The 55,339-nt window shown below is 70.8% G+C and carries 55 protein-coding genes, 1 tRNA gene, 4 pseudogenes and 1 riboswitch (1 of these 61 cut by a window edge); of the genes and pseudogenes, 37 read left to right on the forward strand and 23 right to left on the reverse strand.

Features of this window, described 5'->3' with window-relative positions:
* From MOJ79_RS06390 to MOJ79_RS06440, 11 genes are all read left to right on the forward strand, one after another.
* Positions 1–1,526: hypothetical protein (locus MOJ79_RS06390; protein ID WP_241923385.1), on the forward strand; the 1,526-nt coding region annotated here is incomplete at its 5' end.
* Positions 1,523–2,332 (forward strand): DUF2163 domain-containing protein, encoded by an 810-nt coding sequence (locus MOJ79_RS06395; RefSeq protein ID WP_241923386.1) that lies wholly within the window; start codon positions 1,523–1,525, stop codon positions 2,330–2,332. The genes MOJ79_RS06390 and MOJ79_RS06395, both read left to right, overlap by 4 nt.
* Position 2,333: 1 nt before the next feature.
* Positions 2,334–2,567: a hypothetical protein gene (locus MOJ79_RS06400; protein WP_241923387.1), complete on the forward strand. Its 234-nt coding sequence runs from the start codon at positions 2,334–2,336 to the stop codon at positions 2,565–2,567.
* The gene (locus MOJ79_RS06405; protein ID WP_241923388.1) at positions 2,564–2,791 is read left to right on the forward strand and encodes a hypothetical protein; all 228 of its coding nucleotides are present in this window, start codon (positions 2,564–2,566) and stop codon (positions 2,789–2,791) included. Before MOJ79_RS06400 ends, MOJ79_RS06405 begins: the two co-directional genes overlap by 4 nt.
* Before the next feature lie 31 nt (positions 2,792–2,822).
* Positions 2,823–4,967, forward strand: a complete 2,145-nt coding sequence (locus MOJ79_RS06410) for a phage tail protein (RefSeq protein WP_241923389.1) — start codon at positions 2,823–2,825, stop codon at positions 4,965–4,967.
* Between the two features lie 123 nt (positions 4,968–5,090).
* On the forward strand, positions 5,091–5,441 hold the full coding sequence (locus MOJ79_RS06415; RefSeq protein ID WP_241923390.1) for a DUF2793 domain-containing protein: 351 nt from the start codon (positions 5,091–5,093) through the stop codon (positions 5,439–5,441).
* A 17-nt stretch (positions 5,442–5,458) separates the two neighbouring features.
* A complete protein-coding gene (locus MOJ79_RS06420; RefSeq protein WP_241923391.1) occupies positions 5,459–5,842 on the forward strand; it encodes a hypothetical protein in 384 nt (127 codons plus the stop codon).
* On the forward strand, positions 5,839–6,159 hold the full coding sequence (locus MOJ79_RS06425; RefSeq protein ID WP_241923392.1) for a hypothetical protein: 321 nt from the start codon (positions 5,839–5,841) through the stop codon (positions 6,157–6,159). The genes MOJ79_RS06420 and MOJ79_RS06425 overlap by 4 nt, the downstream gene beginning before the upstream one ends.
* Positions 6,156–6,386 (forward strand): hypothetical protein, encoded by a 231-nt coding sequence (locus MOJ79_RS06430; RefSeq protein ID WP_241923393.1) that lies wholly within the window; start codon positions 6,156–6,158, stop codon positions 6,384–6,386. The genes MOJ79_RS06425 and MOJ79_RS06430 overlap by 4 nt, the downstream gene beginning before the upstream one ends.
* Positions 6,379–6,885 (forward strand): glycoside hydrolase family 108 protein, encoded by a 507-nt coding sequence (locus MOJ79_RS06435; protein ID WP_241923394.1) that lies wholly within the window; start codon positions 6,379–6,381, stop codon positions 6,883–6,885. Before MOJ79_RS06430 ends, MOJ79_RS06435 begins: the two co-directional genes overlap by 8 nt.
* Entirely contained in the window at positions 6,882–7,334 is a 453-nt protein-coding gene (locus MOJ79_RS06440) for a 3TM-type holin (protein WP_241923395.1), read from the forward strand. The genes MOJ79_RS06435 and MOJ79_RS06440 overlap by 4 nt, the downstream gene beginning before the upstream one ends.
* 68 nt (positions 7,335–7,402) lie before the next feature.
* Here MOJ79_RS06440 and MOJ79_RS06445 read toward each other — a convergent pair whose 3' ends face one another.
* The gene (locus tag MOJ79_RS06445) at positions 7,403–8,356 is read right to left on the reverse strand and encodes a DUF6544 family protein (protein WP_241923396.1); all 954 of its coding nucleotides are present in this window, start codon (positions 8,354–8,356) and stop codon (positions 7,403–7,405) included.
* 88 nt (positions 8,357–8,444) lie between these two features.
* On the opposite strand from MOJ79_RS06445, the gene MOJ79_RS06450 reads away from it, so the two are divergent.
* Positions 8,445–9,539 carry an Acg family FMN-binding oxidoreductase gene (locus MOJ79_RS06450; RefSeq protein WP_241923397.1) on the forward strand — a complete coding sequence of 365 codons (1,095 nt, stop codon included), beginning with the start codon at positions 8,445–8,447 and terminating at the stop codon, positions 9,537–9,539.
* A 228-nt stretch (positions 9,540–9,767) separates the two neighbouring features.
* Here MOJ79_RS06450 and MOJ79_RS19155 read toward each other — a convergent pair.
* From MOJ79_RS19155 to MOJ79_RS06490, 8 genes and pseudogenes are all read right to left on the reverse strand, one after another.
* Positions 9,768–9,926: pseudogene (locus MOJ79_RS19155) on the reverse strand (shikimate dehydrogenase); the annotation flags it as partial.
* Between the two features lie 22 nt (positions 9,927–9,948).
* On the reverse strand, positions 9,949–11,001 hold the full coding sequence (locus MOJ79_RS06460; protein WP_241923399.1) for a Gfo/Idh/MocA family protein: 1,053 nt from the start codon (positions 10,999–11,001) through the stop codon (positions 9,949–9,951).
* 14 nt (positions 11,002–11,015) lie between these two features.
* A complete protein-coding gene (locus MOJ79_RS06465; protein WP_119293294.1) occupies positions 11,016–11,714 on the reverse strand; it encodes an ABC transporter ATP-binding protein in 699 nt (232 codons plus the stop codon).
* Between the two features lie 56 nt (positions 11,715–11,770).
* Positions 11,771–12,517, reverse strand: coding sequence for an ABC transporter ATP-binding protein (locus MOJ79_RS06470; protein ID WP_119293285.1), 747 nt, complete (start codon positions 12,515–12,517; stop codon positions 11,771–11,773).
* On the reverse strand, positions 12,514–13,491 hold the full coding sequence (locus tag MOJ79_RS06475; RefSeq protein ID WP_241923400.1) for a branched-chain amino acid ABC transporter permease: 978 nt from the start codon (positions 13,489–13,491) through the stop codon (positions 12,514–12,516). Before MOJ79_RS06475 ends, MOJ79_RS06470 begins: the two co-directional genes overlap by 4 nt.
* A gap of 16 nt (positions 13,492–13,507) precedes the next feature.
* Complete coding sequence (locus tag MOJ79_RS06480; RefSeq protein WP_241923401.1) at positions 13,508–14,383, reverse strand: branched-chain amino acid ABC transporter permease; 876 nt, start codon at positions 14,381–14,383, stop codon at positions 13,508–13,510.
* A 72-nt stretch (positions 14,384–14,455) separates the two neighbouring features.
* Positions 14,456–15,607 (reverse strand): ABC transporter substrate-binding protein, encoded by a 1,152-nt coding sequence (locus tag MOJ79_RS06485; RefSeq protein WP_241923402.1) that lies wholly within the window; start codon positions 15,605–15,607, stop codon positions 14,456–14,458.
* Positions 15,608–15,813: 206 nt separating this feature from the next.
* On the reverse strand, positions 15,814–16,827 hold the full coding sequence (locus MOJ79_RS06490; protein WP_241923403.1) for a ribonuclease Z: 1,014 nt from the start codon (positions 16,825–16,827) through the stop codon (positions 15,814–15,816).
* Between the two features lie 256 nt (positions 16,828–17,083).
* Here MOJ79_RS06490 and MOJ79_RS06495 point away from each other — a divergent pair, with 256 nt between their 5' ends.
* The 13 genes and pseudogenes from MOJ79_RS06495 to MOJ79_RS06555 all read left to right on the forward strand — a co-directional run bounded on the left by MOJ79_RS06495 (position 17,084) and on the right by MOJ79_RS06555 (position 28,798).
* Complete coding sequence (locus tag MOJ79_RS06495) at positions 17,084–17,467, forward strand: hypothetical protein (protein WP_241923404.1); 384 nt, start codon at positions 17,084–17,086, stop codon at positions 17,465–17,467.
* On the forward strand, positions 17,392–17,697 hold the full coding sequence (locus MOJ79_RS06500) for a diguanylate cyclase (protein WP_241923405.1): 306 nt from the start codon (positions 17,392–17,394) through the stop codon (positions 17,695–17,697). The genes MOJ79_RS06495 and MOJ79_RS06500 overlap by 76 nt, the downstream gene beginning before the upstream one ends.
* A gap of 139 nt (positions 17,698–17,836) precedes the next feature.
* Positions 17,837–18,610, forward strand: coding sequence for a FadR/GntR family transcriptional regulator (locus MOJ79_RS06505; RefSeq protein WP_241923406.1), 774 nt, complete (start codon positions 17,837–17,839; stop codon positions 18,608–18,610).
* Positions 18,607–19,533, forward strand: a complete 927-nt coding sequence (gene ltnD, locus MOJ79_RS06510; RefSeq protein WP_241923407.1) for an L-threonate dehydrogenase — start codon at positions 18,607–18,609, stop codon at positions 19,531–19,533. Before MOJ79_RS06505 ends, ltnD begins: the two co-directional genes overlap by 4 nt.
* Entirely contained in the window at positions 19,530–20,837 is a 1,308-nt protein-coding gene (otnK, locus tag MOJ79_RS06515; protein WP_336606314.1) for a 3-oxo-tetronate kinase, read from the forward strand. The genes ltnD and otnK overlap by 4 nt, the downstream gene beginning before the upstream one ends.
* 20 nt (positions 20,838–20,857) lie before the next feature.
* Positions 20,858–21,502: a 3-oxo-tetronate 4-phosphate decarboxylase gene (gene otnC, locus MOJ79_RS06520; protein WP_241923408.1), complete on the forward strand. Its 645-nt coding sequence runs from the start codon at positions 20,858–20,860 to the stop codon at positions 21,500–21,502.
* Between the two features lie 13 nt (positions 21,503–21,515).
* On the forward strand, positions 21,516–22,304 hold the full coding sequence (gene otnI, locus MOJ79_RS06525; RefSeq protein ID WP_241923409.1) for a 2-oxo-tetronate isomerase: 789 nt from the start codon (positions 21,516–21,518) through the stop codon (positions 22,302–22,304).
* Positions 22,301–23,314, forward strand: coding sequence for a D-erythronate dehydrogenase (gene denD, locus MOJ79_RS06530; protein WP_241923410.1), 1,014 nt, complete (start codon positions 22,301–22,303; stop codon positions 23,312–23,314). Before otnI ends, denD begins: the two co-directional genes overlap by 4 nt.
* Positions 23,315–23,343: 29 nt before the next feature.
* The gene (locus tag MOJ79_RS06535) at positions 23,344–24,321 is read left to right on the forward strand and encodes a TRAP transporter substrate-binding protein (RefSeq protein WP_241923411.1); all 978 of its coding nucleotides are present in this window, start codon (positions 23,344–23,346) and stop codon (positions 24,319–24,321) included.
* Between the two features lie 76 nt (positions 24,322–24,397).
* Positions 24,398–24,889, forward strand: a complete 492-nt coding sequence (locus tag MOJ79_RS06540) for a TRAP transporter small permease (protein WP_235823412.1) — start codon at positions 24,398–24,400, stop codon at positions 24,887–24,889.
* 66 nt (positions 24,890–24,955) lie between these two features.
* A pseudogene (locus MOJ79_RS06545) lies at positions 24,956–26,230 on the forward strand (TRAP transporter large permease); the annotation flags it as partial.
* Positions 26,231–26,561: 331 nt separating this feature from the next.
* Positions 26,562–28,013: an aldehyde dehydrogenase family protein gene (locus MOJ79_RS06550; protein WP_259374358.1), complete on the forward strand. Its 1,452-nt coding sequence runs from the start codon at positions 26,562–26,564 to the stop codon at positions 28,011–28,013.
* Positions 28,014–28,042: 29 nt separating this feature from the next.
* Positions 28,043–28,798, forward strand: a complete 756-nt coding sequence (locus MOJ79_RS06555; RefSeq protein WP_241923412.1) for an SDR family oxidoreductase — start codon at positions 28,043–28,045, stop codon at positions 28,796–28,798.
* A 216-nt stretch (positions 28,799–29,014) separates the two neighbouring features.
* On the opposite strand, the pseudogene MOJ79_RS06560 reads toward MOJ79_RS06555, so the two are convergent.
* The 3 genes and pseudogenes from MOJ79_RS06560 to MOJ79_RS06570 form a co-directional block, all read right to left on the reverse strand.
* Positions 29,015–29,467: pseudogene (locus MOJ79_RS06560) on the reverse strand (transposase); the annotation flags it as partial.
* A gap of 55 nt (positions 29,468–29,522) precedes the next feature.
* A pseudogene (locus MOJ79_RS06565) lies at positions 29,523–30,722 on the reverse strand (IS256 family transposase).
* 369 nt (positions 30,723–31,091) lie between these two features.
* Positions 31,092–32,000 carry a patatin-like phospholipase family protein gene (locus tag MOJ79_RS06570; protein ID WP_241923414.1) on the reverse strand — a complete coding sequence of 303 codons (909 nt, stop codon included), beginning with the start codon at positions 31,998–32,000 and terminating at the stop codon, positions 31,092–31,094.
* Between the two features lie 112 nt (positions 32,001–32,112).
* Here MOJ79_RS06570 and MOJ79_RS06575 point away from each other — a divergent pair, with 112 nt between their 5' ends.
* The 8 genes from MOJ79_RS06575 (at position 32,113) to MOJ79_RS06610 (ending at position 40,051) form a co-directional block, all read left to right on the forward strand.
* Entirely contained in the window at positions 32,113–33,816 is a 1,704-nt protein-coding gene (locus tag MOJ79_RS06575) for a nitrite/sulfite reductase (protein WP_241923415.1), read from the forward strand.
* Positions 33,813–34,325, forward strand: coding sequence for a DUF934 domain-containing protein (locus MOJ79_RS06580; RefSeq protein WP_241923416.1), 513 nt, complete (start codon positions 33,813–33,815; stop codon positions 34,323–34,325). The genes MOJ79_RS06575 and MOJ79_RS06580 overlap by 4 nt, the downstream gene beginning before the upstream one ends.
* Positions 34,322–35,050: a phosphoadenylyl-sulfate reductase gene (locus tag MOJ79_RS06585; RefSeq protein ID WP_241923417.1), complete on the forward strand. Its 729-nt coding sequence runs from the start codon at positions 34,322–34,324 to the stop codon at positions 35,048–35,050. Before MOJ79_RS06580 ends, MOJ79_RS06585 begins: the two co-directional genes overlap by 4 nt.
* Entirely contained in the window at positions 35,047–35,853 is an 807-nt protein-coding gene (gene cobA / locus MOJ79_RS06590; RefSeq protein ID WP_241923418.1) for a uroporphyrinogen-III C-methyltransferase, read from the forward strand. The genes MOJ79_RS06585 and cobA overlap by 4 nt, the downstream gene beginning before the upstream one ends.
* 118 nt (positions 35,854–35,971) lie before the next feature.
* Positions 35,972–36,295: a ferredoxin FdxA gene (fdxA, locus tag MOJ79_RS06595; RefSeq protein ID WP_119291100.1), complete on the forward strand. Its 324-nt coding sequence runs from the start codon at positions 35,972–35,974 to the stop codon at positions 36,293–36,295.
* Positions 36,296–36,349: 54 nt separating this feature from the next.
* Positions 36,350–37,450, forward strand: coding sequence for an NAD(P)/FAD-dependent oxidoreductase (locus MOJ79_RS06600; RefSeq protein WP_241923419.1), 1,101 nt, complete (start codon positions 36,350–36,352; stop codon positions 37,448–37,450).
* Between the two features lie 90 nt (positions 37,451–37,540).
* Positions 37,541–37,653: riboswitch (TPP riboswitch) on the forward strand.
* Between the two features lie 200 nt (positions 37,654–37,853).
* The gene (locus tag MOJ79_RS06605) at positions 37,854–39,917 is read left to right on the forward strand and encodes a TonB-dependent siderophore receptor (RefSeq protein WP_241923420.1); all 2,064 of its coding nucleotides are present in this window, start codon (positions 37,854–37,856) and stop codon (positions 39,915–39,917) included.
* A gap of 58 nt (positions 39,918–39,975) precedes the next feature.
* Positions 39,976–40,051 (forward strand) — tRNA-Asn (locus MOJ79_RS06610).
* 56 nt (positions 40,052–40,107) lie between these two features.
* On the opposite strand, the gene cutA is transcribed toward MOJ79_RS06610, so the two are convergent.
* The 5 genes from cutA to MOJ79_RS06635 form a co-directional block, all read right to left on the reverse strand.
* Complete coding sequence (gene cutA, locus MOJ79_RS06615) at positions 40,108–40,473, reverse strand: divalent-cation tolerance protein CutA (RefSeq protein ID WP_241923421.1); 366 nt, start codon at positions 40,471–40,473, stop codon at positions 40,108–40,110.
* On the reverse strand, positions 40,466–41,731 hold the full coding sequence (locus MOJ79_RS06620; RefSeq protein WP_241923422.1) for a pectinacetylesterase family protein: 1,266 nt from the start codon (positions 41,729–41,731) through the stop codon (positions 40,466–40,468). The genes cutA and MOJ79_RS06620 overlap by 8 nt, the downstream gene beginning before the upstream one ends.
* Entirely contained in the window at positions 41,728–42,378 is a 651-nt protein-coding gene (locus tag MOJ79_RS06625) for a hypothetical protein (protein ID WP_241923423.1), read from the reverse strand. The genes MOJ79_RS06620 and MOJ79_RS06625 overlap by 4 nt, the downstream gene beginning before the upstream one ends.
* Before the next feature lie 246 nt (positions 42,379–42,624).
* On the reverse strand, positions 42,625–43,794 hold the full coding sequence (locus MOJ79_RS06630) for an E22 family MetX-like putative esterase (RefSeq protein WP_241923424.1): 1,170 nt from the start codon (positions 43,792–43,794) through the stop codon (positions 42,625–42,627).
* 198 nt (positions 43,795–43,992) lie between these two features.
* Entirely contained in the window at positions 43,993–44,337 is a 345-nt protein-coding gene (locus tag MOJ79_RS06635; RefSeq protein ID WP_336606315.1) for a DUF2238 domain-containing protein, read from the reverse strand.
* On the opposite strand from MOJ79_RS06635, the gene MOJ79_RS06640 reads away from it, so the two are divergent.
* Positions 44,330–46,021 (forward strand): IS1634 family transposase, encoded by a 1,692-nt coding sequence (locus MOJ79_RS06640; RefSeq protein WP_241923514.1) that lies wholly within the window; start codon positions 44,330–44,332, stop codon positions 46,019–46,021. The genes MOJ79_RS06635 and MOJ79_RS06640 overlap by 8 nt on opposite strands.
* Positions 46,022–46,383: 362 nt before the next feature.
* On the opposite strand, the gene MOJ79_RS06645 is transcribed toward MOJ79_RS06640, so the two are convergent.
* From MOJ79_RS06645 to MOJ79_RS06665, 5 genes are all read right to left on the reverse strand, one after another.
* A complete protein-coding gene (locus MOJ79_RS06645) occupies positions 46,384–48,276 on the reverse strand; it encodes a hypothetical protein (protein ID WP_241923425.1) in 1,893 nt (630 codons plus the stop codon).
* A gap of 196 nt (positions 48,277–48,472) precedes the next feature.
* Positions 48,473–49,717 (reverse strand): flavin-dependent oxidoreductase, encoded by a 1,245-nt coding sequence (locus MOJ79_RS06650; protein WP_241923426.1) that lies wholly within the window; start codon positions 49,715–49,717, stop codon positions 48,473–48,475.
* Positions 49,718–49,733: 16 nt separating this feature from the next.
* Positions 49,734–50,702, reverse strand: coding sequence for a Bug family tripartite tricarboxylate transporter substrate binding protein (locus MOJ79_RS06655; RefSeq protein WP_241923427.1), 969 nt, complete (start codon positions 50,700–50,702; stop codon positions 49,734–49,736).
* 35 nt (positions 50,703–50,737) lie between these two features.
* Positions 50,738–51,805, reverse strand: a complete 1,068-nt coding sequence (locus MOJ79_RS06660) for an amidohydrolase family protein (protein WP_241923428.1) — start codon at positions 51,803–51,805, stop codon at positions 50,738–50,740.
* A gap of 163 nt (positions 51,806–51,968) precedes the next feature.
* Entirely contained in the window at positions 51,969–52,121 is a 153-nt protein-coding gene (locus MOJ79_RS06665; RefSeq protein ID WP_162910281.1) for a hypothetical protein, read from the reverse strand.
* 221 nt (positions 52,122–52,342) lie between these two features.
* Here MOJ79_RS06665 and MOJ79_RS06670 point away from each other — a divergent pair, with 221 nt between their 5' ends.
* Positions 52,343–53,176 (forward strand): basic amino acid ABC transporter substrate-binding protein, encoded by an 834-nt coding sequence (locus MOJ79_RS06670; RefSeq protein ID WP_241923429.1) that lies wholly within the window; start codon positions 52,343–52,345, stop codon positions 53,174–53,176.
* A gap of 18 nt (positions 53,177–53,194) precedes the next feature.
* Positions 53,195–53,944 carry an amino acid ABC transporter permease gene (locus MOJ79_RS06675; protein ID WP_241923430.1) on the forward strand — a complete coding sequence of 250 codons (750 nt, stop codon included), beginning with the start codon at positions 53,195–53,197 and terminating at the stop codon, positions 53,942–53,944.
* 36 nt (positions 53,945–53,980) lie between these two features.
* Here MOJ79_RS06675 and MOJ79_RS06680 read toward each other — a convergent pair whose 3' ends face one another.
* On the reverse strand, positions 53,981–54,964 hold the full coding sequence (locus MOJ79_RS06680) for a ketopantoate reductase family protein (RefSeq protein ID WP_259374360.1): 984 nt from the start codon (positions 54,962–54,964) through the stop codon (positions 53,981–53,983).
* A 111-nt stretch (positions 54,965–55,075) separates the two neighbouring features.
* Between MOJ79_RS06680 and MOJ79_RS06685 the strand changes: the two genes are divergently transcribed.
* On the forward strand, positions 55,076–55,339 hold the 5' portion of the coding sequence (locus MOJ79_RS06685) for an acyl-CoA thioesterase (RefSeq protein ID WP_119286752.1). 156 nt of this gene lie beyond the right edge of the window; the window shows 264 of its 420 coding nt (coding positions 1–264); its start codon is at positions 55,076–55,078; the stop codon falls past the right edge of the window.

Genomic DNA, 55,339 nt, shown 5'->3' on the forward strand with positions numbered 1-55,339 from the left:
CAGCGCAGGAGGCCAAGGCGGGAAGCATTCTCGGCAGCTACTTCGATGATTTCTATTTCCGCATCCACATCATGCCGTCGAGCTTCGCGCTGGGAAGTCTCGCTTCCGAGCAGACGCGCAATGTCGAGGTCTGGAACGCCTGGCCACAGTCGAACACGCTGACGCAGATCGACGCCGCCGGCGGCGACGGCATCTACGTCTACGGGCCCTATCCAGAGCCGACGACGTTCGGCGCCTGCGAGGACAGGCAGTACGAGCTGGCCGTCACTACCGACGGCCCGCCCACATTCGATGCGACATTCTCCTTCCTGTTCGCGCTCGGCACCGGCGCGCTGCGCGTCACGGGACGGCGCATCATCGGCTGGGCGGTGCCGCCCAACTGGGTGCAGCCCCTCGTCGAGCGGCTCGAGTGGCTGACCGACGTGCTCGAGTCTCACGCCGGCGTCGAACAGCGCGTGCGTCTGCGCGGCGCGCCACGGCGCTCGCTCGAGTACCGGCTGCTCGTGGGCAACGATCGGGACCGTGTGCGTGTGGAGAACCTCCTGCTGGCCTGGCAGGCGCGCGTCTATGCGCTTCCGGTCTGGACGGATGCCGCCATCGCGTCCTCGCCCATCGCCGCCGGTGCCACCGCGGTCGCTATCGACACGTCCAACCGAGCCTTCGCGGCCGACGAGCTGGTGGCCTTCGTGCTTGGATCCGAGTCCGAGATTGTCGAGGTCGCCTCATTGACGGTCAGCAGCATCACGCTCAAGACGCCGCTGCAGCGCACGTGGCCGGCCGGCACACGCATCGTGCCCGCGCGCCCGGCCAGATTGCGCAACGACCTGCGCATCACGCACGAGGCCGCAGCTCTGGCAGACGCCACCGTCGTCTTCGACTTCGAGGACGAGTGGCAGATCGATGCGGCGGCCCCCGCCGTGACCTACCGCGGCCACCCCGTGCTGCTCGACGCCCACGACTGGGCCGAAGCACTGGATGCCGACTACATCCGCAAGACCATCCAGATCGACCACCTGACGGGCCGGCGCCTGGTCGATGACCTGTCCGGCGTGGCCACCGTGCGCCGCACACACCGATGGCTGCTCAACGGGCGCGCCTCCATCGTCTCATTTAGGCGCTGGCTCGCGGCGCGCGCCGGGCGCCTTGCGCCCTTCTGGCTGCCCAGCGGCCAGTCCGACCTGCGACTGACGGCCGCCGCCGGCGCCGCCGACACCGCCATCACCGTCGAAAACACCGGCTATGCGGCGCTCGTCAATGCCGCCGTCGGCAGGCGCGACATCATGATCACCACCACGAGCGGCCAGCGCCTGTTCGCGCGCATCATCGACGCTGACGAGATCGACGCCCAGACCGAGCAGCTCGCACTGGAAAGCGCCATCGGCACGACGGTGCTGCCGCAGGACGTCATGCAGATCAGCTTCATGCGGCTCGTTCGCCTGGATGCCGACGCCGTCGAGATCGCGCACCACACCGACGAGATCGCAGAGGCTGTTTTGAGCCTGCGCAGCCTGAGGGACGACCTGTGAGCCTGGACGCACGCGAGCAGTCTATAGACGCTGCCAGCCCGGTCGAGCTGTACGAGTTCCGCCGCGGCAATGATGCCTGGCGATACACGAGCGCTGCGCAGCCGCAGACGCACCTGGGCTTGACTTACAGCGCCGTGCCATTGCGGCGCAGCAGCCTGGAGCGTAGCGCAGAGATCGGCAGAGCCGGTCTGCGGGTGACGCTTGCCCGCGACGCCGAGGTGGCCCGGGCATTCATCGCGACACCCCCCGCCGATGTCACGCTGCTGACGATCTACCGGCGCCACCGCGACGACAGCGAAACGCTCGCTGTGTGGATGGGACGCGTGCTCAATGCCGAGTGGCGCGGCTCGGAAGTCGAGCTCAACTGCGAGCCGTCCTATACGAGCCTGCAGCGCACCGGGCTGCGGCGCATGTACCAGCGCACCTGCACGCACGTGCTGTATGGCACCGACTGCAAGGTGAGCTCGGTGGCTTACAGGGTCACCGGATCGGTCCTGGCGGTTTCAGGGAACACGGTCAGCGTCGCGGCTGCGGCATCGTTCAGCGACGGTCACTTTGCAGGGGGCTACGCAACGTGGGCGGTCGGTCTCGTCACCGAGAAACGGATGATCACCGCGCACGCCGGAGCCACAGTGACGCTGGCGTCCACGCCGTCAGGCCTGGCCGTGGGAGCCCCGGTGATGCTCTATCCAGGCTGCGACCACAGCCTGGCCACGTGCGCTGCGAAGTTCGCCAACGCCGACAACTTCGGCGGCTTCCCGTTCATCCCATCCAAAAACCCGTTCGGATCCAGTCCGATCTACTGACATGCCGTGGACCTACATCGCCGTCTGGATCGTCACGACACTGATCCAGTACGCGCTGGCACCAAAGCCACCGAAGCCGCGCCCGGCGGGGTTGCAGGACATCGAGGCGCCAACGGCCGAGGAGGGGCGTCCGATCCCGGTCGTCTTCGGCACCGTGCTCGTCAAGAGCCCGAACGTGGTGTGGTACGGCGACCTGCGAACCACGCCGATCAAGTCCAAGGGCGGCAAGAAGTGAGCGACTTGATCGTCACGCACGCCGACATGCGAGCGCTCGACTACTGCAACCGCGGCGCGCGGCAGTGGTTCGCCCGCCACGGGCTCGACTGGGCGACGTTCATCAGCACCGGACTGCCGGCCGCGCAGCTGCTGGCCACCGGCGACGCCATGGCGCAGGCGGTCGTCGATGCCGCGCGCCGCCGCGCCGCGGTGCAGGAGAAACCGGATGGGCGGCAGTCGTAAGCAGACGGTCGGATACCGCTACCACCTTGGCATGCACATGGTCGTGTGCCACGGCCCGGTGGATGCGGTGACCGAGATCCAGGTCGGCGATCGCCAGGCGTGGTCCGGCAGCATCACCGCCAGCGGCCGCATCGACATCAACGCGCCGCAGCTGTTTGGTGGGGACAAGCGCGAGGGCGGCGTCTACGGCTCCGTGGACGTTGCGTTCGGCGGTGCCACGCAGGCGCCCAACGACTACCTGCAGGGCAGGCTCGGCACGCCACAGCCCGCCTACCGGGGCGTCCTGTCGCTGATCCTGCGGCAGGTGTGCGTCGCCTCCAACAATCCCTACATCAAGCCATGGGCAGTGCGGCTCAAGCGCTGCTGGCGCGGCTGGTATGCAAGCCAGGCCGAGATTCTGGACAGCGAGGGCGACGCGTCGGCGAACCCTGCGCACATCATCTACGAGTGCCTGACCAATTCGAGCTGGGGCATGGGCTACCCTGCGTCGAGCATCGACGACGCATCGTTCACGGCCGCCGCGGACACGCTCGCTGACGAGGGGTTCGGTCTCAACCTGATCTGGACACAGCAAAGCACGATCGAGCAGTTCATCCGCGAGGTTCTCGACCACATCGGCGGCGTGCTGACGACATCGCCATCGACGGGACGTTTCGTGCTCAGGCTGGTGCGCGCCGACTACAGCGTGGCCACACTGCCGGTGCTCGATCCGTACAACGTGATCGAGCTCGAGAGCTTCCAGCGCGCGGCCTGGGGCGAGACGGTCAACGAGATCGTGGTCGTCTACACGGACCGCGAGACGTTCAAGGACGCCACGGTCACGGTGCAGGATCTGGCCAACATCCAGGCGCAGGGCGCGGTCGTTTCGCAGACGCGGCGCTACCCTGGCATCACATCGCCAGGACTCGCTGCGAGGGTGGCGATGCGCGATCTGTCCTCCGTGTCAGCGCCGCTGGCCAAGGTGCGCCTGAAAGTCAACCGCAAGGCATGGAGCCTGGGGCCGGGTGACGTGTTCAAGCTTGAGTGGCCGCCGCTGGGTATCGGTGGCATCGTCATGCGCATCGCCGCCGTGGACGGCGGCACGCTCACCGATGGCGCGATCAGCATTGATGCCGTCGAGGACGTCTTCGGGTTGCCGCAGGCCAGCTACACGGCGCCGCCGCCCACGGGGTGGGTCGATCCGACGCCGGCGCCGTCGGCGGCCAGCCCGCGCAGGCTCATCGAGGCGCCGTACTGGGACATTGCACGCAGCCTGAGCGCCGCCGACCCGGCCTATCTGGACCCAACCGACTGCTTCCTGCAAACGCTGGCTGGACGCCCCGCGGCTGGTGCGATCAACTACGAGCTGCACAGCAAGACCAGCTCGGCAACGTCCTATGAGGCGCGCGGCCAGGGCGAGTTTGCGCCGCACGCGGTGCTGGCTGCCGACATCGGTCAGGCTGTCACGAGCACCATCAGCTATCACAGCGAGGTGGACATCGACCTGGTGGCCGTGGGCAGCTACGCCTACATCGACGACGAGGCCGTCGCGATCACGGCGATCAACACCACCGCCAAAACGCTCACCATCAACCGCGGCGTGCTCGACACCGTGCCAGCGGCGCATGCGGCCGGTAGCCGCATCTGGTTTGCAGACGGATTCCAGGGTGTCGATCCGACCGAGTACGCCATGGGCGAGACCGTCAACGCTCGCCTGCTCACCGTCACCGGACGCGGCACCTTGCCGCTGACGTCGGCGCCGACCGATTCGCTGGCGATGAACCGCCGGCAGAATCGACCCTACCCGCCGGGGAACATGCGCATCAATTCCACAGCTTATCCACAGGTGGTGCAGGGCGATCTCGTCGTCACCTGGTCGCACCGCGACCGACTGAGCCAGACGGTTGGCCTCACACCGCAAAGCGCCGGCAACATCGGTCCGGAGCCTGGCACCACCTACACGGTGCGCGTGCGCGACCGCAATGGAACCGTGGTGCGCACACAGGCGGGACTTACTGCAACTTCGTGGACATGGACGGTTGCCGCCGCAGCCACCGATGCCGCCACGGCAGGAGACCGCGTCACCGTCGAGATCGAATCCGTGCGCGACGGTCTTGCGAGCTGGCAGGCACAGGCGTGCACCGTCGAGCGCGCCGGCTGGGGCCTGCGCTGGGGGCAGTACTGGGGGGGCGTCTGACGGACCTGGACAGCATTGCCCGCAGTGGCGCAGCGCATGCCGAATCGATGCCATGCCAGGCATGTGGCGCCGGCTGAACCCGTTCATGTCGCGGTGTCCGATGGTTGAACCCGATCATGGGCAATGCCGCTGACTGACCCGAACCTTGGTCTTGCCTACGGCTGGACGCTGGGCGAATCCGGCTGGCACACGCAGATGGACGCCAACCTCAAGCGCCTGGGTGCCATCGTCGGCCTGTCCGTCAAAGACCGCGACCTCACCACGCCGCCAGCCAGCCCCGCCAACGGTGACCGCTACATCGTGCCGGCGGCCGCCACGGGCGCCTGGGCCGGCAAGACGAACCAGATTGCCGTGCGCATCGCTGGCAGCTGGGAGTACCACGCACCCCAGGTCGGGTGGCTCGCCTACATCGAGGACGAGGACAAGCTGGCCGTTTTCAGATCCACAGGGTGGAGCGTCGGTATCTCCATCTGACCTGCATGCCCCTGTCCGTGAACAACCTCGATCCCGTTGCGGTTGCCGTCTCCATCTTCACGGCTTTTGTCGGTCCGTCGCTGGCCGAGGTGATCGGCCCGTATGCCGTGGTTGTGCTGTCTGCAGCCATCGGTGCCGGATGGGCGCTCGAGCGTGGCGAGCGCAGGCCATGGCACGGAACCAGCCTCTTCATCGCGCGCATCTGCGGCACGGCCGTCATGGCGACGTGGATGGTTTCGCGCCTGATGGCTGCCTATCTGCCGTTCGGGCTCGAACCCGTGACACTGATGGGGCCGATTGCCTTTGCCATCGGCGCCATCGGCGACGACTGGCAGCGCATCGGCCAGTGGCTGGCCGGCCACGTGCGCGAGCGCATCAACCGGCACGGAGGCGGCGCATGACGTTGGAGATCGCTGTCGTGCTGCTCTCGACGGCGCTGGGCGTGGCCGCCTGGGTGATGTGCGTGGCACGCCTCAACGTCATGAGTCCGTCCAGCGCACCCAGGCAGATGCGCCGGCAGTACATCGCGCTGCACGCGGCTGCGGCCGCGCTGGCCATGCAGGCCCTGCTGCCCGTGTGGCTGACCCTGCTGGTCGTCTCGGCCGGCATCGTGGCCTTCCTGTGGATGGGGCGCAGCCGCTGGAGCGGTGGCGTGCCACCCACGCAGCCTGGTGAACTGGACACCATGGCATTGCTTGATGAGGGCCACGGACGATGACGCATGATCTTCGACCCTCTGCCTGGCTGGCCGTTGGCAGCCGGCACTACTGCTCGGTGCACCTGGACCGCACGCGTGCCGTCGAGTGCGCCGCGCAGCATCATGGCCACGTGATCGATCTGGTGCGCATCGACCGCGTGTCAGAGGCTCTGCGCGCTGCCTGGCGTGACGGCTACGAGCTTGGCCTCGAGGATGGCCGCAACAGGCCGAACGCACGCCATGGCTGACTTCGCGCAGGCCTACGAGGCCATGATCCGGCGTGAAGGCGGCTACGTGCTGCACACTGTGCCTGGAGACCGTGGCGGACAGACCTACGCCGGGATCAGCCGCCGTGCGCATCCGCAGTGGAGCGGGTGGCAGTCCATCGATGCAGGAGGCACGCCGAGTGCAGACGAGGTGCGCTCGCTGTACCGTCAGCAGTACTGGCGGGCGATCTTCGGCGACCTGATCGAGCATCAAGGCGTGGCGTCGTCGATCTTCGACTTTGCGGTCAACGCCGGTGTGCGCGTGGCCGTCGTGCTGGCGCAGACGGTGGCCGGCGTGACGCCAGACGGCGTGATGGGTCCTGTAACGCTGCAGGCGCTCAACAGCATGCGGCCGGATGATTTTGTGGCGCGCTACGCGCTTGCCAAGATCGCACGCTACGTCGCGATCGTGAAGCGCGACAAGACGCAGGCGAAGTTTCTGCTTGGCTGGATCAACCGGGCTCTGGAGGGCGTGGCATGAGCCCGATCCTGCTGCCTGGTCTGGGGGCTGTGATTGAAGCTGCAGGCCGTGTGGCTGACAACCTGATCACCACCGACCAGGAGCGACTGCAGGCGCGAATCGAGCTGCGCAAGCTCGACCTGGAGGCGATGCGCATCGAGCAGGCCACTGACCTTGCGCAGATGGAAGTCAATCGCGCAGAGGCACAGCACGCCAGCCTGTTTGTTGCCGGATGGCGGCCTGCCATCGGGTGGATCGGAGCTGCGGCGCTGGCCTACCAGTACCTGGCCTATCCGGCGCTGGTGTGGGCGTGGTCGGGCATGCAGGCGGCAGGATGGGTGGCGCACGCAATGAGTCCGCCACCCGTGCTGGATGCTGACGCGCTGTGGGTGATCCTCACCGGCATGCTTGGCATAGCTGGCCTCAGAACGGCAGAGAAAGTGCGTGGTGTGTCACGGGAGGCGCTGTAGTCGCGGAGCATCGAAATCCGGTGTAAATCTGGTGTAAATCATGGTCGGAAACCGGCCGAAATCTGGCGTCAGTGACGACGTCCACAGAGTGAAGCGGTTGTCGCTCTGTCTGTCAGATTGCCTTCACACGGCAGGGGTCGCAGGTTCGAACCCTGCACTGCCCACCAAGACCCAACCCCGCAAGTCTTCGGCTTGCGGGGTTTCTTCTTTTCCCCGCGCCCGACCCGTCCCGCCCGCACCCGCGCGGGCGGCGCAAAGCGACTCTTGCGCCAGATTCGAGACCGTGGACTCCATGCCCCGCGAGGCACCCGCACCCCGGAGTCCACATCGCCACGTTCACCAACCGGGTCAACCGTCGATCGCAGGTCGTCGTCGGGGCGCACACGTCGCGGTGCCGCGCGTTCGAGGATGCGGTAGACCTTGTCGGGGTTCGCGTGGGTCCAGCGCGGGATGACGACCGAGCGCAGGCGCCCGCTCGCGTCGACGCGGATGTCCACCGTCTGTGTCAGCGCGCCGCGGCGCATCGTCGCGCGCGCGGTGTCGGCGTCGACGGCTTCCCAGGTCACGCCTTGGTCGGGCAGCAGTGCGGCAGGGCTCCAGAACACGGCTTCGGCGGCGACGCGGCCGAAGGCCGAGCGCAGGTGGTCCGCGTCGCCGCCGGCACGCACGAGGGGCAGCCAGCCGAGCAGCCAGAACCGCACCCACGATCGATCGTCGACCATGCCGTCCGAGCCCGCCATCCGCATCAAGCCGCTGCCGGCCTCGACGCGCCAGACGAAGCCCTCGGGCGCGGCGAGGATCTGGCGCGCCGTCATCGGCTGGTAGCCGGGCGCGTCGCGGGTGCCCAGGCCGATCTCACCACCCATCTCGATCTGCGCGACGCGCGCCAGTGGCGCACCGGGCGCGATCGCGAAGCGGAAGAAGCGCCGCGCCGACGCCGATCGTAGCGGCGTCGCCGCCCGCCGTGCTCCCAGACGCCTGGCACGGCTCGCGCATTCAGCAGCCGCTTTGAGCGGCGACAAGTCTGCGGTGGCCGAGCGCGCCTACAAAGCGGGCTGCATCGGGCATCGCGCGCTGCCCGACCCGAGCGACATCGAAGGGAGCGGGCCGATGAACCGAAGGCAATTCAATGCCGCGCCGCCGGCGCTCGTCGGCGGCACGTCACTGCTGGCCGGCTGCGACGACGGCCGGTCGCTGTACGAGTCCGCGGCCTCACAGGTGTGGCGCATCGGCACGCTGCAGGGCCTGGAGGCCGCCGCGCTGCACACCGAGCTGGTGCGCTACGCGACGCTGGCCCCGTCGAGCCACAACACGCAGTGCTGGAAGTTCAGGCTCGACGACGGCGCGATCACGATCCTGCCGGACCTCGCGCGGCGCTGCCCCGCGGTGGACCCCGACGACCACCACCTCTTCGTCTCGCTCGGCTGTGCCGCCGAGAACCTGGTCATCGCGGCGGCGGCGCTCGGCCTGCGCGCCGAGCCGAGCTTCGACGCGGCCAGCGACAGCGTGCGCATCGCGCTCGAGCCCGCGCCCGTGGTCGAATCGCCGCTGTGGCGGGCGATGGCCGAACGGCAGAGCACGAGGGGCGAATACGACGGCAAACCCCTGTCGCCCGACGAACTGGCGCAGCTCGAACGCGCCGGCACCACCGAGCGCGTCAGGATGCTGCTGCTGACCGCGCGGCCGACGCTCGAGCAGGTCCTCGACTACGTCGTGCAGGGCAACACGGTGCAGATGAACGACAAGGCGTTCGTCGACGAACTGAAGGCGTGGATCCGCTTCAGCGGGCACGACGCCGTGCGGCTGGGCGACGGGCTGTTCGCCGCCTCGTCGGGCAACCCGGTCGTGCCGGCCTGGCTCGGCGGGCTGATGTTCGGCCTGTTCTTCACGCCGAAGGCCGAGAACGACAAGTACGCGAAGTTCATGCGCAGCTCGGCCGGCGTGGCGGTGTTCATCGGCGCGGCCGACGACAAGGCGCACTGGGTCGAGGTCGGCCGCGCGTGCGAGCGCTTCGCGCTGCAGGCCACGACGATGGGCGTGCGCTGCGCCTTCGTCAACCAGCCGGTGGAGGTGGCGGCGCTGCGCCCGCAGTTCGCGTCGTTCCTCGGCGTGGGCGCGCAGCGGCCGGACCTCGTGCTGCGCTTCGGGCGCGGGCCCAAGCTGCCGCCGTCGCTGCGCCGGCCGGTGCAGGCGGTGATCGTCTGACCGCGGTGCGGGCCTGGGCCGGCGGCCAGGGAAGTGCTTGCGCACGCAGGTCAGGACGCGACCTGATGCGCGACGCAGGCGCGCCGGTCAGCCGTCGAGCCGTGCGCACGCGCGCAGCACGTCGGGCGTCGCCGACGGCAGGCCGAAGAACTCGAGGTAGGCCGGGATCTGCTCGAACAGCATGTCGGTGCCGACCTGGAAGCGGCAGCCGCGGCGCTGCGCGGCGCGCAGCAGCGGCTCGAGGTCGCCGGCGCGGCAGGCCATCGGCACGACGACGGCGTCGACACCGGCCTGCTCGAACCACGGGTTGTAGATCAGCGGGGCCTTGAACGCGTGCGTCGGGTGGCCGATGTGCGCGATCAGTTCGGTGCGGCCGCTGATGCGCATGCGCGGGTCTCCGCCGCGACGCTCAGCCGGCCGCGACGTCGACGCTGCCACCGCTGCGCGCGGCCAGTGCGACCGCCTCGGTGACGCGCAGGTTCGCGACGGCGTCGGCCACGCTCACGCGCGGCGCCGCCTCGCCGCGCACGACGGCGGCGAAGTGCGCCATCTGCCGCAGCACCGGGTCGGCGCGCTCGACGGCCACGACGCGGGTCTCGAACGGCTCGAACCACGAACGCTCCTCGCGGCGCGCGTAGCGGCGCAGCCGCATCGTCGGCACCGCGAGGCTGCCGTCGGTGCCGGCGACGACGTAGCAGTCCTCGTCGTCGCAGCGCGCGTAGGCCGGGTTCTCGCCGCTGGTCTGCTCCCAGCTGCGCGGGCACGCGGCGGTGTCGCTGAGCACGAAGCTGCCGAGCGCGCCGCTGGCGAAGCGCAGGCCGATCGCGACGGTGTCCTCGACGGCGAAGCCGCGCACCGCGTTCGACGCGAACGCCTGCACCGCGACGATCTCGCCGGCGAGCAGCCGCAGGTTGTGCACGTCGTGGATCAGGTTCAGCAGGATCGGCCCGCCGCCGGGCTCGCGCCGCCATGGCCCGTCGTCGAAGTAGCGGTCGGGCTTGCAGAACAGCGCGCTGCCGGTCACGACGACGAGGCGGCCGAGCGCGCCGGAGCGCACGACCTCGACGGCACGCTCGATGATCGGGCTGTGCGCGCGGTGGTGGCCCACCAGCACGCGCGCGCCGGGTGCCTGCACCGCGCGCAGCAGCGGCGCCGCCTCGGCGACGCGGGTCGCCACCGGCTTCTCGACGAGCACCGCGACGCCGGCGTCGAGGCACTGCAGCGCCTGCGCGACGTGCAGCGTGTTCGGCGTCGCGAGCACGACGCCGTCGGGGCGGCCGTGCGCGAGCAGTTCGTCGAGCGAGGCAAACCACGGCACGCCGAGCTGTGCCGCGACCGCGGCGGCGTCGGGCGCCGGGTCGGCCAGCGCCGACAGCACCGCGCCCGGCGTCGAACGCACCGCAGCGGCGTGCACGCGGCCCATCACGCCCGCGCCGGCCACCGCGATGCGCACCGCGCCCATGGCTGCGCCCGGCATCAGCGGCCCGCGGCGGCTGCCGCGTCGGCGGCCCCGGCACCGCCGAGGAACAGCGTTTCGAGCTGCGGGTCGGCGAGCAGTTCGTCGGCCGGCCGGTGCAGCACCTGGCGGCCCGACTCGAGCGCGATCGCCTCGTCGGCCATCTTCAGCGCCGTCTTGACGTTCTGCTCGACCATCAGGATCGTCGTGCCGCGCGCGGCGAGCTCGCGCAGCACGCGGAACACGTCGGCCACGACGAGCGGCGACAGCCCGATCGACGGCTCGTCGATCAGCAGCACCCGCGGCCGCAACAGCAGCGCGCGGCCGACTTCGAGCTGCTTCTGCTCGCCACCCGACAGTGTCGACGCCGCGCTGTGCAGGCGCTCGCGCACGCGCGGGAACAGCTCGAGCACCTCGGGAATGCGCTCGTGCGTGGCCTTCATGCCGATCGTGATGCCGCCGAGTTCGAGGTTCTCCCATACCGTCAGCTGCGGGAACAGGTTGCGCCCCTGCGGTACGAAGGCCACCCCGTGCTCGGTGAGCATGCGCCGCGGCGGCGCGCCGGTGATGTCACGCCCGTCGAGGCGGATGCGCCCCTCGCGCACCTTCAGCAGGCCGAACAGTGTCTTCAGCACCGTGCTCTTGCCCGCGCCGTTGGGACCGATCAGCAGCGTCACGGCACCGCGGCGCGCCCGCAGGCTCAGGCGGTTCAGGATCATGAACTCGCCGTAGCCGGCGACGACCCCGTCGAACTCGATCGCCGCGTCGGACACCGTCAGTACCCCAGGTAGGCGTCGAGCACGGCCTTGTCGGCGCGGATCTCGGCCGGCGTGCCGACCGCCAGCACGCGGCCCTCGACCATCACCATCACGCGGTGGCAAAGCGCCATCACGAAGTCCATGTTGTGCTCGATGACGACGAAGCTGCCGCGCCGCGTCGCGTTGAGTTCCTGCAGCAGCGTGCGGATGCCGCCGACCAGGCTCGGGTTGACGCCGGCGCACGGCTCGTCGAGCAGCACCAGCGCCGGCTCGCTCATGAACGCCATCGCGATGTCGACGAGCTTCTGCTGCCCGTAGCTGAGCTCGCCGGCGCGCAGGTGCGCGACGTGGCGCAGGCGGAACTGCTCGATCAGCGCGTCGGCCTTCGCGCCCAGGCCCGAGTCGCCGGGCGCGAACAGGCGGCTCCACATCGTGCCGCGGTGCTCCTGGGCGGCGACGAGCAGGTTGTCGCGCACCGTCATCTTCGGGAACACCTGCAGCGTCTGGAACGTGCGGCCGACGCCGCGGCGGTTCAGCGCCACCGCGTCGAGCCCGGTGATGTCTTCGCCGTGCAGCTCGATGCGCCCGGCGTCCGGCGCGATCTGGCCGAGCACGCTGTTGAACATCGTCGTCTTGCCCGAGCCGTTGGGGCCGATGACGCCGAAGATTTCGCCGGGCATCACGTCGAAGTCGACGCCGTCGACGGCGCGGATCGCGCCGTACGACTTGCGCAGGCCGCGCACGCTGAGCACCGGCCGCGTCATCGCGCCGCTCCGGGGCCGCGCGCCCGCGCAGCAGCGGCTTCGCGCGCGTGGCGGCGCTCGCGCAGCCGCTCGGGGATCGACAGCAGCCCGTCGGGCAGCCAGCGCACCAGCACGATCACTGCGATGCCGAACACGAACAGGTACCACGCCTGCGCGAAGCGCAGCCACTCGGGCAGCAGCACGCCGACCGCTGCGCCGAGCAGCGGGCCGAAGAAACGCCCGGCGCCACCGACGACGACCATCAGGTACATCATGATCGACGCGCCGACCGTGAACGGTGCCGGCTCGATGAACTCCACCAGCGGCGCGTACAGCGCCCCCGCGACGCCGGCGTACGCCGCGCCGATCGCGAACGACAGCAGCGTGTACGCGCGCACGTCGACGCCGAGGCTCTCGGCGCGGATCGGGTTGTCGCGCAGCGCGGTGAAGGCCTTGCCCCACGGCGAGTCGAGCAGCCGCCACAGCAGCGCGCCCGTCACGATCGCGACAGCGAGCACGAAGTAGTAGTACGCGAGGTTGCGCTGCAGCTCCAGCCCGAACAGGCTCGGCCGCGCGATGTTGTTGATGCCGAACGTGCCGCCGGTCAGCCACTCCTCGTTGCGCATCACCAGCCACACCGCGGTGTTGAAGCCCAGCGTCGCGAACGCGAGGTAGATCGTCTGCACGCGCAGTGCCGGAAAGCCCAGCGCGAGGCCGACGACGAAGCAGAGCACGACGGCCGCCGGCAGCCCGATCCAGAAGCTCACGCCGGCCTTCAGCAGGATCGCGACCGTGTACGCGCCGATGCCGAAGAATGCCGCGTGTCCGAGCGACTTCTGCCCGGCGTAGCCCACCGTCAGGTTCAGCCCCATCGTCGCGATCACGAACACCAGCCAGTAGCTGAACAGGTAGACGCCGTAGTTCTTCAGCCACGGCGGCACCGCGAGCAGCACCGCCAGCACGAGCAGGCTGCCGACGACGTGGCTGCGCTTCATCGCGGGCACGGACTGGTCAGACCTTGCGCTCGACCTTGCGGCCGAGCAGACCCTGGGGCCGCAACAGGATCACCGCCATGAACAGCACCAGTGCCACCGCGTCCTTGTACGCTGGCGAGACATAGGCCGCGGCGAGGTTCTCCGAGACGCCGACGACGATGCCGCCGAGCAGCGCGCCGCGCGAGTTGTTGAACCCGCCGATGATCGCGGCGAAGAATGCCTTGGCGCCGAGGCTCTCGCCCATGTCGAACTTCGCCAGGTACGTCGGCGTGACGAGCAGCGCCGCGGCGCAGGCCAGCACGGCGTTGATCGCGAAGGTGTAGAGGATCATCCGCGGCACGTCGATGCCGAGCACGGTCGCGCTCTCGGCGTTCTGCGCGACCGCCTGCATCGCGCGGCCGGTGACGGTGCGCGCGAGGAAGGCCTGCGTGCCCAGCACCAGCGCGAGCGCGACGGCCAGCGTGCCGAGGTCGGCCAGCGAGACGGTGAGGCCGCCGAGCGTGAACAGCTCGGTGCCGAACGGCGACGGGAACGGGTGCGCCTCGGCGCTGTAGCCGGCGCGCACGCCGTTGCGCGCGGCGATTGCGAGTCCGATCGTCGCGACGACGATGGGCATCAACCCGAAGCGCAGCAGCGGGTCGGCAATGCCGCGCTTGAACGCCCAGCCGAGCACGACGACGGCGAGGACACAGGTCAGCGCGAACGCCAGCGGCAGCGGTGCGCCGAGCGCGCCGAAGCCGAGCATCGCGAAGGCCGGCAGCATCACGAACTCGCCCTGCGCGAAGTTGATCGTGCCGCTGGCCTGCCACAGCAGCGTGAAGCCCAGCGCGGCCAGCGCGTAGATGCTCCCGGTGGCCATGCCCGAGAGCAGCAGTTGCACGAAGTCGGTCATCGGCGTCGGTGCGGCGCGCGACGCCGGCCGGACCCGGGCGCGCGCGCCGGGCCGGCGGCGTCGGTCCGGCGGCTACTTCCTGGCCAGTGCCGGCAGCACTTCCTTGACGATCTGGCGGCCGTCGCGGACCTCGACGAGGAAGCTCTCGCGGTCGAGGTCGCCGTTGGCGTCGATCGAGACGTCCATCAGCACGCCGGGCTCCTTCGCCGCGGTGACCGTCATCCCGTGCAGCGCCTTCGCGACGGCCTTGCGGTCGAGCTTCCCAACCTTCTCGATCGCGTGCTTGAGCAGGTACACGCCGGTGTAGCCCTTGATGCCGTTGTGGTCCGAGATGTACTTGTACTCGCGGTAGAAGTTGGCCTTGAACTTGAGCATCAGCGGGTTGGGTGCGTCGACCGTCAGGCCGACGTGCGCGATCGCGCCGTTGGCCGCGTCGCCGGCGAGGTCGATCACCTTCTGCCCGGTCAGCGTCGTCTCGCCGACGATCGGTTTGTCCCAGCCTTGCTTGCGCAGCTCGCGCAGCGCACGTGCCGACTCTTCCTCGTTGAGGTAGACGAACAGCGCGTCGGGGTTGGCCTGCTTGGCGCGCAGCACCGGCGCCGAGAAGTCGACCTGCGCCTGGTCGGTCGAGATGTCGGCGACGACGCGCACGCCGTTGGCCTGCAGCGCCTGCGTGATCGAGTCGCGGCCGCCCTTGCCGAAGTCGTTGTTGACGAACATCACCGCGACCGTCTTCGCCTTCAGGCCGTTGGCGATGTAGCGCGCCACCTTCGGCATCGCCGTGTCCTGCGTGAAGCTGGTGCGGAAAATGTACGGGTTGCCCTGCTTGGTGATCGCCGCGGCCTCGCCGCCGGTGAAGTTGGGTACCTCGGCGCGGCGCGTCTCGGCCATGCTGACCATGATCGAGCCGGAGAACACCGGCCCGAACACCGCGAACACGTCGTCGTCGACGGCCTTGGCCGCCAGCCCCTTGGCCACGCCGGGGTTGGTCTGCGTGTCGGAGATCGTGTGCTGGATCCTGCGGCCGAGGATGCCGCCGGCGGCGTTGATCTCCTTGACCGCCATCTCGACGCCGTTCCTGAAGTTGGTGCCGGCGGTCGCGCCGGCGCCGGACAGCTCGTACAGACCGGCGATCTTGATCACGTTCTGCGCCTGCGCGGGCAGCCACGAGGCACAGGCTGCGGCAGCGGCAGCGGCGATCAGGCAACGGCGGTTCAGGGTCATCGGCAGGCTCCTCCGGTTGTTGGCGGTCGTGGCCGCGGCACGTGGCAGCGCCCGTGCGCGGCGGTGTTGCGGGGCGCAATGATGGCGCAATGTGCGCCTGGTTCGCGCGCGGCTCGGGGTTTGTCAGGAGGCGGCCGCGCGCCCGGGTGCTGGACGCCAGCGCCGAGCGGGCGCTTTGCTGTTGCGGCTGTCCCGCTCTGACGCGCTCACGTCGCGTGTCGCCAGGCCGCGATCACTTCGCGTTGCAGCGCTTCGGGGTGGTCCGTGTAGCGGGGCGAGAAGTGGAAGGGCACCACGTCGTGCGCGCCGACGGCGCGCGCGATCTCGCCGGCCTGGCGGGCGGTCAGGTGGTGCTTGCGCTGCGCGTGCGCGAGATCGGCGTGCAGGAAGACGGCCTCGATGTAGAGGCGGTCGACGCCGCGGAGCAGCGCCTTCAGCCGGTCGACGTTGGCGTCGGTGTGGCGCAGGTCGGTGACGTAGCCGATGCGCTGCCCCGGCGCGACGGCGAGCACGACGTCGCGCAGCGCGCCCAGCGGGCGCGTCGTGCGGTGGGCGCCGCAGGCGTCGCGCCACTCGATGTCGATCGGCGTGTCGTCGCTGGCACCAGCCAGCACGGCCTGCTTGAGGCCGCGCAGCCAGGCCCCGGTGGACAGGCCCAGCGCGTCGAGCCGGTCCTTCGCGAGCTTCACGCGGGCCTTCTCCTCGATCACGAACGCCAGGCACGGGATGCCGTGGTCGACGAAACCGCCGCGCACGCGCAACAGCGCCGTGTCGAGCAGCACGTCGTCGGCCCAGCGGAAGGCCTGCGTGCTGTCGCGGGCGAACGCGCGGCGGCTCGAGAAGCGTGCGCGCTCGCCGCTGCCGTCGGGTGCCACGGCGAGCACGTCGAGCACGAGCTCGACCTCGTAGCGGTGCACGACGTTCCACGCGTAGGCGCGCAGCTTGTGTTCGACCTGGTCGACGAACCGAGGTCCCCCGACCAGCGTCAGCTGCGCCTTGCGCCCGAGGACGACGCGCAGCAGGTGGTCGAAGCCGGCGAAGTGGTCCATGTGCGTGTGACTGACGAAGGCGTGGGATACACGCAGCAGCTTGCGCGGCGGCAACGCGCGCAGGTCGCCGAGGTCGAACAGCAGCGCCCGCCGCTCGTCGCGGCAGTCGACGAACAGTCCCGGGTCGCCGAAGGGATCGTTGACGAGGTGGGGGTCGAACAGCAGGCGCATGGCAGCGGTCGTGCGCATCGGCGGCGTGCGCGCGATTCTGCGCGCGCCTCCCCGAGCGCCGATTTCGGCCGGTGGCCGAGGCACCTCTGCGGCCGCGAGGCGCTGCGCCGCGAACCTCTGGCGCCGACGGACGTTGCGCAGATCTGAGGCGGGGGGCGTCGGCGTCACCGGTGCCCCGCCGTCGACCCCAGCAGCGACTTGCCGATGGCACCGGTCACGGCGGGCGCTGACGGGGTGGATTCGTGCGCCGTGAAGGGTGGAGCCGTTCGTCGCCGCGCTGCCGCTGTTCGGCGTGCGCTTGGGGCAGCAGGCGGCCGACACGACGCACTCGCGCGAGAGGGACCGGCTCGACGGCGCCAACCGCAGCCTCCTGTTCATCGACATCGCGGCGGCCGCGATGTGCAACTTCACCCTCGTCGCGCTGCTGATGGTGCGGTTGGTCAAGCGCCTGCAGGCGATGTCGTTGCGCGATGCGCCGACCGGGCTGCACAACCGCCGCGCGCTCGACGCCGACCTGCAGTGCGAGTCGGGTCGCGCACGCGACGCGGCGGGGCTGCGTTCTCGGTGCTGGCGGTCGACATCGACCACGTCAAGCAGGTCAACGACCGGCACGGCCACCTCGCTGGCGATGCGCTGCTGACGCTGGTCGCGCAGCGTTTGCTCGCCACGGCGCGCGAGGCCGACACCGTCGCGGGCGTCGGCGGCGAGGAGTTCGTCATCCTGCGGGCGCAGACCACGGCGGCAGGCGCGACTGCCGGCACCTTGGGTGCGCGATGCCGTGCGCGGGGCTTGCCTTCGACCTGCCTCCTGCCGTTATCCCAAGAAAATCAAGGACTTAAGTCGGCATCGGCTGCGTTTTGGCATCAGTAATGTGAACCACTTGCCCCGTTGCGCAAGTCCTCGCGGTTGATGTTCGCGCCGCGCGGCGCCGACCGGAATGCGCCTGGGGTCCCGCGTCCGTTGTGCGCCGCGGCAAGACAACCGCGGCGGCAATTTGTACGATGATCACATGAGTGAGCTCGGCATGCTCCAGCCTCCCGTCCGCCTGTCGGATCGCCTCGCCGCGGTGCTGCAGGCGGCGATCGAGTGTGGGGAGCTCTCACCGGGCGACGCGCTGCCCACCGAGGCCAAGTTGGTCCAGCAGTACGGCGTTTCGCGCACCGTGGTGCGCGAGGCGATCAGCCGGCTGAAGTCCACGGGTCTGCTGGTGTCGCGGCAGGGCAGTGGCGTCTATGTCGCGCAGGCGGCCGCGAACCGGCCGCTGCTGCTGGATCCCGCGCTGCTGGGCACGCCCGATGCGGTGATCGAGGTGCTCGAGGTGCGCCGCGCGCTCGAATCCGAGGCCGCCGGTTTGGCGGCCGAGAGGGCCGATGCCGCCACACGCCGGGCGATCCTCGACGCTTGCGAGGCGATCGACGCTGCGGTCGACGCTGGCGGTGACGGCGTGGCCGAGGACGTCGCCTTCCATCGCCGGATCGCGGATGCGAGCGGCAACCCCCAGTTCGGCCGCCTGCTCGGCTTCCTCGATCAGTACGTGAGGGCAGCAGTGGCCGTCACGCGCGCCAACGAAGCACGGCGCGACGACTTCGCGCAGCAGGTGCGCGACGAGCACCGCGAGCTCGCGCGGGCGATCTTCGAGGGCGACGCCGCTCGGGCCAGAGCGGCGGCGGCCACCCACATGCACAACGCGGCGCGGCGCATCCGCGAAGGCATCCAGGCGCGCCGTGTGCGACCCCGGGCTGCCAGGCGCGCCGCCGCGACCGGCTCGGGGACGAACGCATGACGACCACCGTGGGTGTGATCGGGCTGGGCTCGATGGGGTGGGGCGCGGCCACCTCGGCGCTGCGCAAGGGGTTGGCCACCTGGGGTTGTGACACCCGCGAGGAAGTCCTCGCGCGCTTCGCCGCCGAAGGTGGCCGGATCGCGCGGCGGCCCGCGGATCTGGCCGCTGCCTGCGACGTGGTGCTCGTGCTCGTCGTGAACGCGGCGCAGACCGAGCAGGTGCTCTTCGGCGAGGGCGGGCTGGTGCCGGGCATGCGCCCGGGCTCGGTCGTGATCGCGTCGGCCACCGTCGATCCCGCGCTGCCGCCGCAGTGGGCTCAGCGCCTCGCCGAGCACGGCGTGCTGATGATCGACGGCCCGGTGTCAGGCGGTGCACGCAAGGCTGCCGAAGGACAGATGACGGTGATGGGCTCGGGGCCGGCCGAGGCCTTCGACAAGGCCGCCGCGCTGCTCGACGCGATCGCCGGCAAGGTCTATCGCCTGGGCGAAGCGCCGGGCATCGGCTCCACGGTGAAGATGGTCAACCAGCACCTGGCCGGGGTGCACATTGCCGCGGCCTGCGAGGCGATGGCGCTGGGCATCCGTGCGGGCGCCGAGCCGCGCGCGCTCTACGACGTGATCTGCAACTCGGCGGGCATGAGCTGGATGTTCCAGAACCGTGTGCCGCACATCCTCGACGGCGACTACACGCCGCTGTCGGCGGTGAACATCTTCGTGAAGGACCTCGGCATCGTGCTCGATGCGGCGCGCAAGCTCACCTTTCCGCTGCCGCTCGCTTCGGCCGCGCACCAGATGTACCTCGCCACGGCGGCGCTGGGCCACGGCGGCGACGACGATACGTCGGTCATCAAGATGTTCGCGGCGCTGGCCGGCATCGAGCTGCCGGCAGCGGCTGCGTCCGGTGGCGAGGGGGCAGGCCGGTGATCCTGGGCGTCGTCGCCGACGACTTCACCGGCGCCACCGACGTGGCGAGCATGCTGGTGCGCAACGGCATGCGCACCGTGCAGGTGATCGGCGTGCCGCAGGGGCCGGCGCCCGACGCGGATGCGGTGGTGGTGGCGCTGAAGTCGCGCACCGTGCCCGCGGCCGACGCGGTGCGCGCGTCGCTCGCGGCGCTCGACTGGCTGCGTGCCGGCGGCGCGCGGCAGTTCTACTTCAAATACTGCTCCACCTTCGACTCCACACCGGCCGGGAACATCGGCCCGGTGGCCGACGCGCTGATGCAGCGTCTGGCCACCGACTTCACGATCGCCTGTCCGGCCTTTCCCGAGAACGGCCGCAGCGTCTTCCGCGGACACCTGTTCGTCGGCGACGAGCTGCTGTCGGACTCGGGCATGCGCACCCATCCGCTCACGCCGATGACCGACTCGAACCTGGTGCGCGTGCTGCAGGCGCAGACGCCGTCGAAGGTGGGTCTGGTGCGCTACGACGCGGTCGCCAAGGGTGCCGAGGCGATCCGCGCGCGCTTCGACGCGCTGCGTGCCGAGGGCGTGCGCATCGCGATCGTGGACGCGACGTCCGACGCCGACCTGCTCGCGATCGGCGCGGCCTGCGACGGCATGCCGCTGGTCACCGCGGGCTCGGGCGTGGCGCTCGGGCTGCCGCAGAACTACCGTGCGCGCGGCTGGCTGCGCCAGCAAGGCGACGCGGCGCGGCTCGATCCGGTGGGCGGCGGCGCCGCGGTGCTGTCGGGCTCGTGCTCGGTGGCCACCAACGGCCAGGTGGCGCGCTGGCTCGCGGGCGGCAGGCCCGGCCTGCGGCTCGATCCGCGCGAGCTCGCCGCCGGGCGCGACCTCGCTGCCGGCGCGCTCGAATGGGCGCGCGGCCGGCTCGCCGAAGGCCAGGCGCCGCTGGTCTACGCGACGGCGCAGGCTGATGAGGTGTCGGCCATTCAGCGCGAGCTCGGCGCCGCGCGCGCCGGCGAGCTGGTCGAGCGGTGCCTGGCGCGCGTCGCGCAGGGCCTGGTCGAGGCAGGTGTGCGGCGGCTGGTGGTCGCGGGCGGGGAGACCTCGGGTGCGGTGGTGCAGGCGCTCGGCGTCGCGCAGCTTCGCATCGGCCCGACGATCGCGCCCGGCGTTCCGTGGACGCAGGCCGAGGGGCGATCGCTGTGGCTCGCGCTGAAGTCGGGAAACTTCGGCGGGCCCGACTTCTTCGCCGAAGCGCTCGCGATGTCGGGCGAGGCTGGCGCTGCGGCCGCGTCCTCGACCGCGCGGGGAGCGGGCCGGTGAGCGCCGCGAACCCCCGCCCGATGAGCCCCGCCGAGCAGCGCGCCCGCGAGCGCCTGTGCGAGATCGGCCGCTCGCTGTACGCGCGCGGCCTCACCGCGGGCAGTTCGGGCAACCTCTCGGTGCAGCTCGACGACGGCTGGCTGTTCACGCCCACCAACGCCTGCCTCGGTGAGCTCGACCCTGCGCGCCTTTCGAAGGTCGGCTTCGACGGGCGGCTGCTCTGTGGCGACGCGCCCACCAAGGAGCTGCCCCTGCACACCGCCGTGTACCAGCGGCGCGGGGCGGCGCGCGCGATCGTGCACCTGCACTCGCACTACGCGGTGGCGGTGTCGGTGCTCGAGGGCATCGATCCGCGCAGCGTGCTGCCCGCGCTCACCGCGTACTACGTGATGAAGGTCGGGCGCCTGCCGCTGGTGCCTTACTTCCGCCCGGGCGATCCGCGCGTGGCCGACGCGATCCGCGAGCTCGCCGGCGAGCACGCGGCGGTGCTGCTCGCCAATCACGGCCCGGTGGTGAGCGGTGACTCGATCGAGGCCGCCGCGTATGCGATGGAGGAGCTCGAGGCCACCGCCCGGCTCTTCCTACAGCTCGACGGCAAGCGCGTGCGGCTGCTCACCGAAGAGCAGATCGACGAGCTGCGCCGCGAGTTCGGCGCGCGCTGGTAGAGGAGTCCTGTCGATGCCCCGCTTCGCAGCCAACCTGTCGATGATGTACGGCGAGCACGAGTTCCTCGACCGCTTCGGTGCGGCGGCCGCCGATGGCTTCACGGGTGTCGAGTTCCTGTTCCCCTACGCGTGGCCGCCCGCCGAGATCGCCGCGCGGCTGAGGGCGAACGGCCTGACGCAGGCGCTGTTCAACATGCCGCCCGGAGACTTCGACGCGGGCGAGCGCGGCATCGCCGCACTGCCGGGCCGCGAGGCCGAGTTCGAGCAGGGGGTGCGTCGAGCGGGCGCCTACGCGCTCGCCACCGGCTGCACCCGCCTGCACGCGATGGCCGGGATCGCCGCGCCAGGCGCGGACCGCTCCGCGATGCGCGCGACCTACGTGGCGAATCTGCGTCGCGCGGCGCGCATGCTCGCGCCCGACGGCATCACGGTGCTGATCGAGCCGATCAACCATCGCGACATCCCCGGCTATTTCCTCTCCACGCAGGACGATGCGCACTCGATCCGCGAGGAGGTGGGCGAGCCGAACCTGAATGTGCAGATGGACTTCTACCACTGCCAGATCGTCGAGGGTGATCTGCTGCGCCGCTATGAGAAGCACGCAGCCGGCGTCGGGCACATTCAGGTCGCCGGCGTGCCCGAGCGGCACGAGCCCGACGTTGGTGAGGTCAACTACACGTACCTGTTCGAAAAGCTCGACGCGCTGGGCTACGCGGGCTGGGTCGGCTGCGAGTATCGTCCTCGCGCTGGCACCTCGGCCGGCCTCGGCTGGTTCGCGCGCTGGAAGGACTTCCAACGATGAAAGTGCTGATCACCGGCGGCGCGGGCTTCCTCGGGGCGCGGCTCGCGCGCACGCTGCTTGCGCGTGGCACGCTGGCCGGCCGCCCGATCGACCGCCTGATCCTCGCCGACCGCGTCGCGCCGGATCGTGCGCTGCTCGCCGACCCGCGGGTGAGCGTGGATGTGGGCGACCTGCTCGAGCGCATTCCCTCGCTCTTGCGCGAGCGACCCGAAGGCGTCTTCCACCTCGCGTCGGCGGTCTCGGGCGAGTGCGAGGCGGACTTCGACCTCGGCATGCGCTCCAACCTCGATACCACGCGCGCGCTGCTCGACGCCTGCCGTGCCGCCGGCAACTCGCCGCGACTCGTCTTCGCGAGTTCGGTCGCGGTGTTCGGCTCGGACCCGGCCATTGCGCTGCCGCCGGTGGTACGCGACGACACGCTGCCCACGCCGCAGTCATCGTATGGCATCCAGAAGTTCGTTTGCGAGCAGCTGATCGCCGACTACACGCGCAAGGGCTTCCTCGACGGGCGGGCCGCGCGGCTGATGACCGTGTCGGTGCGGCCGGGCAGGCCGAACGCCGCGGCTTCCGGTTTCCTGTCGGGTGTCATCCGGGAGCCGCTGGCGGGCCTGCCGGCGAATTGTCCGGTGCCCCTCGACACGGCGGTCGCGCTGGCCTCGCCGGCCAGCACGATCGACGGGCTGATCGCCGTGTTCGAGGCGAGCCGCGAGGCCTTCGGCGGGCGCACCGCGATGAACCTGCCCGCGCTCACCGTCACCGTGCGCCAGATGATCGAGGCGTTGCGCGAGGTGGGTGGCGAGGCGGCGGTGTCGAAGCTGACGTTCGAGCCGGATGCGGACGTCGCGCGCATCGTCGGCGGCTGGCCCTCGCGCTTCGAGACGCGGCGCGCGTCGGCGCTGGGCCTGAAGGCCGACGAGAGCTTCGTTGCGATCGTGCACCAGTACGTTCGCGACAACCCGGAGGCGGTGACCGTTCCCGTCGTTCAAGCCCAGGCGCGCCATCCGCGTTGAGGGCATCCCAACCCCAGGAGGTAGACAGCATGAAGACCACTTTCACCCGCATCGCACTGGCCGTCGCGGCCACCGTCGCCACGATCGGCGCCGCGCAGGCGCAGACCGTGCTGAAGATCGGCTACGCCACCTCGAAGGAGTCGCACTACGGCGTCGGCTCCACCGTGTTCTGCGACGAGATGGAGAAGGGCACGCAGGGGCGCTACAAGTGCCAGCAATTCCCGAGCTCGGCGCTCGGCGGCGAGCGCGAGATGATCGAGGCCGTGCAGCTCGGCACGCTCGACCTGGTCAACACCTCCACGGGGCCGCTCGGCAACTTCGTGCCCGAGGTGAAGATCGTCGACATTCCCTTCCTGTTCCGCGGCTACGACCACGCGCGCAAGACCCTCGACGGCCCGATCGGAGAGGACCTGCTCGCCAAGATGCGGGCCAAGAACCTGATCGGCCTGGCATGGACCGAGAACGGCTTTCGGCACATGACCAACAACAAGCGGCCGATCGTGAAGGCCGAAGACGCGAAGGGCCTGAAGATGCGCACCATGGAGAACAAGGTGCACATGGACGGGTACAAGACCTTCGGCATCCTGCCCACGCCGATGCCCTTCCCCGAGCTGTTCACCGCCTTGCAGCAGGGCACGGTCGATGGCCAGGAGAACCCGATCCCGGTGATCCTCTCGGCGAAGTTCGCCCAGGTGCAGAAGCATCTGTCGCTCACCGGCCACGTGTACTCGCCCGCGGTGATCATCCTGTCGCCGGCGGTGTGGAACAAGCTGTCCGACGCCGACAAGAAGGTCTTCGTCGACGCCGCACGCAAGGGCGCCGCCGCGCAGCGCAAGAAGGTCAACGACGACGAGGCCAACGGCATCGCACAGCTTCGCAAGGACGGCATGCAGGTCGTCGAGAACGTGGATGGCGAGAGCTTCCGCAAGGCGGTCGCGACCGTGTTCCCCGAGTACGCGAAGGAGTTCGGTGCGGATCGCATCGCTGCGATCCAGGCGGTCAAGTAGGCCCAGGTGTCGGCCGCGGCCGCCCTGTGCGGCCGCGGCCTGCCGCCCCCTCGTTCCTGCACGTGCGGGAGTCCCCGTGAGATCCCTGATCCTCTCCCTCGACCGCCGCCTCAGCGGGCTGGCACTCCTGCTCGCCGCATTGCTGCTGGCGCTGGTGGCCGCGCTCGGCCTGTGGCAGGTGGTCAGCCGTTTCCTGCTCGAGGAACCGTCGACCTGGACCGAAGAGGCGATGCGCCGGCTGCTGATCTGGATGGTGATGCTGGGCACCGCAGCCGCGTTCAGGCGAGGCGCGCTCGTATCGGTGGACCTGATGCTCAGGCTGTCGCGCGGCGCGTGGCTGCGCTACGTGCGTCTGGGGATCGCCGGCGTGTCGCTCGCCTATCTGACCGTGATCGCCTGGTATGGCATCGACCTGGCCTGGCGCGTGCGCTTCCAGACCTTCGCCAGCATCGACATGTCAATGGGCTGGGCCTACCTCGCGCTGCCCGTGGGCGCGCTGCTCTCGATGCTCGCCGTGACCGCGAACTTCCTCGATCCGAGGAACGAAGAACTCGGCACCGCACAGTGAACGCCTGGCGTCGCGGCCGCACGGCCGCGGCGGGCGCGCGCCAACCAATCCCACGACGGCAACGCGATGTCCTCTACCTTGCTCTTCACGATGCTGCTGTGCTTCGCCTTCAGCATCTCGATCGCCGTCTCGATCGGCAGCTCTGCGATTCTGGGCTTGGCGCTCTTCGACCCCTCGCGGCTGATCATCGCACCCAAGGAGATGTTCACCGCGATCGACAAGTTCCCCCTCGCGGCCATCCCCTTCTTCATCCTCGCCGGAAACCTGATGGAGGCCAGCGGCATCTCGCGGCGGCTTGTCGAGTTTGCCAAGTCGCTGGTGGGTGGCGTGCAGGGGGGACTGCCGATGACCACCGTGCTGACCTGCATGATCTTCGCCGCAGTGTCGGGCTCGTCGGTGGCGACGACCTTCGCGATCGGCGCAATCCTCATCCCGGCGCTGATCCGCCACGGCTACCCCACCAGCTACGCCGCCGCGCTGCAGGCGACTTCGGCCGAACTCGGCGTGGTGATTCCGCCTTCGATCCCGATGATCCTGTTCGGCGTGGCGGCCGAGGTGTCGATCGGTGATCTGTTCCTGGCCGGCATCGGCCCCGGCATCCTGATCGGCGTGACGCTGATGCTCTTCGTGCATGTCTACTGCCGCATCAAGGGCTGGGGCAAGCAGGACGGTGACGGGCGGCTGCCGGTGCTGCGTGCGACGATGGACGCGAGCTGGGCGCTGCTGATGCCCTTCATCATCCTCGGCGGCATCTACGGCGGCGTGTTCACGCCGACAGAGGCCTCGGTCGTCGCGGTGTTCTACGCGCTGCTGGTCGGGCTGGTGATCCACCGCGAACTCGGGCTGCGGGACCTGCTGCCCATCCTCAAGAAGTCGGTGCTTTCGAGTGCGGTGATCATGTTCATCATCGCCAACGCCGGCCTGTTTGCACTGATCATCACGCGCGAGGGCGTGCCCGAGGCGATCGGCCACTGGCTCGCGCAGGCGCTCGATTCGCCGGCCTGGTTCCTGCTCGGCATCAACGCGGCGCTGTTCGTGATCGGGATGTTCATCGAGACCTCGGCCGCCATCATCGTGCTCGCACCGATCCTGGTTCCCGTGGCCGTGCACTTCGGCATTGATCCCGTCCACTTCGGGATCATCATGGTGGTGAATCTGGCGCTGGGCATGATCACGCCGCCGTTCGGCGTCAATCTGTTCGCTGCGTGCACGGTGGCGCAGATTCCGCTCGAGCGTATCGTCACCCACCTGGCGCCCTTCGTGCTCGTGGTGCTCGGCTGCCTGGCGGTCATCGCCTACGTTCCGCCCCTGTCGCTCGGGATCCGCGACGCGATACGCGCCGCGCCGGCGGAGGTCGCGCCCGTGGTCGCACCGTCCGGCGCTCCCGCGCCGGGCGGGCCGTCGTCGCCCATGCCCCCGGGCGGCGCGCCCGCGATCGGCCCGGCCGCTACCGATTCATCTGCGCCGATCGGTCCGGCGGCCACGGACGCGTCGCCGCCGATCGGCCCGACGGCTACCGACTCGTCGCCTCCGATCGGGCCGGCGCCCACGAACGTAGCCCCGCCGATCGGTCCAGCCGCGACCGACGCGTCGCCGCCGATCGGCCCGGCGGCCACCGACCCATCCCCACCCGCCGGCGCGCGTCAGTGACGCCCATGGCACGGAGTACGAGATGAACGCACGCTACGACCAAGGCTTCCACTGGATCGGAAACCGCTGGGTGCGCGGGTCAGGAGGGCAGACCCTGCCGATGATCGATCCTTCCGACGGCCAGCCCTTCGCTGCGATCGCGCGCGGCGACGCCCGCGACGTGGACGCGGCGGTGGCCGCCGCACGGGAGGCCTTCGAGGGGGACTGGGGCCGCGCAAGCGCGCTGGAGCGCGGTCGCGTGCTGATGCGCGTGGCCGCGAGCATCCAGGAGCACGCGGACGAACTGGCGGCGATCGAGTCGCGCGACTGCGGCAAGCCGCTCGGCCAGGCGCGCGGCGACGCGCTCGCCTGCGCACGCTACTTCGAGTTCTACGGCGGCCTCGCCGACAAGGTGGGCGGCTACACGATCCCCTTCCAGGCGGGCTACACGGTGTTTGCCGAGCGCGAGCCGCACGGCGTGACCGGGCATATCGTGCCCTGGAACTACCCGATGCAGATCTTCGGGCGTACGGTGGCCGCGGCGCTGGCCGCCGGCAACGCCTGCGTCGTGAAGCCGGGCGAGGACGCCTGCCTGTCGCTGCTGCGGGTGGCCGAGCTCGCAGCCGGCTGCGGTCTTCCCGCCGGCGCGCTGAACCTGGTCACCGGCCTGGGCTCCGAGGCGGGCAGCGCGCTCACCGCGCACCCCGGCATCGACCACTATTCGTTCACCGGCTCGCCCGAGACCGGCACGCGCGTCGCGCAGGCGGCCGCCGAGCGCCACGTGCCGGTCACCCTGGAGCTGGGCGGCAAGTCGCCGCAGATCGTGTTCGCCGACGCCGACCTCGATGCCGCGCTGCCCTCGCTGGTCAACGCGATCGTGCAGAACGCGGGGCAGACCTGCTCGGCCGGCAGCCGCCTGCTCGTCGAGCGCGCGATCTACGAGCCACTGCTTGCGCGGCTGGGCAAGGCCTTCGATGCGGTGCGCGTGGGGCCCGGCGCGGCCAATCTCGCGTGCGGCCCACTGATCCGCAGGAGCCAGCTCGAGCGCGTCGCGCGATTCGTCGAGATGGCCGAGCGTGACGGCTTGCGCGTGGTCGGCCGGGGCAGCATCGCGCCCGACGCGCCCGCGGGAGGCTTCTACCTTGCTCCGGTGCTCTTTGCGGATGTGCCGGCCGACCATCCGATCGCTCAGCAGGAGATCTTCGGCCCGGTGCTGGCCGCCATGCCCTTCGACGGCGAGGACGAGGCGGTGCGGCTGGCGAACGCCACGCGCTACGGCCTGGTCGCCGGCGTGTGGACCCGCGACGGCGCGCGACAAATCCGCATGGCCAAGAGGCTGCGCGCCGGGCAGGTATTCATCAACAACTACGGCGCGGCGGGCGGCGTCGAGCTGCCCTTCGGCGGCGTGAAGTCCAGCGGCCATGGCCGCGAGAAGGGCATCGAGGGGCTGCTGTCCTTCACGACCATCAAGACCGTGGCCTTCCGCCACGGATGAGAGCAGAGCCAAGAGAGAAGGAGTGAACGATGAGGCTGGCGGGCAAGATTGCGATCGTGACCGGCGCGGGTTCGGGCTTTGGCGAGGGCATCGCCAAGCGCTACGCGCAGGAAGGCTGCAAGGTGGTCGTCAACGACCTCCAGCCTGAGGGGGGCGAACGGGTGGCCGCGCAGATCCGCGCGGCCGGCGGCGAGGCGGTCTTCGTGCAGGCAGACGTGTCGAAGGACGCGGACGTCGCCCGCCTGGTGCAGTCCGCGCTCGACGCCTACGGCGGGCTCACCACCGTCGTCAACAACGCCGGCACCACGCATCGCAACCGCCCGATGCTGGAGGTGGGCGAGGACGAGTTCGACCGCATCTACGCGGTCAACGTCAAGAGCCTGTACCTCACCGCGAAGCACGCGGTGCCGGTGTTCCGTAGGGCCGGCGGCGGCTGCTTCATCACGATCGCCTCCACCGCGGGCGTTCGCCCGCGCCCGGGCCTGACTTGGTACAACGGCAGCAAGGGCGCCGCGATCGTCACCAGCCGCTCGATGGCCGCCGAGCTCGGCCCGGAGCGTATCCGCGTGAACGTGATCAACCCGGTGGCCGGCGAGACCGGGCTCCTCGCCGACTTCATGGGCGAGGACACGCCCGAGCGTCGCGCGAAGTTCATCGCGACCATCCCGCTGGGGCGGCTGTCCCGACCGCTCGACATCGCCAACGCGGCGCTCTTCCTCGCGTCCGACGAGGCGGAGTTCATTTCCGGGGCGTGCCTCGAGGTGGACGGCGCGCGCTGCGTCTGAGTAACCCAACCCCGCGCGCGGGCCAGGTGTCCTGGAAGAAACAACCGGGCTATGGGCTAAAAGGTGAACGGCAGCGCCGAGATGACCGACACGTCATTGGTGCGAGCCTGTGGCGTTGTCGGACGCCGTGGTGCGAGCCCGTATCTGAGCATGGTCCGGCGGCGCTGTCCCGTTCGCTGTTGAACCGTGACCGGTGACGGCTCCTTGGTGAACATGCTACGCGGCCGTGAGGACGGCGCCGTCGTCGCTTGCCGCACGACGGGCATCCAGGGCCTTGAGGAGGGTGCGCATCTGGCCGCAGCCACGCAGCTTGCGCATGCGCGTGGCCGCGTCGCTGAGCGCGCTGGCCACCCAGCGCAGCACCATCTGCCCGTCGCCCCAGCGCTTGACGTTGCGGCTGTAGTGGGCCACCGAGCCGTTCAGGTTCTCGATGGGATTGGTCGTGCGCAGCGTGCGGTACAGCGCCCCGGTGATGCCCCGTGCCTGCACGGTCAGCGTCTCCTCCAGGCCCTCGCGCAGGCTGGCCGCCGCACCCGGGTGCCTGGCCTGCAGCGCGCAGGCCGGACGGCCGAGCTGCTTGCGCGCCAGATCGGCGTCCGAGGCCGACCAGGCGTCCTTCAGGGCCCGCCTGACGCCGGCGTGCAGCTCCTTGGGCAGGTGCTCCAGCACGGGTTGTGTCTGTCAAGTTGTGCAGAAACCCGATCACGGTTCGAGGTTGAGCTGATCAGGCCGCGAGCTTCATGGCGGCCTTCTTGTGCTCCTTGAGCAGATCCATGTTGAGATAGCGCTTGTCCTCGAGCCACGCCTCGTGCGTCTCGGCGCACAGGGCTCTGACCAGGCGAAGACACGACGCCGGGTTGGGGAAGATGCGAGCCACGCGGGTGCGGCGCTTGATCTCCTCGTTCAGGCGCTCCAGCAGGTTCGTGCTCTTCAGATGCTTGTGGTGCTGCCTGGGCAGCATGTAGAACGTCAGCGTCTCGCCGATGGCCTGCTCGGCCCAGTCGGTCAGGCGCGGGTAGCGCGCCTGCCAGCGCTGCAGCCAGGCCGCCAGATCGGCCTGCGCCTCCTTCAGGTTGCGCCGGTCGTAGATCCAGCGCAGCTCCTGCAGGCAGTCGTCGTCGGCGCGGCGCGGCAGGTAGTCCAGCGCGTTGCGCAGGAAGTGCACGTAGCAGCGCTGCCAGGCGGCCTGGGGCAGCAGCTCCGAGACGGCCTTCTTCAGTCCCTCGTGGTCGTCGCTGACGACGAACTCCACGCCCGCAAGGCCGCGCTCCTTGAGCCGGCGCACGAAGTCCTTCCAGCTGGTGGCACTCTCCCGGTTGGCGAGCTCGACGACCAGCACCTGGCGCCGCCCCTCCCAGTTGACGCCGATGGCAATGAGCACCGCCTGGCTGCGGATCACCCCGTCGATGCGCACCTTCTCGTACCTCGCGTCCAGGATCAGGTACGGGTAGGCCTCCTCCAGCGGGCGGTGGGCAAACCTCGCCAGCGCCGCGTCCAGGCCCTTGTTGATCTGGCTGATCGTGCTGGCCGAGAACGCGTGGCCGCACAGCTCCTCGGTCACGGCCTTGACCTTGCGGGTGGACACGCCCTGCACGTACATCTGCGCCAGCGCCGAGACGAGTGCCTTCTCCGAGCGCTGGTAGCGCTCGAACAGCTCGGTGCAGAAGCGCCCCTCGCGGTCGCGCGGCACGCGCAGCTCGAGCTTGCCGATGCGCGTGACCAGGCTGCGGCTGTAGTAGCCGGCGCGGTAGCCCGAGCGCGCCTCGGTGCGCTGACCGGGCTCGGCGCCAGCAGCTCGGTCATCTCGGCTTCGAGCACCGCCTGCAGCGACTCGCGCACCAGTTGCTTGAACACGTCGCGCTCCTGACCCAGCAGGGCTTCAATGGCGACGACGGAAGGCTTACCACTTGGCAGTGGCGGTCATGGCGGTTCGGCCCCTCGCGGGGGCAGGTTGGCTTCGACAATCAACCTCTTGCCATCACCGCCATCCGTTGGCAAATGGTTCTGCACACAAGTCAGGACACTACCCGTGCATCTCGGCCCTTCCGGGCTGTGGACCTACACCACGCGTTGGGGCACGATCCTCGCCGCTTACCGTGCCAGGCCACCACGCTGCGCAGGGCAGGGCGACTGCAGTGCACCGCCGCTGCTGCGCGAGGTGGGCCGGAGCATGCATGCCCGCGCCGTGTGCCGCGCATCCACGCTCGCAGTCAGGCCTTAGCGAACGACCGCCACGGGCCGATCCCGGCCGTTCCACGCGTCGAGGTGAAGACAGTCCCGAAGCGCTTGACCGTTACAGCGCTGCCTGTGCCAGCCGCGTGCGGATGAAGGGCAGCTGCGCCAGTGCGGCCTCGCGCCCGGCGGCGATCGCGCGCTGGCGCGCCGTGAAGTCGGCGCTGCCGATGCCCGCGAGCCGCGGGCGCAGCACGACGTCGGCCTCGCGCAGCTCGAAGCGGCTGATGCTCGCGCCCATGATGTTGAAGGTCTGCAGCAGCAGCCGCACGGCGTCGCCGGTGGGGTTGCCTTCAGGCGGCGTCGAGATGTCCACCGCGATGACCAGTTCGGCACCCATCTCGCGCGCGAAGCGCACCGGCACCGGCGCCACGAGGCCGCCGTCGACGTACTCGCGCTCGCCGATCTTGACCGGCTGGAACACGGCCGGCACCGCGCTCGACGCGCGCACCGCGGTGCCGGGGTCGCCGCGGCGGAACAGCACCGGCTGCCCGCTGTCGAGGTCCGCGGCGACGATGCCCAGCGGAATCGGCATCTGCTCGATCAGCCGGCCCTTGGTCTGCTCGCGCACCCAGCGCGCCAGCGCCTCGCCGCGGATCACGCCGCGGCCGGGGAACGACCAGTCGGTGATCGCGCCTTCGTCCATCGCGAGCGCCAGCGCGGCGAGCTGCTGGCCGTTGAGCCCGCTCGCGTACAGCGTCGCGACGAGGCTGCCGGCCGAGGTGCCGACGACGAGGCTGGGCTTGATGCCGGCTTCCTCGAGCACCTGGATCACGCCGATGTGTGCGAAGCCGCGCGCCGCGCCACCGCCGAGCGCCAGCCCGATGCGCGGCGGCTGGGGCGGTACGGGCGCTGGGGCAACCACCGGCGGGCGCGCGGCCTCGACCGGCGGCGGCTGCACCGGCGCCGTCTGGCAGGCGGCCAGCAGCGCGGCGACGACCGCCATGGCCCACAGGCGCAACAACGTCATGCGCGTAATTGTAGGAAGCCGCCCAGTGCGCGGCTCTTCAAAACCAGGTTGCATAAAAAAATGAAAAAACTGTAGTTCTCAAACATGAAGGCGCTGCCTACAGTGCCGCGCCATGTACCGCTACACCGCTTTCGACCGCCGTCTGGTGAACGAGCGCGCCGCGCAGTTCCGCGACCAGCTCGCGCGGCACCTGCGGGGTGAACTCGACGACGACGCGTTCCGCCCGCTGCGGCTGCAAAACGGCTGGTATGTCCAGCGCCACGCGCCGATGCTGCGCGTCGCGGTGCCGTACGGCGAGCTGGCCAGCCGCCAGCTGCGCATGCTCGCGCGCATCGCGCGCGAGTTCGACCGCGGCTACGCGCATGTGACGACGCGGCAGAACGTGCAGTTCAACTGGATCGCGCTCGAGCGTGCCGCCGACGTGATGGACCTGCTCGCCGAGGTCGACATGCACGGCATCCAGACCAGCGGCAACTGCATCCGCAACATCACGACCGACGCGCTGGCCGGCATCGCGCCCGACGAGGTCGTCGACCCGCGGCCGTACGCCGAGATCCTGCGCCAGTGGAGCACGCTGCACCCCGAGTTCGCGTTCCTGCCGCGCAAGTTCAAGGTCGCGATCACCGGCGCGCGCGAGGACCGCGCCGCCACCGCGTGGCACGACATCGGGCTGCGGCTGGTCAAGAACGACGCCGGCGAGGTCGGCTTCGAGGTGCACGTGGGCGGCGGCATGGGCCGCACGCCGGTGATCGCGACGCTCGCCAACGCCTTCGTGCCGTGGCAGCAGATCCTCGTCTACCTCGAGGCGATCGTGCGCGTCTACAACCGCTTCGGCCGCCGCGACAACGCCTACAAGGCGCGGCTGAAGATCCTCGTGCGCGCCGAGGGCCGGCGCTTCTTCGACGCCGTCGACGACGAGTTCGCGAAGATCCTGCAGCGCGACGTCGACGGCGACGCACACCTGCTGACCGACGCCGAGCTTGAACGCGTCGCGGCGCACTTCGCCGACCCGAGCGGCGTGCGCCCGGCGCGCGGCGGCTTCGAACCGGCGCGCCACCTCGACGCGCAGGCCGGTTTCGCGCGCTGGCTCGAGCGCAACGTGCACGGCCACCGCGTCAGCGGCTACCGCGCGGTCACGCTGTCGCTCAAGCGCGCCGGCCAGGCGCCGGGCGATCTGACCGCCGAGCAGATGGAGGCCGCCGCGACGCTGGCCGACCGCTACAGCCTCGGCGAGATCCGCGTCACGCACACGCAGAACCTGCTGCTGCCGTGGGTGCGCGAGGCCGACCTGTACGCCGTGTGGCAGGCTGCGAAGGCCGCCGGCTTCGCGACGCCGACCGTCGGGCTGCTGACCGACCTGATCGCGTGCCCCGGCGGCGACTACTGCGCGCTGGCCAACGCGCGCTCGATCCCGATCGCGCAGGCGGTGGCCGAGCGCTTCGCCGACCTCGACGAGCTGTACGACATCGGCGACGTCGCGCTGCACGTCAGCGGCTGCATCAACAGCTGCGGCCACCACCACAGCGGCCACATCGGCGTGCTCGGCGTCGACAAGGATGGGCAGGAGTGGTACCAGGTCACGCTCGGCGGCAGCGATGGCTCGTCGCTCGCGGGCGCGGCCGTGCCAGGCCGCGTGATCGGCCCGGCGTTCGCCGCCGACGAGGTGCCCGACGTGATCGAGGCGCTCGTCGACACCTACCGCCGCGAGCGCGTGGCCGGCGAACTGTTCATCGACACCGTGCGCCGCATCGGGCTGGCGCCGTTCCGCGCCGCGGCCGACGCCGTGCGCTGCACCACCGCACAGGCCACGGCATGAAGTTCGTCGACCCGCAGCACGATCCCTGGCACAGCGCCGAGGGTGAGGACGGCCCGCTGCCGCAGCCGGCTGCGGCCGCGCACCGGCTGCTGACGCTCGCACAGTGGCACGCCGTGCGCGACGTCTGGCCGCACGACGTGCCGGTCGGCGTGCGCCTGGACAACGACGTCGACGTCGAGTCGCTCGAGGCCGACCTGCCGCGGCTGGCGCTGGTCGCGCTGCAGTTCCCGCGCTGGACCGACGGGCGCGCCTACACGCAGGCGCGCCTGCTGCGCGCCAGGCTGCGTTACCGCGGCGAGGTGCGCGCGACCGGCGAGGTGCTCGTCGACATGCTGCCGCTGCTGCATCGCACCGGCTTCGACGCCGTGCTGCTGCGTGCCGACCAGAGCCTGGACTCGGCGCAGCGCGCGCTGCGCTTCTTCGCCGGCCACTACCAGGGCGACGTGCACGAGACGCGCCCGCTGTTTCGTCGCGACGCCGCGACGCCAACCCACCGCCCCCGCGCATGAACGCGATCGACCTCTACGCCCGCCCCAGCCCCGACTTCGACGCCAAGCTCGCGCACACGCAGGCGCTGCTCGCGCAGGCCGCAGCCGAGCACGCCGGTCGCATCGTGCAGGCCACGAGCCTGGGCGCCGAAGACATGGTCGTCACCGATCTGATCGCGCGCGCGGGCCTGCCGGTGGCCGTCGCCACGCTCGACACCGGCGCGCTGCACGACGAGACACTCGCGCTGATCCCGCGCATCGCGCAGCGCTACGGCCTCGCGGTCGAGGTCTTCCGGCCGCCGGCCGAGGCCGTCGTTCACTTCGTCGGCCGCCACGGTGCCGATGCGATGTACCGCAGCGTCGAACTGCGCAAGGCCTGCTGCGCGCTGCGCAAGCTCGAGCCGCTGGCACGCCTGCTCGCCGGGCGCGAGGCGTGGATCACCGGCCTGCGCCGCGAGCAGAGCGACGCGCGCGCGGCCGTGCCGTGGCGCGACCGCGATGCCGACGGGCGCCTGAAGCTCAACCCGCTGGCCGACTGGACCTGGGGCGACGTGTGGCACCACATCGCCACGCACGACGTGCCGTACAACCCGCTGCACGACGCCTTCATGCCCAGCATCGGCTGCGCGCCGTGCACGCGCGCGATCGCCGTCGGTGAGCCGTTCCGTGCCGGGCGCTGGTGGTGGGAGCAGGACGACCTGAAGGAGTGCGGGCTGCACGTCGTACGCGCCGAGGCAACGGCATGACCGGCCGCGTCGTTTTCGTCGGTGCCGGCCCCGGGGCTGCCGACCTCATCACGCTGCGCGGTGCGCGCGCGCTCGCCGGGGCCGACGTCGTGCTGCACGACGCGCTGACCGACCCGGCGCTGCGCGATCTGGCGCCGCACGCGACGTGGATCGACGTCGGCAAGCGCGGGTTCTGCGCCTCGACCGCGCAGGCGCGCATCGATGCGCTGCTGGTGCGCCACGCGCTGCGCGGCCATCGCGTCGTGCGCCTGAAGGGGGGCGACCCGAGCGTGTTCGGCCGTCTCGAGGAAGAACTGCAGGCGCTGGCGCGCGCCGGGATCGATGCCGAAGTCGTCCCCGGCGTCACGGCCGCGCTGGCCGCTGCCGCCGCGGCCCAGCGACCGCTGACGCGGCGCGGACGCGGGCGCAGCGTCGCGCTGACGACCGCGGTGCGCGCGGCAGCCGACGGCACCGCGCGCCTGGACGCGCAGCGCAGCGCCGACACCGAGGTGTTCTACATGGCCGGGCGCCAGCTCGGCGCGCTCGCGCGGGCGCTGCGCGCGGCCGGCTGGGCGGCCGACGCGCCGGTGTGCGTCGTCTCGCGCGCCGGCAGCCCCGACGCGCTCGCGAGCGACCACACCGTGGCCACGCTCGCGGCGGCGGCGCTGCTGCACGCCGGGCGGCCGACCGTCGTCACCGTCGGCGTGGGCGCGCAGACCGTCGTGCCGCGAGGCCACGGGGGCGCGCGCGACGGCGCAGCGAACGGCCCCAAGACCCTGGGGCTTGAGAAGCATCAAGGCTGCCCCCGGATCCCCGCGACTTAAAATCTCACGCGTTCGTACACCCCCCGGTGTCGGCCGCCGAATGGCGTGGCGCCGACGCCCGTCCGTGTTGTCACGCCGCCGCGCTGCGCCGGTCCTTCCCTTTTTCTCGAGCCTGCCCATGACCCACGTCGTTCTCGAAGCGTGCATCCGCTGCAAGTACACCGACTGCGTAGACGTGTGTCCGGTCGATTGCTTCCGCGAGGGCCCCAACTTCCTCGCCATCGATCCGGACGAGTGCATCGACTGCGCGGTGTGCATCCCGGAGTGCCCGGTCAACGCGATCGTGCCCGAGGAGGACGTGCCGGCCGACCAGCAGCACTTCATCGCGCTGAACGCCGAGCTGGCCAAGAAGTGGCCGAGCATCACGAAGCGCAAGGCGCCGTTGCCCGACGCCGATCAGTGGAAAGACGTCAAGAACAAGCTGTCCGAGCTCAAGCGCTGAGTCGGGCCGACACCTTCACACCCCGCCCGCACCGGGCCCGATGAGCCGTACCCGATGGAACCGCAAGCCAACGCCGAAGTCGCCGACACCGCCCGCAGCCACGACGGTCCGATCGAGACCGACGCCGTCATCGTCGGTGCCGGCCCGGTGGGGCTGTTCCAGGTCTTCGAGCTCGGGCTGCTCGAGATCAAGGCGCACATCATCGACTCGCTCGCCTACCCGGGCGGGCAGTGCATCGAGCTGTACCCCGACAAGCCGATCTACGACATCCCGGCCGTGCCGGTGTGCACCGGCAAGGAGCTGACCGACAACCTGCTCAAGCAGATCGAACCGTTCGGCGCGACGTTTCACCTCGGCCAGGAGGTGACGGTGGTGAAGAAGCGCGACGACGGCCGCTTCGACGTCGAGACGAGCAAGGGCACGCGTTTCGTCACGAAGACGGTATTCATCGCTGCCGGCGTCGGCTCGTTCCAGCCGCGCACGCTCAAGGTCGACGGCATCGAGAAGTTCGAGGGCACGCAGCTGTTCTACCGCGTCAAGAACCCGGCGCAGTTCGCCGGCAAGAACCTCGTGATCGTCGGCGGCGGCGACTCGGCGCTCGACTGGACGCTGAACTTCGTGCAGGACGGCCCGCACAAGGCCGAGAGCGTGATCCTCGTGCACCGCCGCGACGGCTTCCGCGCCGCGCCGGCCAGCGTCGCGAAGATGAAGGAGCTGTGCGACGCCTACGAGATGCAGTTCATCGTCGGCCAGGTCACCGGCTTCGAAGAGGCCGACGGGCGCATGACGGCGGTGAAGGTCACCGGCGGCGACGGCGTCACGCGCGTCGTGCCGATGGACATGCTGCTCGTCTTCTTCGGCCTGAGCCCCAAGCTCGGGCCGATCGCCGACTGGGGGCTCGCGATCGAGCGCAAGCAGCTCGTCGTCGACACCGAGAAGTTCGAGACCAGCGTGCCCGGCATCTTCGCAGTCGGCGACATCAACACCTACCCGGGCAAGAAGAAGCTGATCCTGTCGGGCTTCCACGAGGCGGCGCTCGCTGCGTTCGGCGCGGCGCCGTACGTGTTTCCCGACAAGAAGATCCACCTGCAGTACACGACGACGAGCCCGAAACTGCACAAGGTGCTCGGCGTCGAGACGCCGGTGTTCGACTGACGACGCCGCTCGCACCGGGGCGATGAAGGGCCGCGCGACGCGGCCCTTCGTCTTTTCCGTATCATGCGCGCCGCGTCCGGTGCTGCCGGGCGCATCCGCTGGGGGTGCTGGCGGACGCGACGCGAGTCGCATCCGTCGGCTGAGAGAGTCCCCTTGAACCTGATTGAGGTAATCCTCGCGCAGGGAAGCAGTCTGGCGATGCGTGCCGCGTGCGCGGGTGCGCGTCGTCTCCACCGACCGCCGACCTGCCATCGACCGAAAGGCTCGCATGGCTATCCGTTTTCGTTCCCGCTCTCGTTTGCGTTGCGGTGCGCCGCGCCCGCGCGCGCCCCGCCGGCGCCTGGCGCCGGTCACTGCCGCCGTCGCGGTACTGCTGCCGCTGGCCGCGCCCGCGCAGGACGACGTGCAGCGCGTCACCGTCACCGGCACTGCGGCCAGCGCGCCGGTGAGCGTCGGCGGCTTCGGCGACGTGCCGCCGTCGCAGCTGCCGATGTCGGTGGGCAGCGTCGATGCGGCGCGGCTCGTCGACGCCGGCGCGACGCAGCTTTCCGACCTCACGCGCTTCGACGCGGCGGTGGGCGACTCATACAACGCCGAGGGCTACTGGAGCATCCTCAGCGTGCGCGGCTACGTGCTCGACAACCGCTTCAACTACCGCCGAGACGGCCTGCCGATCAACGCCGAGACGGCACTGCCACTGGCCCACCTCGAGCGCATCGAAGTGCTGCGCGGCACGAGCGGCATCCAGGCCGGCACGAGCGCGCCGGGCGGGCTCGTCAACCTCGTCGTCAAGCGCCCGGCGAGCGACCTGCGCCACGTGCGTGTCGAGGCGCGCGACGGCGGCGGCTTCGGCGCGGCGGTGGACCTGAGCCAACGCTTCGGCGCCGCGCGCGACGCCGGGCTGCGGCTGAACGTGGCGCTCGACCGGCTCGACCCGCCGACGCGCAATGCGCAGGGCGAGCGCCACGTCGTCGCGCTGGCCGGCGACTGGCGCGCGGCGCCGGGCAGCCGGCTCGAAGCCGAGTTCGACGTCTTCCGCCAGCGCCAGCCCAGCGTGCCCGGCTTCAGCCTGCTCGGCGACACGGTGCCGAGCCCGAACGCGATCGACCCGCGCACGAACCTCAACGACCAGCCGTGGACGCTGCCGGTCGTCTTCGACGGCCGCACCGCGTCGCTGCGCTGGACGCAGGACCTGGGCGCCGACTGGCGCTTCGTCGCGCACGGCATGGTGCAGCGGCTGACGACCGACGACCGCACCGCGTTCCCGTACGGCGTCTACGACGCCGACTACGCGTGCACCTACTGCGACCGCTTCGCGCCCAACGGCGACTTCAGCGTCTGGGAGTTCGTCAGCGACAACGAGCGCCGGCGCAGCGACGCGCTCGACCTGCACGTCGAAGGCGCGGTCACCACCGGGGCGTGGCGGCACGCGCTGACGGCCGGCGTGCTGTTCACGCGCTACCGCGCCACGTTCGAGGACCAGGTCTTCGACGTGGCGGGGCTGAGCAACGTGTTCGCGCCGGTCGTGGTGCCGCCGTCGCCGGGCTGGACCGACACCAACACCGATCGCCGCGAGCGCAGCACCGAGTTCTACCTGCGCGACCGTATCGACGTCGCGCCCGGCTGGCAGCTGTGGGCCGGCCTGCGCCACACGCGCCTGGCGCGCGACAGCGTGCGCACCGACGGCAGTGCGGTGACGTCGTACGCGCAGTCGGCGACGCTGCCCTGGCTCGCGCTGAGCCACCGCCCGACGCCGACGCAGACGTGGTACGTGAGCTGGGGGCAGGGGCTGGAGTCGGAGGTGGTGCCCAACCGGCCGCGCTACACGAACGCGGGCGAGGCCTTGCCGGCACTGAAGAGCCGGCAGGTCGAACTCGGCTGGAAGTGGCGCACTGCGGCGCTCGGTGCCGAAGTCGCGCTGTTCGACATCGCGCGTCCGGTGGCCGAGGACTTCGGCGACTGCGACGGCGTGGCCACCTGCACGCGCCGCATCGACGGCGACGCGCGCCACCGCGGCGTCGAGGCGCAGTTCGGCGCGACGACGGGCCGCTGGGACTGGCGTGCCGGCGCGCTGTGGCTCGACGCGACGCGCGAGGGCTCGGCGCTGCCCGGCGTCAATGGCACGCGGCCGAACAACGTGCCCGAGCTCAGCCTGCGCGCGGGCCTCACGTACCGCCCGGGCGTCGTCGAGGGTCTCGCGCTGAGCGGCGACGTTGTACACGAGGGCTCGCGCGAGCTGCGGCTGGCCGGCGACCCGGCCGTCTACCGCATCGCCGGCTGGACGCGCTTCGATGTCGGGGCTCGCTGGGTGCAGCGCACCGGCGGCACGACGCTGACCTGGCGCGTCGGCGTCGACAACGTGTTCGACCGCCGCGCGTGGCGCGAGGCACCGGTGCTGTTCGGCCACGCGTGGCTGTTCCCGCTCGAGGCGCGCACCTGGCGCGCGTCGCTGCAGGCGGCGTTCTGACGCACGCCGCCGCGCGGCCTGCGGGCGCCGGCGCGCTGCGGCTATAATGCGCGGCTCTTCCCCGATAGCTCAGTCGGTAGAGCGACGGACTGTTAATCCGCAGGTCGCTGGTTCGAGCCCAGCTCGGGGAGCCAAACGCTCGTGCATCGCAAAGGCCTTCTTCGGAAGGCCTTTGTCTTTGGGGCGCTGCTCAGCCGCCCGTGCCGTCGGCGGCGCCCTCCGCGGTGCATTCGGCCACGATCCAGTCCGCATAGGCGGACAATGCGTGGTCCAGCCGCACGGCGACGATCTGCGGCAGCGCATACGGGTGCAGCTCGCGGATCGCACGCTCGACCTCGCCGTAGCGCGCGTCCAGCGTCTTGACGACGAGCCGCACTTCCGGCTCCTGCTGCACCTTGCCGTCCCAGCGGTAGACGCTGTCGATCGCCGACAGCTGCACGCACGCCGCGAGCCGCCGCTCGACGAGGGCGTGCGCGATGCGCAGCGCCTCGTCACGCGTGGCGCAGGTGGTGACGACGGCGACCGGCGTCGCCGTGGCGCGGTCCGCGTCAGCCACCGAACAGTGCCAGCACGACCGACAGCAGCGTCAGCGCCGGGCTGACCGGGCGCAGCAGGTCGCTGACGCGGTCGGTCTCGACGTTGCGCATCGGCGTGCCGCGGTCGAGCGTGTTGTTGACGAAAGGCGTCAGGTCCGCGATGCCGCGCTCCTCGATGCCGGTGCCGCTGAAGTCGATGACCGTCAGGCAGTGCGAGTCGTTGAACCAGCGGAACCACGGCACGTGGTACGCGACGTTGTTCAGGCCCGCCAGCGTCGGCACCCAGTTCGCGAGGTCGCGGTCCCAGCGCTGCTGCAGCAGCAGGCGGCGCGCGAGGTCGCTCGGCGCGCTCGCGATCTCGGGGTAGAACTTCTCGTAGCTGAACGCCGAGAAGTTGCCGTCGGCGCCGAACACGGCGTAGGCGAAGCGGTCCTGCGGATACCTCAGCGCCAGCGCGCGGTGGATCGTGCCGAGGTCGTCGGCGTCGAAGCCCGGCAGCGCGGCGTACTGCGTGACCATGCCGCCCGACTCGTCGAGCCCCCACACCGTGCGGATCTTCTCGTGCAGCGGCAGCGACGGGTGCTGGTCCGGCGTGCTCGAGCGCGGCGCCGGGAACAGCGGCCCCGAGTCGGCCAGCAGCGAGGTGCGCCCGGTCGGCGCCAGCGTGTCGCGCACGATCGGGTAGGTCGCCGTCGAGCCGACGCCGCCGGCCGAGAAGCCGGTCAGCAGCAGCTGGTTCGGCCGCCCGAGGTGGCTGCGCAGCCACTGCGCCGCGGCGCGCACGTTGGCCTGGCCGCGGTGGAACTGCGTACGCGGGGCGGCCGGGTTCGCGTCTGCGTACACCTGCACCTTGCTGCCGGTGTGCACGTCGCCGGTGCAGTAGGGCAGGTAGACCATGTTCCAGCTCTGCGTGCGCACGCTCTGGAACGGGTTCAGCCGCGCGCTGAACGGCGTCACGTAGCCGTAGGCGGCGCTGTTGAACTGGCTCAGGTAGTCGGTCGGTATGCCGTTGGGGTTGGCTGCGCTGAGCTTGCCCTGGCCTTCGCACGCGGCTTGGTCCCAGCAGGCGCCGCCGCCCTCGAAGACGATCACGGTGTCGCGCGTCAGCAGCGCGCGGTTGACGAAGAAGGTGTACGGCGTGCCGTTGCCGCACGACGCGCCGGTGGACACCGGCAGCGTCACCGGCACCCACTGGTAGTACTGGGCCAGCGCCCACGACGGCGCCGCCATCACCACAGCCGCCACGGCGGCCCGCCACCACGATCGCAAGGTCTTCATCGCGCTCCTCCTGCGGGGTTGTTGCCGCCGGCCGGCGGCGTCGTGAACACGGACCGGCGCAGCGCCTCGAGCTCGGCCTCGAGCCGCTGCGCGTCGCGCTGCGCCGGCGGCAGCGCCTGCCACGCGGCGACGATGGCCGCCTGGCGGCGCGCGAACTCGGCCTCGCGCGCATCGGGCGGCGGCGCTGCGGCGCGCGCGGCCGCGTCGGCCTCGGCGCGCCACGCCTTCAGCGCCGCATCGCGCGCCGCGGCGTCGGGCTGCAGCACCTCGAGCAGCGCGGCCTTGACGAAGGCCGCCTCGCCGGCGGTCATCTCGCGCTGCGCGAGGCGTTCGCCGAGGCCGTCGTCGAGCGTGCGCGCGAGCGCGCGCAGGTCGTCGTCGATGGCGCCCATCGCACGGCGCTGCAGGAACGCCTGCCACTGCGCCGTGAACTGCAGGTACGCGGCCACGCGCGCGATCTCGGCGTCGCGCTGCGGGTGGTCGGCCAGCGTCGCGCGCAGTTCGCGGTACTGCTCGGGCGTCAGGCCGGCGGGGATGTCGGTATCGGCCGCCGCGCGCGGATCGCCGGGCGCCGAAATGCCCGTGCCCGCCGGCGCGATCGCCGCCGCGCCCGGCGACGCCGCCTGCAACGCGGCCGGTGATGACATGCCGGAGACCAAAGGCGGCGTCGGCGCCGTCGACGGCGTCCCGCCGGACGGCGCGTCGTCGAGCAGCCACCACGCCCCGCCCGCGAGCGCGGCCACCGCGACGACGGCGATGCCGGCGAGTCGCGGTCGCGAAGCGCGGTGAGAAGTGCGGTGAGAAGCGGCAGGGCGCACACCGCCACTATGGCCGCACGCCGGCTCGCGGCAACGGGGTTTGCCCCCGGAGCCCACAGAACGCGGCGCCCGCTGTCAGTGGGCGAGGAACGTGCGGATCGCGTCGGCCGCCTTGCCGATCGCGAGCACGCCGTCGAGGTGGCCGCCGTCGCCGTCGATTTCGAACACCTCGGCGCGCTTGCCCAGGCTGCGCAGCTTGTCAGCCGCCTTGCGCGAGCGCTCGGGCGGGAAGATCAGGTCGCTGCTGGCGGGCACGAACAGCACCTTGGCCTGGATGCGGCCGGCTTCCGCCTCGACGTCGAACAGCTGATTGGCCTTGGCCATGTAGATCTTGTGGTTGGCGTCCGTCGTGGCGGCGCGCGCGATGCCGGCCTTGACCAGCGTGTCCTCGATCAGGAAGCGGTTCTCGATCGCGTCGCCCGGCGGCCTGGCCGGGTCGGCGGGCTTGTAGCCGAAGGCCTTCTCGGCCCAGCCCCAGTGGCGCGCCGTCAGCGTCACCAGCTTGAGCGCCTGCGCGACACCGTCGCGCGGCTCGTCGCGGCCGTAGTAGTCGCCGCCGTTCCACTTCGGGTCCTGCTTGATCGGCGCGACCCATGCCTCGAGCAGCGCGATGGCCCACGGAGAGATCGACAGCCCGGGAGGGATCACCGCGATCGCACGCTCGACGAAGTCGGGGTAGGTCACGGCCCACTCCATCGTCTGCACCGCACCGCCCGAGGCGCCGGCCACCGCATACAGCTTCTTGACGCCCAGCGCGTCGAGCAGCGCCTTGTGCACGCGCACCGAGTCGCGCATGCGGATCACCGGGAAGCTCATGCCGTACGGCCGGCCCGTGTCGGGGTTGATCGACGACGGGCCCGTCGTCGTCACGTTCGGATCCTTCGTGTTCAGGTTCGACAGCGTGTCGGCGCTGACGACGAAGAAGCGGTTGGTGTCGATCGCCTTGCCGGGGCCGATGATCGCGTCCCAGTAGCCCGGCGCGGCGTCGCCCGGCTTGTAGCGTCCTGCGGCGTGCGACGTGCCCGAGTAGAAGTGCGCGATGAACACGGCATTGTCGCCCGCGGCGTTCAGGCGACCGTAGGTCTCGTAGCCGACGCGCACCTGCTTGATCGTCGCGCCGCCCACCGTCGTGTAGCTCGGCAGCTCGAACACCTTCTTCTCGGTCAGCAGTACGTCCTGCGCCTGCGCGGCGAACACCGCCGCACCCAGCGCCACCGCCCACAAGGGCCTGAGCCATCGCTTCATCGTTGTCGCCTCCTCGGTTGACCGGTCACGGTGCCCACACCGTGCCGCGGCCATCGTAGCGCCGCGCGGCGCGACGGCGATCCGGGAGAAACCGGCAGGCTCTGCGACCGCCTCGGCGTCGCGCGTGCCACTGGCGCCGAACGCCGGCAGCTCGCCGCGCACCTCGGCGTGGCGCACCGACACCGCCGGGGCGGTGCCTCAAGCCACGCCGACGGTGCGCAGCTGCCGGTCGTGCAGGCGCGACAGTGCGAGCAGGGCGGCAACGGCACCGATCAGCGCGAAGAACATGTCCGACTGCGTGTCCCACGGGTCGCCCTGCGTGCCGAGGAACTCGTCGGCACCTTGGCCCAGCGCGAGCGCCGCGGCCCACTCGATCAGCTCGTAGGTCGCGCTGATGGCCAGCACCACGCACACGACGAGGAACGCGAGCATGCGCCGCCCGCGCACGAACTGCCCGCGCCGCAGCACCTCGCGCGCCGCCAGCGCCGGCACGAAGCCCTGCATGAAGTGGCCGATCTTGTCGTACGGGTCGCGCGTGTTCATCAAGCTCACGCGCGTCAGGGGTCACACCTACGCCCAGCTCGTGGAGTCGTTCCGCGACGCCAACGGCCAGCCGCGCCAGCGCAACCTGGCCACCCTCGGGCGCGTCGACGAGAACGGCGGCCAGGTCGACAAGCTGCTGCACGCGCTGCTCAAGGCGCGCGGCCATGGTCCTCGAGATACCGCCACGCCGCAGGTGCGCTTCGAGTCCGCGCTGGCCTTGGGCGACGTCTGGGCGCTCGATCAGCTGTGGCGCGAACTGGGCTTCGATGCGCTGGCGGGCGTCTTCCGCCGCGCCCGCTACACCACGCCGGTCGAGCACGCTCTTCGCGTGATGGTCTTCAACCGCCTGTGCGACCCCGACTCCAAGCTCGGCGTGCTGCGCTGGTTGCAGACGGTGAGCATGCCCGGCATCGACGCCGCAAAGCTGACCCACCAGCAGCTGCTGCGCAGCATGGACGCGCTGATGGACCATCAGGGCGCGGTCGACGAGGCCGTGGCGCACCTGCTGCGCCCGCTGATCGACGAGGAGCTGTCGGTGGTCTTCTACGACCTGACCACCATCCGCACCGAAGGGCTGAGCGAGCAAGACGGCGACGTGCGCCACCACGGGATGTCCAAGGAAGGCGTCGTCGCCCGCCAGTTCATGCTGGGCGTGGTGCAGACCGCCTGCGGCATGCCGATCTACCACGAGGTCTTCGACGGCCACACGGCCGAGGTCGCCACGCTCAAGCCCACGCTGGTGAAGGTGCTCGGGCGCTACCCGCACATCCGCCGGCTGATCGTCGTGGCCGACCGGGGGCTGCTGTCGGTGGACAACATCGACGAGCTCTGCCAGCTCAAGGACAGCGGCGGCAAGCCGCTGGAGTTCATCCTGGCCGTTCCGGGTCGCCGCTATGGGGACTTCGTCGAACTGCTGCAGCCGCTGCGCGCCAGGATGGACGCCGCCACGAGCGAGGTCATCGACGAGGTGCGCTGGCAGGGGCATCGTCTGGTGGTGGCCCACCACCCCGAGCGGGCGCGCGAGCAGACCGAGCTGCGGCGACAGCGCATCGCCGAACTCGAGGCCCGCGCCGCCCAGCTGGCCGGCAAGCTCGACGGCCAGGACGCCGGAGAGGTCCACCGCGGCAGGAAGCTCAGCGACTGCGGCGCCAAGGCGCGGTTCTTCCACGAGGTCAGCGATGCGCGCCTGGCCAGCATCGTGCGGGTGGACCTGAAGGCGGAACTCTTCACCTACGCCATCGACGAGCGCATGCTCGAGCGCGCCGAGACGATGGACGGCAAGCTGCTGCTGGTGACCAACGTGCCGGACCTCGATGCGGCCGAGATCGTCGCCCGCTACAAGAGCCTGGCCGACATCGAGCGCGGCTTCAGGGTGCTGAAGTCCGAGATCGAGATCGCGCCGGTGTTCCACCGCCTGCCCGAGCGCATCCGCGCGCACGCGAGCATCTGCTTCATGGCGCTGATCCTGTACCGGGTGATGCGCCGGCGGCTCAAGCTCGCGGGCCGCAGCCTGAGCCCCGACGCGGCGCTGGAGCGGCTGCGCCGCGTGCAGCGTCACACCGTCTGCATCAACGACGGCGTGCCCCTGCAGGGCATCTCCACCATCAACCACGAACAGGCCAGCGTGCTGGCCGCGCTCAAGCTCAAGAAGCCCACGCCCGACCCCCAGATGAGCCTGTTGTAGTGGCAATCCGAGCGGCTGCCCTATACAGATCAATAGGTTGCGTCGCTTGGTGTCGAAGCTGGCGTCCCAGCAAGTGGTGTAACTTCACAAGGGCGCGGCAAGCTGCTTCGGGCTACGCCCTGCGCACCTTGCCGCGCCCTTGTGGCTTGTGGAGTTACACCACTTGCTGGAACGCCAGCGTGTGGGGGGCGGCGGCGGCTGAAGTGGCCCCGGTTCCACCGACACTTTGCGTTGCGACCGCAAGGAAGAGCCCGAGGAGCCGAAACGCCTGCTGCCCGAGGGGGCTTTCGTTGGCGTCCCGGTGCGTCGTGCCGGCCGGCGCCCAGGCCGTTCGGGTCGCCCGCTCGACGGCATGGCTTTGACTACTCGGGCGCCCGTTCGAGCACCGCGACGTCGGGGCCGAGCGTCATCGTCAGCTCGCGGTAGAACTTGGTCACCTCGATCGCGAGGCGCACCGTCTGCCCGGGTTGCAGCTTCTCGACACCGAGCAGCGACGGCGGGATCAGCGCTTCGACCTGCACGTGCGGCAGCAGCGTGTCGATGACTTGCGCGAGGCCGCGCGGGTCGAGCCGCTCGACGGGTCGCTCGCCGTTGTAGCGCCACAGCTGCGGCACGAGCACGAAGCGTTCGGGCGCCGTCGGGTGCGTGCGCGGCGCGAGGTGCAGCGCGTAGCGGCGTTCGCCGGCGCCGGCGTCCACCGTGATGCGCAGGCGGTACGTCTCCGACAGCGGGAACTCGCCGTCGTGGGCCAGCAGGTCGAGGTCGACGTGGTTCTGCCCGATGTGGAAGACGTGCAAGCCCCGGTCGCTCCACGCGACGTGCACGTCGCCGAACGGTACGTACGGCGCCGGCGTCGAGAAGCGAACGAGGCGGGTGCCGGCCTTGTCGGTCCAGTCGAGCAGCGAGTTGTCGGCCGCGTCGAGCGTGCCGGTGGCGCGGCGGATCGTGCGCGGTTTCGAGACTGGCGCGTGGTCGGCCCAGCGCGCCTGCGCATGCAGCGCGGGCAGCGTCGGGTTCAGCGCCGCGAACGCCGCGACGAGCTCCTCGTACGGCCGGTCGTGGATGTCGACCAGGCCCATGTTGAAGTCTTCGCCGTCGCTGCGCCCGCCGGTGGGTTCGTCGTAGTACTGGAACCAGTGCACGCCGACGACGTTGGGGAACGACGCGAAGTGGCGCATCGCCGCGGTGGCGCCGCGCACGCGCTCGGCCTGCGTCTTCACGTGCATCAGGTGGCCGTTGTTGCTGTTGCCGCTGCGGTTCTCGTCGGCGGCGAAGAAGAACTCCGACACCAGCACCGGCGCGCCCGAGAGGTCGCGCAGCCCCTCGAAGTAGTACGGCGCGACCCAGCCGTCGGGCACGTCGACGTTGTAGTTGGTCGACAGCACGTCGACGAGGCCGCGCTGCGCGAGCACGGCGTCCTGGTTGTAGTACAGCGGCAGGCGGTCGCCCATCACGAGCGCGCGCGGGTCGGCGTCGCGCAGCGCGTCGTGCACGAGCCGGTAGTAGCGTCCGGCGATCAGCCGCGTGAACGCGGCGATCGCGTGGATGCCCTGGCCGCCGGGGCGCAGCTTCAGCGCCGCGCCGCGCGCCTTGAGCCGCTCGAACGAGTCCAGCCCCGGCGAAACCGGCACGAAGTCGGCGAGCAGCCGCTCCCAGCGGCCGTCGTAGCGGTCGTGCAGCAGCTGCCACAGCACCTGCTTCGACGAGAACTGCCAGTCGAGCTCGAGGTGCCACAGGAAAAGCGGCGAGCTCCACCAGCCGACCTCGTTGTCGGTGAAGCGGCCGATCACGCGCGGGTTGCCGCGCTGTGCGGCGACGATCTCGCGCGCGACGGCGCGCGTGGTCTCGGCCTTCTGCGGGTCGAAGATGTCGTACCAGTGCAGCTGGGCCTTGCGGCCGAGGTCGATCTCGGGCACCAGCGGCAGGCTCATCACCGCCGACTCGTCGGACCACCCGCCGGCCGTGTTGAAGCCCCACGCGCGCAGGCGCCGCTCGGTGGCTGTGCCCCACGCGGCGAGCGACGGGTGGTGGCGGCCCCAGAAGTAGGCGCGTCCGGTGCGTGCCTTGTCGTCGTCGTCGCCGCCGTTGACGGTGTTGACGCCCAGCGAGAAGAAGCGCTGCCCGTCGGGCTGCACGAGCCAGTGCACGCCGTCGTGCCGCGTCGTCGACCAGCCGCCTGCCGCGGCGACCGCCGGCGGCAGCAGGGCGGCCAGCGCGAGCACGGCCGTGGCCGCTGCCGAGCGCAGAGCGCGCACGACGCTCGGCGCGCGGTCGGGCCGTCGCGGCGAGGGGGAACTGGGCTGTTCGCTGGCCCGGGCGTGGAGGGCGTGGAGGGCGGGGGTGGCGGGCAAGGGCACGAGCAGGCAGACGGGCGGCGACGCGCGCGATTGTCGCGGCACCACCGAAATGCGGCCGTGGCGGTCGGGCGTGCGCACCGCCGTGCGCCAGCGCTCAGCCGGTGGATCGCACCGCGTCGTGCGAGAAGCCGGCGATGCGCTTGTACTCGTCGGAAATGCGGCGCAGCTCGTCCTGGCTGATCAGGTCGTCGATGTGGCGGAACGGCTTGCCGCCGCTGAGCCGGTCGACGAGGATGTTGATGTAGTCGGGCGGCGTCGTGCGGTTGGTCTGCACGATGCGCGCGGTCGCCGGCCGGCGCTCGTCGTCGTAGCGCTGCAGCGCGGCCAGCGGGTCGCCGCCGGCGGCCAGCAGCGTGGCCAGCGTGCGCGCGTCGATCAGCGCCTGCGCCGAGCCGTTCGACCCGCGCGGGTACATCGGGTGCGCCGCGTCGCCCATCAGCGTGACGCGGCCGAAGGTCCAGCGCCCGACCGGGTCCTTGTCGACCATCGGGTACTCGAGCACCTGGTCGGCGTCGGCGATCAGCTTCGGCACGTCGAGCCAGTCGAAGCGCCAGTCGGCGAAGATCGCCTCGAAGTCCTTGCGTTCGCCCGGGCGGTTCCAGTCGTTCATCTGCGCGCGGTCGCCCTGGATCTCGGCCATCCAGTTGATCAGCTGCCGGCCCTGGTCGTCGACGTCGTCGACGATCGGGTAGATCACCATCTTGCCGGTCTCGATCGAGCCGATGCGCAGGTAGGTCCGGCCGCCGAGGATCGGTGCGTGGCGCGTGACGCCGCGCCAGGTGTTGATGCCGGCGAAGGCGAGCCGCTCGTCGGGGTAGAACTGCCGGCGCACCGCCGAGTTGACGCCGTCGCAGGCGACGACGACGTCGCCGCGCACCGGCTCGCGCCGCGTGCCATCGGGCGCGGTGAAGTGCACCGTGACGCCGCGTTCGTCCTGCTCGACGCCGATGCAGCGGCAGCCGGTGTGCACGTGCTGCGCGCCCAGCCGCTCGAGCGCGGCCTCGTACAGGATGCGGTGCAGCCGGCCGCGGTGGATGCCGATCTCGGGCAGCGGATAACCGGCGTGGCGGCCGCGCGGCTCGCGGTAGATCAGCTGGCCGAAGCGGTTGTAGAAGGCGCTTTCCTCGTTCTCGATGCCCGCGGCCTCGAGCTGCGGCTGCACGCCCAGCGCCGCGAGCTCGCGCATCGCGTGCGGCAGCAGCGTGATACCCACGCCGAGCTCGCGCACCTCGGGCACGGCCTCGTAGACGTCGCACGCGAGGCCGCGCTGGTGCAGCGCGAGCGCGAAGCCCAGCCCGGCGATGCCGCCGCCGACGACGATCACGCGGGGGTGCTGCATGGCGCTTCGCCCGGCGTCAGTCGGGCGTGATGCCGTTGCGCTTGATCAGCGCGCCCCACATCGGGTAGTCCTTCGCTCCCTGAGCGGCGAGTTCCTGCGGCGTCGACGACGCGGCGTCCATGCCGGCCTTGGCGAGCACGTCGCGCACGTCGGGCAGCTGCAGGATCGACGCGATCTCGGTGTTGAGCCGCCGCACGACGGCCTCCGGCGTCTTGGCCGGCACGTAGAACGCGTACCAGAGGTCGACGTCGACGCCCTTGATGCCGAGTTCGGCGAACGTGGGCACGTCGGGCGCGATCGGGTGGCGCTTCGCGCTGCCGACCGCCAGCGGCACCAGCCGTCCCGACTTGACCATGCCCTGCGCGACGTGGATCGGCAGGAAGCCCACCATCAGTTCGCCGCCGAGCAGGTCCTGCGTGTAGCCGGCCGTGCCGCGGTACGGCACGTGCAGCACGAACAGCCCGGTCTGCGCCTTGAACAGCTCCATCGCCATGTGGTGCGGCGTGCCCACGCCCGGCGAGCCGTAGACGATGTGCCCCGGCCGCTCCTTCGCCGCGGCGACGAAGTCCGCGAGCGACTTGAACCCCGTCTTCGGGTGCGCCACCAGCATCAGCGAGCCCCAGGCGGCCATCGACACCGGCGCGAAGTCCTTCAGCGGGTCGAACGGCACGTTCTTGTACAGCTGCGACGCGATCAGCATCGTGTTCGCGCCCATCAGGATCGTGTGGCCGTCGGGGGCGGCCTTGGCGACCTGGTCGGCGCCGATGTTGCCGCTGGCGCCCGGCTGGTTGATCACGACCACCGGCTGGCCGAGCCGCTCCTGCAGCTTCGGCGCGACGGTGCGCGCGATCGTGTCCATGCCGGTGCCGGGCGTGAACGGCACGATGATGCGCACGTTCTGCGTCGGGTAGGTCTGCGCGTGGGCGAAGGCGGCCAGCGCCAGCGCGGCGCCGGCCACGGCGGCGCGAACAAGGTTCGAAAGCATCGGGTCTCCTCGGCTTGTCGTCGTTGCGGCGGGTCTCAGGCGATCTTGAACACCGCCTGTGCGTTGGTCTGGAAGAAGCGAGTCTTGTCCGCCAGCGGCATGTCCATCGCGTCGAGGAAGCCGACCTCGTCGACGGCGTACTGGTACGGATAGTCCATCGCATACAGCACGCGGTCGCTGCCCATGAAGTCCTGCGTGAACTTCACCGCCGGCTCCCACGCGACGCCGCTGTTGGTGATGTAGAAGTGCTCGCGCAGATACTCGCTCGGCCGGCGCTGCAGCGGCTTGACACTGGCGTAGCGCTGCGACGCGACGGTGGCGCGGTGCATGTAGTCGATGCGGTAGGCCCAGAACGGCAGCGCCTCGCCCATGTGGCCGATGACCATGCGCAGCTTCGGGAAGCGGTCGAACACGCCGGCGGTGATGATGCGCAGCGCGTGCAGACCGGTCTCGACGCCGAAGCCGTAGATCGCGCCGTCCAGCCCGCACTCATAGAACGGCTCGTACATGCCCTTGGGCAGCGCGTTCGGGTGCAGGTAGATCGGCGTGTCGTACGCCTGCGCGGCCTCGAAGATCTCCCAGAACTTCGGGTCCGAGAGGTACTCGCCCTGCGTGTGCGAGTTGATGACCACCGCGTGGATGCCGAGCCGGTTGACGCCGCGCTCGATCTCCTTCGCCGCGGCGGCCGGGTCCTGCGGCGCCACCGCGAGCATGCCGGCGAAGCGCGTCGGGTGGCGGCGGATCGCGTCGGCGAGGAAGTCGTTGGCCTCGCGCGCGAACGAGACGGCGGTAGCACTGTCCATCACCTGCACGCCGGGCGAGGTCAGCGCGAGCACCTGCATGTCGATGCCGGCAGCGTCCATGTGCGCCAGGCGCAGCGCGTCGAGGTCGGTCAGGCAGCGCATGATGTGGCGCGCACGCTCGCTCGGGCTCGTCATGTAGAAGCCCATCAGGCCGCGAAAGCCCGCGTCGGCGTCGCCGCGCTCGAGCAGGCGCCGGTAGATGTCGAGCATCGCCGGTGGCGCAAAGGCCTCCTCAGTCGCGATGCGCTTGTAGGGCGCCGGTGCGGGCCGCCGGGTCGAGGCGGGGTCGGGCAGCAGCATGCGGGGGTCTCCTCGTCAGTTGTCGTCGACGCGAGGCGTGACGCCCCGGCGCAGCGCGCCGGTAAGGCGGCGCGGCGGCGCACGTTACCTCAGTGCGTGCGGCGGCGCAGGGGCCACGGGAAAGTACCGGCCCCGCGAGCACGGGGCGCTTCGGCCGCCGCGCTCAGCGCGGGCCGACGCCGAGCTTGATCAGCAGGCGCAGGTACTCGAGCTCGGCGTGCAGCTGCTGCAGGCGCTGCTTGAGCTCCTGCCACGCCTGCAGCGCCTCGGCAGCGCTGGGCGCAGGGTTGGCGGGGCGGCGTTGCGGCTTGTCCATGGCGTGATGCTCTGGAGGCACGCCCGGTGGGTCAACCCCGCGATCCGGTGGGCCACCCGACGCGCGCGGGCGGGCGAGGAGGGCGGTCGCGCCATGCTCCAGAATCGGGGGGTTCGTGTCGCCCGCGGCGGGCGGCGCCGCGGCCCCGGTCGGCGGGGCCATGCACCGCTGCCGCGACCGGCCCAGCGTCCGATCACCACCCCACACGGAGAGCTCCCGTCATGACGTCCCTGTCCCACCGCCGCTTCCTGCGCGCCTCGGCCGCGCTGTTCACCGGCGTGCTGCTCGCCGCCTGCGGCAAGGCCCCCGAACCCGCGCCGGCGCCCGCCCCGGCGCCGCAGGCCGCGGCTCCGGCGCCGGCGCCCGCGCCCGTCAAGGTCTACACCGTCGGCACCGATGCCGCGTACGCGCCGTTCGAGTCGCAGAACGAGAAGGGCGAAATCGTCGGCTTCTCGGTCGACCTGCTCAACGCGATCGCCGCGAAGGCCGGCATCGAGGTCAAGTTCGTCAACACGCCGTGGGAAGGCATCTTCAACTCGCTGCAGCAGGGCGACCGCGACCTGCTGATCTCGTCGATCACGATCACCGACGAGCGCAAGCAGACGATGGACTTCTCCGACCCGTACTTCGACGCGCACCAGCTGATCGCGGTGCCCGAGAAGTCGAAGGTCGCCAAGTTCGACGACCTGAAGAAGCTCAAGGTCGGCGTGCAGACCGGCACCACCGGCGACGAGGTCGTCACCAAGCTGCTCGGCAAGACGAACACCAACGTCAAGCGCTTCGAGTCGACGCCGCTGGCGCTCAAGGAGCTCGAGGCGGGTGGCGTCGACGCGGTCGTCGCCGACAACGGCGTCGTCATCAACTACGTCGCCAACCACCCGACGGCCAAGTTCCGCACGATCAACGACCCGGCGTTCGAGCCCGAGCAGTACGGCATCGCGGTGAAGAAGGGCAACACCGAGCTGCTCGAGAAGATCAACAAGGGGCTGGCCGAGATCCGCGCCGACGGCACCTACGACCGCATCTACGCGCAGCACTTCGGCGAGAAGAAGTAAGCGTCACCCGGAGGCCCGATGGACCTGCGCTGGGGCATCCTCGCCGGCTACGGGCCCCTGTTCGCGCAGGGGCTCGCGATGACGGTGATGCTCACCGTCGTCTCGCTGTCGCTGGGCATGGTGCTCGGCCTGCTGTCGGGGCTGGTGTCGTCGTCGCGCGACCAGCCGCTGCCGCGCTCGCCGTGGCGCTGGCCGCTGTACGGCCTGCAGTGGCTCGTCTCGGCCTACGTCACGTTCTTCCGCGGCACCCCGCTGTTCGTGCAGATCCTGCTCGTGCACTTCGCGCTGATGCCGATGCTGGTGCACCCCGACGACGGGCTGCTCGTCTCGGGCGAGCTCGCGCGCACGTTCCGCCAGAACCACGGCGCGTTCCTGTCGGGCGTGCTGGCGCTGACGCTCAACGCCGGCGCGTACATCTCGGAGATCTTCCGCGCCGGCATCCAATCGATCGCCGCCGGCCAGTGGCAGGCGGCGCAGGCGCTGGGCCTGAACCACGCGCAGACGCTGCGGCTGGTGATCCTGCCGCAGGCGTTCCGCCGCATGGTGCCGGCCTTCGTCAACGAGGCGATCACGCTGACGAAGGACTCGTCGCTGGTGTCGGCGATCGGGCTGGCCGAACTGGCGCTCGCGGCGCGCACGGTGGCCGGCGCGTACTCGCGCTACTGGGAGCCGTACCTCGCGATCTCGGCGATGTACCTGCTGCTGACCTGGAGCCTGTCGCTGCTGGCCAAGAAGCTCGAGGCGCCGGCGCACCTGCGCGGGCGCTGAGCCGGTACTCGCGCGGGCGCTGACACCCGCGCCGGCTCAGCCGCTGCGGTCGCCCGCCTCGACGAGCTTGACCAGCGCGTGCAACGCCTGGTTGACCGGCGTGGCCACACCGAGCGCGGCGCCGCGGCGTACGACGAAACCGTTGAGGTGGTCGATTTCGGTCGGCCGCCCGCGCGCGACGTCCTGCGCGGTCGACGAGCGCTGCGCCGGCATCGTCTGCGCGATGCGCTCGATGCCGGCGATCGCCTCGTCGAGCGCCAGCGCGACGCCGTCGGCCAGCGCGACCGCGACGACCTCGCGCGCAACGGCGACTTGCAGTTCGCGCACCGGTGCCAGCCGCGCCATGCGCTCGTATGGCGCCTGCGTCAGCGCCGACGCCGCGTTGTAGGCGCAGTTGAGCAGCAGCTTCATCCACAGCGCGGGGCGCACGTCGGCGACCTGTTCCACCGGCACGCCCGCGTCGGCCAGGCGCTCGATCGCGCGTCGCAGGGCACGCGCCGATGCGTCGCACCCCGCCGCGTCGGGCGCGCCGACGACGAGCCGCCCGCCGCCGTGGTACACGACGACACCGGGCGCCGGCATCTCGGTGGCGACGTAGACCACCGCCGGCGCCACCGTCGCGTGCACGTGCCGCGCGATCGCCGGCGCGTTGTCGACGCCGTTTTGCAGGCTCAGCACGACGGCGTCGGCGGCGACGTGCGGCGCGATCTGGCGCGCGACGGCCTCGGTGTCGTTCGACTTCACGCACACGAGCACGAGGTCGGCGCCGCGCACCGCGGCGGGGTCGGTCGTTGCGTCGAGCGCGACCGTCTCGACGCGCCCCTCGTGGTGCAGCTGCAGCCCGTGCGCCGCTATCGCGCGCACGTGTGCGTCGCGCGCGATCAGCGTGACGGGCTCGCCGGCGCGCGCGAGCATCGCGCCGTAGTAGCTGCCCACCGCGCCGGCACCGACGATCGTGGTGCGGCGCGGCGTCGCGTCGTCGCGCGGTGTTGATGGGGTGGGGGCGTCGGGGACGGGCATCGGGGGCGTCGTGTCGGTGCGCGTTTGTACCTCGTGCGTCGGCCGCGCCGGCGGCGGCGCGCGTGCGCCGGCTCGCCGACAATACCCCCAGGAGTGAGAAGAGACCGACCCATGAGCAAGAGCCACGTCCACCGCGTCGACGTCCACTTCGGCGACTGCGACCCCGCCGGCATCGTCTTCTTCCCGAACTTCTCGCGCTGGATGGACGAGGCATCGCTCGCGTTCTTCATGGCCTGCGGTGTGCCGCCGTGGCGCGAGCTGCTGAAGACGCGTGGCATCGTCGGCACGCCGCTGCTCGAGATCCACACGAAGTTCTACAAGCCGGCCACCTACGGCGAGACGATCGAGGTCCACACGACGATCGAGGAGTGGGCC

Source organism: Calidifontimicrobium sp. SYSU G02091, from assembly GCF_022631395.1.
GTDB classification, from domain to species: domain Bacteria; phylum Pseudomonadota; class Gammaproteobacteria; order Burkholderiales; family Burkholderiaceae_C; genus Calidifontimicrobium; species Calidifontimicrobium sediminis.

Coding starts and splice junctions, on each gene's coding strand:
- MOJ79_RS06450 (WP_241923397.1), top strand. CDS start 8,445: ATGAACCGAAGGCAATTCAATGCCGCGCCGCCGGCGCTCGTCGGCGGC.
- MOJ79_RS06485 (WP_241923402.1), bottom strand. CDS start 15,607: ATGACCCTGAACCGCCGTTGCCTGATCGCCGCTGCCGCTGCCGCAGCC.
- otnC (WP_241923408.1), top strand. CDS start 20,858: ATGAGCCCCGCCGAGCAGCGCGCCCGCGAGCGCCTGTGCGAGATCGGC.
- MOJ79_RS06470 (WP_119293285.1), bottom strand. CDS start 12,517: ATGACGCGGCCGGTGCTCAGCGTGCGCGGCCTGCGCAAGTCGTACGGC.
- MOJ79_RS06465 (WP_119293294.1), bottom strand. CDS start 11,714: ATGATCCTGAACCGCCTGAGCCTGCGGGCGCGCCGCGGTGCCGTGACG.
- MOJ79_RS06475 (WP_241923400.1), bottom strand. CDS start 13,491: ATGAAGCGCAGCCACGTCGTCGGCAGCCTGCTCGTGCTGGCGGTGCTG.
- MOJ79_RS06410 (WP_241923389.1), top strand. CDS start 2,823: ATGCACATGGTCGTGTGCCACGGCCCGGTGGATGCGGTGACCGAGATC.
- MOJ79_RS06670 (WP_241923429.1), top strand. CDS start 52,343: ATGACGTCCCTGTCCCACCGCCGCTTCCTGCGCGCCTCGGCCGCGCTG.
- MOJ79_RS06580 (WP_241923416.1), top strand. CDS start 33,813: ATGAAGTTCGTCGACCCGCAGCACGATCCCTGGCACAGCGCCGAGGGT.
- denD (WP_241923410.1), top strand. CDS start 22,301: ATGAAAGTGCTGATCACCGGCGGCGCGGGCTTCCTCGGGGCGCGGCTC.
- MOJ79_RS06435 (WP_241923394.1), top strand. CDS start 6,379: ATGGCTGACTTCGCGCAGGCCTACGAGGCCATGATCCGGCGTGAAGGC.
- MOJ79_RS06665 (WP_162910281.1), bottom strand. CDS start 52,121: ATGGACAAGCCGCAACGCCGCCCCGCCAACCCTGCGCCCAGCGCTGCC.
- ltnD (WP_241923407.1), top strand. CDS start 18,607: ATGACGACCACCGTGGGTGTGATCGGGCTGGGCTCGATGGGGTGGGGC.
- MOJ79_RS06650 (WP_241923426.1), bottom strand. CDS start 49,717: ATGCAGCACCCCCGCGTGATCGTCGTCGGCGGCGGCATCGCCGGGCTG.
- MOJ79_RS06680 (WP_259374360.1), bottom strand. CDS start 54,964: ATGCCCGTCCCCGACGCCCCCACCCCATCAACACCGCGCGACGACGCG.
- MOJ79_RS06630 (WP_241923424.1), bottom strand. CDS start 43,794: ATGAAGCGATGGCTCAGGCCCTTGTGGGCGGTGGCGCTGGGTGCGGCG.
- cobA (WP_241923418.1), top strand. CDS start 35,047: ATGACCGGCCGCGTCGTTTTCGTCGGTGCCGGCCCCGGGGCTGCCGAC.
- MOJ79_RS06505 (WP_241923406.1), top strand. CDS start 17,837: ATGAGTGAGCTCGGCATGCTCCAGCCTCCCGTCCGCCTGTCGGATCGC.
- MOJ79_RS06550 (WP_259374358.1), top strand. CDS start 26,562: ATGAACGCACGCTACGACCAAGGCTTCCACTGGATCGGAAACCGCTGG.
- MOJ79_RS06535 (WP_241923411.1), top strand. CDS start 23,344: ATGAAGACCACTTTCACCCGCATCGCACTGGCCGTCGCGGCCACCGTC.
- MOJ79_RS06460 (WP_241923399.1), bottom strand. CDS start 11,001: ATGGGCGCGGTGCGCATCGCGGTGGCCGGCGCGGGCGTGATGGGCCGC.
- MOJ79_RS06555 (WP_241923412.1), top strand. CDS start 28,043: ATGAGGCTGGCGGGCAAGATTGCGATCGTGACCGGCGCGGGTTCGGGC.
- MOJ79_RS06585 (WP_241923417.1), top strand. CDS start 34,322: ATGAACGCGATCGACCTCTACGCCCGCCCCAGCCCCGACTTCGACGCC.
- MOJ79_RS06635 (WP_336606315.1), bottom strand. CDS start 44,337: ATGAACACGCGCGACCCGTACGACAAGATCGGCCACTTCATGCAGGGC.
- MOJ79_RS06625 (WP_241923423.1), bottom strand. CDS start 42,378: ATGTCATCACCGGCCGCGTTGCAGGCGGCGTCGCCGGGCGCGGCGGCG.
- MOJ79_RS06480 (WP_241923401.1), bottom strand. CDS start 14,383: ATGACCGACTTCGTGCAACTGCTGCTCTCGGGCATGGCCACCGGGAGC.
- MOJ79_RS06600 (WP_241923419.1), top strand. CDS start 36,350: ATGGAACCGCAAGCCAACGCCGAAGTCGCCGACACCGCCCGCAGCCAC.
- fdxA (WP_119291100.1), top strand. CDS start 35,972: ATGACCCACGTCGTTCTCGAAGCGTGCATCCGCTGCAAGTACACCGAC.
- MOJ79_RS06400 (WP_241923387.1), top strand. CDS start 2,334: ATGCCGTGGACCTACATCGCCGTCTGGATCGTCACGACACTGATCCAG.
- otnI (WP_241923409.1), top strand. CDS start 21,516: ATGCCCCGCTTCGCAGCCAACCTGTCGATGATGTACGGCGAGCACGAG.
- MOJ79_RS06440 (WP_241923395.1), top strand. CDS start 6,882: ATGAGCCCGATCCTGCTGCCTGGTCTGGGGGCTGTGATTGAAGCTGCA.
- MOJ79_RS06620 (WP_241923422.1), bottom strand. CDS start 41,731: ATGAAGACCTTGCGATCGTGGTGGCGGGCCGCCGTGGCGGCTGTGGTG.
- MOJ79_RS06570 (WP_241923414.1), bottom strand. CDS start 32,000: ATGACGTTGTTGCGCCTGTGGGCCATGGCGGTCGTCGCCGCGCTGCTG.
- MOJ79_RS06490 (WP_241923403.1), bottom strand. CDS start 16,827: ATGCGCCTGCTGTTCGACCCCCACCTCGTCAACGATCCCTTCGGCGAC.
- MOJ79_RS06430 (WP_241923393.1), top strand. CDS start 6,156: ATGACGCATGATCTTCGACCCTCTGCCTGGCTGGCCGTTGGCAGCCGG.
- MOJ79_RS06575 (WP_241923415.1), top strand. CDS start 32,113: ATGTACCGCTACACCGCTTTCGACCGCCGTCTGGTGAACGAGCGCGCC.
- MOJ79_RS06415 (WP_241923390.1), top strand. CDS start 5,091: ATGCCGCTGACTGACCCGAACCTTGGTCTTGCCTACGGCTGGACGCTG.
- MOJ79_RS06655 (WP_241923427.1), bottom strand. CDS start 50,702: ATGCTTTCGAACCTTGTTCGCGCCGCCGTGGCCGGCGCCGCGCTGGCG.
- MOJ79_RS06425 (WP_241923392.1), top strand. CDS start 5,839: ATGACGTTGGAGATCGCTGTCGTGCTGCTCTCGACGGCGCTGGGCGTG.
- MOJ79_RS06675 (WP_241923430.1), top strand. CDS start 53,195: ATGGACCTGCGCTGGGGCATCCTCGCCGGCTACGGGCCCCTGTTCGCG.
- MOJ79_RS06660 (WP_241923428.1), bottom strand. CDS start 51,805: ATGCTGCTGCCCGACCCCGCCTCGACCCGGCGGCCCGCACCGGCGCCC.